Consider the following 55,827-nt stretch of genomic DNA (forward strand, 5'->3'; position numbering starts at 1 on the left):
AACTCTTTGCGTAAGCGTTTAAGTTCCGACTTTTCTTGCTCATCTACAGGCTTATCCGCGGGCTCTTTCGTCATGCTGATCCTTCTCGTAGGTTGGGCAACAAATCTACCCTCCCGGTACTCTTGCCGCCAACGATAAACCATTATTGGGTGTAACCCTAAAGCTTCAGCTATCTGAACCGAAGTAACACCGAGTTTCTCGGTCAAATCGATAACCTTTAACTTAAACTCAACGCTGTATTCAACTACCCGCTGGTCACAAAGTATTCTTGCCATATTTTGCCTACCTCATCGTAATGATAGGCGTCTACTTTATTGGGGGAGGTTTCGGGAGCAAACCACAGTGCTTGAAAAATGTCATGTTTACCAGAGGCAATCCACTGATGGCCAACTGGGTGCTGATGAAAACACCGGCTAAAGGCCGAAAACTCCTCAATCGATTCGGCCAGTCACGGCTTGATAAGCCCAGCAGGGATGCCGCTGCTGCCTCGCGGGAACCATGGTTGCTGGCAACTTCACTGCCCACAGATTCTGCTGCCCAAGCACAAGCGGTAGCGAACTGCTATGCATCCCGTATGCAGATTGAAGAAGGGTTCCGCGACCAAAAAAGCACCCGGTTTGGTTTAGGTATGTCGCTGCATGAATCGCGCTGCCATCAACGATTAGCGGTACTTGTTCTCATTGGCACATTAGCGCTGTTTGCCATGAGTTTTATTGGCGTAGCGGCGGAGCAAGCGGGTTTGACCAAACGCTTCCAGGCTAACACTATCAAGCACCGACGGGTACTCAGCTACTGTTACATCGCGGGAAGGTTAATTCATCAGAGCGAACTTCGGATAACCTTAAAACATTGGTTATCCGGCATTCTTTACTTCAGACAAAGAACGGCAGAGTATGGATTGTGTTGGAGCTGAATTCGTGGGGATCCCTCAGGGTCGGAGCTAATAATCGGCACGCCTCTGCAAGGTGCTGAACTACATAGGATTAACCTAACCCGTCTTTAATTGTCTCCGTCCGCTTTTTCCCTGGTGAGTTGACGGTACCTGAATGTTTTCGGGTACTCCAATCTTTAAAATAGAGTACAGGATCCCTTGAGGATGTACTTTATTAAGACTATATTTGGTACCAATTGGCTGCGGAGACGACTATGAAATACTCTAACCAGATAAAACCCATCAGCTACCTGAAAAGCCACACTGCAGAGTTAGTGAAGAATGTAAATGAGCAGAGAGAGCCTTACATTATCACCCAAAATGGTGAGGCTAAAGTGGTCATGCAGGATATTAAAAGTTACGAGCAAACTCAGGAAGTGTTGGCACTGTTAAAAATCCTGGCATTGGGTAATCAGCAAATAACCGAAGGGCAGGTGACTCTGGCTACCGATGCGTTTACCAGTATCAGAGCGTCCCGGAACAACTGAGCTGATGCATAAAGTTTATCTTACTAATGCGGCACAGCAGGATCTGTTAGATTTATACCAGTATGTTGAGCGGAACGATGTTCCCGGCAAAGCCGACTATGTGTTGGACCAGTTGCAGCAGCTCGTTGAAAGTTTAGCTGAACTGCCAACACGAGGTGCAGTGGTAAAAGAGTTGGCCCTGCTTGGTATTCATGAATATCGCGAACTGTACTTTAAACCCTACCGTGTCATTTACCGCCAGCTGCCATCTGGCGTGTATGTGTATCTTATTGCGGACGGCCGGCGAAATATGCAAAGCTTGCTGCAGCGCAGATTACTGGGCTGAAAAGCAGCTTACGCTAAAGGATTAGTGCTTTAGAAATTAACGTATAGCGCATACAGGCGGCAAATAGTTTTTCGGACAAAAAATTGGCCTGAATGCCGCTGGTTTGGTAACCCGGTGGCTGTGCTGGTATGCTTTATTTTGCTGTTGGGCGCCAACCGTGCCTGGCGAAATGAGCTGAAGGGGCGCTTATACCATGCTGCATCGCGTACATCGCTTAACCCGCAGACACTGCCTTAAATTACTTGCTGGCGCTGCAGCAGCCGGTTTATTACCGGCCTGGTCCGGTTTTGCCGCTGGCGGCGGGCCTTTGCAAAAAGCCATTCCCAATAGTAATAAAACCCTGCCGGTTATTGGTATGGGCACCTGGCGCACCTTTAATGTGGGTAATGACCCTAAGTTACTGGCGGCGCGTACTGAACTGGTAAAAACCTTTCTGCAGCTTGGTGGCGGCCTGATTGACTCATCGCCGATGTATGGCTCTGCACCGGATGTAATGGGGCATGCCTTATCGCAGCTTGTTAAAGCGCAGCCTGGTATTGCTGATAATTTATTTGCCGCCGAGAAAGTCTGGAGCCCGGCCGGTGGCTCTGCCCGCGAGCAGGTAGCCGCTTTGCAGCAGCGCTGGAATATGCCGCGATTTGATTTACTGCAAGTACATAACCTGAGCGACTGGCGCGAGCATTTGGCGGTACTGCGGGATATGAAAGCCGCCGGCAAAGTTGGCTATATCGGCGTTACAACCTCACATGGCCGTCGCCATCGGGAGGTTGAACAGATTATGAACTCAGAAGGCATCGACTTTGTGCAACTGACTTACAACATTGTTGAGCGCGAAGCGGAAAAGCGGCTGCTGCCATTAGCAGCAGAGCAGGGCATAGCGGTGATTGCCAACCGGCCTTACAACGGCGGTAGTTTAATTACCAACCTTAAGCGGCGTGGTGAGCGCCTGTCGGATTGGGCTGTTGACGAGTGCGGCTGCAGCAGCTGGGCAGAGTTTCTGCTGAAGTTTATTGTCAGCCACCCGGCGGTTAGCTGCGCCATTCCCGCCACGACCAAGCTTGCGCATTTGCAGGAAAATATGCGCGCCGGCCTTAGCCCGATGCCCTCTGCCAGGACGCGTATGCAGATGGCACGCTTTTTTGACGCACTATGAATAATACAGACAGGCTATGACCAGCTATCAGCTGCAGGATTTTATTCCCTTTAGCGCTGAAGTGTATTTTCGCCTGCTGGAGCGCATCAGTGAAAGCGGGTGGCCGCTGCATATACTCAGCCTGGCGCTGGGCGCCGCCGCGCTTGTACTGGCGTTTTTTGTCCGGAAATACGAGCAGCGGGGCCGGTTGGCGTTGTTGTTTATTGCGCCGCTGTGGGCTTGGGTAGCCGTAGTGTTTTTTATGCAGCACTATGCTCAGCTTAACTGGGCGGCTAACTATATTGCGTACGCTTTTTTGGCTCAGGCCATACTGCTGTTATGGTTGGCGTTAACCGGCGCTGGGTTTAACACGGCTGCAGCGGCTAAAACGCCTGCTGTTATTGGTCTCGCTATTGCTGTTACCGGCCTGGTTATTCAGCCGCTAATGACAGCGCTTGGCGGTGCCGGCTGGTGGCAGGCGCAGGTGTTTGGCATCCATGCCGATCCTACGGCGATTACCACCCTGGGCTTGACGCTGATGCTGCTGCGGGGCTGGCGTTTGTGGCTGGTCACTGTTATTCCCATGCTTTGGCTTACCCTCTCAAGCCTGACGTTATGGGTGTTAGAGGCAACAGAAGCCTGGCTGTTATTCGCCGTATTGGCAGCCGTGCTAATGAAGGCCTTACTTTTAAGCAGACTTTTATCCGTAATTATTAGGGGCAGAACAAAATTAAGCTGACCATCTGCTTTTCGCCTCATAACAGTCATTCGCAATAAATCAGCAGCAAAAAAGCTGTTGGGGCGTCTTAGCAATACTGCCCGGGAATGCGGCACTTATTGTTGTGCTACTGTTATTACAGCCAATATCTGTTAACCAGAACTGACTGGTGGACGAAAAAGTGCCGTTGTTGCAGAAAAAGAAAGTGAAGTAAAAGCCCGTTATCGCTACTCCAAATTTGCCTTTGTACTTAATCATCTTCTGTTATAGCTTAGCTTTTTTGCCTGCCCCCCATAGCCATTGGTTTAGCTGCAGTGTATGGCTATTACAGGTTCTACTTTATTTTTGATAAAAGGCTGGTGTTGATTACAAGGTTTCTCACGCCATGAGCATGATTTTCATTAAATACATTACTTTTGCACCACTCACCAACAGATTCGATGTGTACCTTAGCGACTTTAGGGCGAACACTCCAGCTAACCTGAAAAGGCGAACCGGTTTCATTGTAAGCTGGTCCTGTTGTTGAGCCTGCATACTGAATGGCCTTGCCAGTATTAGCGGGAATATTCAGCGCCTGATGAAAGCCATTCTTTACGCCAGGTTTGGTTAATTCAACAAAGTTCAGCGCCTTGTTGTCATTAACTAACACATACACCTGCGCTTCAACGCGCAATTGCGGATTGTTAATTGAGTCATTCAGGCAAGCGGCTAAAGTAGGACCCGGACCAACTTGGGCGGTGGAATGCACATAATGCAGCTCTATGGTGTCACCGGGCTGAAGATGACCGTGGTCGCTTGGGCATATTTCAGTGGGCACAGGTCTTAACTCTGCTTCGGTCAGTTGCCCGGAGTACATGTAGCCGCTTTGCCCTCCATGCCCGTCACCGTTGCCGGCGTATTTTGTAAACTCACCACCTTTATGTTCAGCATTTTTGTGGAAATGAATATTACATAAATTCATGTTCTCAAAAGCAGGGGCTGCGCTGAAATTGACAGGGTTTTCTCCGGCCTTTGATTCGATATCACGTGGTGACTGCGGCCCAAATCCTTTGCTCCGGGTGTTTTTTACAAGCATGTCATGTTGCTGCGTGAGCAATTGATCGGCAACCTGCGGTTGCTCGTTTAAGTTGTTATCTTTGGCGCCGGCATAAAAGGCCGACAGTGATATGCTGAAGAGTAAGATAAGTTGATTTATTTTCATTGTGTGCTCTGGGATGTTTGTTGTTGCCGGAGTGAACATACTAGGACATGTTTTTATATTGCGCGAACGCCAACCTCAGGCAACTGATGATGTTTGCGTGATAAGGCTGGTGTTATTTCAGTGTATAGACGCAGAAATGGCGAAAAAAATAGCCGAAATATGCTAATTTTGCTGCCTTAAATTACAGGTGGGCACTTAATGGCGAATTCTGCTGCAACAGGTATTTTTGATTCCGGCATCGGCGGGCTGTCTGTCGCCCGTGCAGTGCGTGAACTGCTACCCAATGAACCGCTGATTTATGTCGCTGACACCGGCCATGCGCCTTATGGCGAAAAAACCGATGACTATATTTATCAGCGGATGCAGCTGATAAGCCGGCACCTGATAAATCAGGGGGTTAAAGCCATAGTGGTGGCCTGTAATACCGCCACTACTGCCGCTATTGCCAGATTAAGAGCAGAGTGCCCGCTGCCGGTTATCGGCGTGGAGCCCGGGGTAAAACCAGCGGTGTTGGCCAGTAAAACCGGAGTAGTGGGTATTTTAGCCACGCCGCGCACCTTACAAACGCCGGCCTTTGCCAATTTGGCGCAGCGTTTTGCCGGCCAGGCCCGGATTGAATTACAACCCTGCCCGCAGTTAGTGCAGCTGATAGAAACATTAGATTTTAACGGCGCGCCGATGCAGGCATTGCTGAAAAGCTATATTTACCCCTTGCTGGACAAAGGTGCCGACACCCTGGTACTGGGTTGTACCCACTACAATTTTGTTGCCGATGCTATTGCCGCTATTGCCGGGCCTGCGGTAACTATTATCCGCACTGAGGCTGCGGTGGCGAAACAGCTACAGCAGCGCTTATTGCAGGCACAGTTGTTGGCAGATCCCGACAACAGCATCAGCGACATATTTTATAGCAGCGGCAGCCTTGAATTGTTTCGCCGGCAGTTGCAACAGCTGTGGCCGGGCGCAGAGAACCCGCTACCCTTGTAAAGCAACTGCAGGCAGCGCTGCATCTTGCTGTATTAACGCGTTTTTTTGCATTAAAGCGCTTTGTCAGTTGGCGGATAATAGGGTAACGTGGTGTTTTCTGTGCAACCGGCGGTGATATGTTTGCAACCCTGACCCAAATTGGTTTACCGCTGGCGCTGATCCTGATTATGACCGGCGTTGGCATGAGTTTGCGTGTGGCGGATTTTTCCCGCGTGTTTCTGGCACCGAAAGGTTTTTTACTCGGCGCCCTGGCGCAGCTGTTGTTGCTGCCGTTGGCGGCCATAGCGGTTATCGCTGTATTGGATTTACAGGCTGAGTTAGCAATAGGGCTGTTTATTTTAGCGCTGTGCCCGGGCGGTACTACGTCTAATTTGTACAGCTACCTGAGTAAAGCCGATGTTGGCTTGTCGGTGTCACTTACCGCCGTGGTGGGCTTTATTACGCCCTTTACCATACCGCTGCTGGCAGCCTGGGCCATCGGTTTTTATGCCGGCGCTGAAACAAATTTGCACTTGCCGGTGTTTCGTACCTGGCTGACATTAATGGTTGTTAGTGTCTTTCCGGTGTTAGTGGGTATGCTGCTACGGGCAAAATGGCCGGCATTTACTAAAATGACCGCACCTTATATCAGCACCTTTTCTATTCTGGTATTGCTGCTGTTAATTATCAGTATTGCAGTTGATTTAGGCGATGAGCTGTGGCGCTATATTGTCGCGGCCGGGCCGGCAGCGTTACTGCTTAACCTTGGCACTATGCTGCTGGGTTATGGCCTGGCCAAATGGCTGCTTAAGCACGAGAATCAGGCCCGTACTATTTGCCTGGAAGTAGGGCTGCAAAACGGTACCCTGGCGCTGCTTATTACCACCGGTATTTTACAAAGCTCTGCTATGTCGATAGCCCCCAGTGTGTACAGCCTGCTGATGTTTGGTAGTGCCTCGGTATTTGCGTTGTGGGCCAGACGCAATGCCGCTACATAAAGTGATACAAGATAAAAATACTTGATTTACATTCTGTCGGCAGAATAGACTCTTGCTCCCGCGTAAAAGGGTCAACAATATGCCGGTAGCGCAGTAAATTAAGGTAAAACATGAAAGCAATTGCAATTGTTAAATATTTATTCAGTTTGGTCGGCCTGGTTATGCTGGTCGGGGCATTTTATAGCTACAACAGCACGGCGGCATTTTTAAAAGAAGCCGCAACAGCAGAAGGTATTGTGGTTGAGCTTTTGCTGTCACGCTCGAGTGATTCAATTTCTTACCGGCCTTTAGTGCAGTTTACTGCCCAAAGTGGTCGGGTTGTTGAATTCGCCCCCTCTGCCGGCAGTAATCCTGCCCGCTATGCCGAAGGCGAACAGGTCGAAGTGCTGTATCAGACAGCGCAGCCCTCAGATGCCAAAATTAATGACTTCTTTTCCCTATGGGGCGTGGCGCTTATTTTGGCTGCTATGGGCGCCGTATTTTTTCTGATCGGTGCCGGTATTATCCAGGTTATTGCGTTAAAAGGCCGGCAGGATAAAATGTTGAAAACCAGCGGTATAGCAATAGAAACCCGCTACCAGAGCGTTGAGCAAAATACGACATTATCGGTTAACGGCAAACACCCGTTTCGGGTGCTGACGCAATGGCAAAACCCGGCTACCTCGGATATACACATCTTTAAAAGTAATAATCTGTGGTTTGACCCATCCGCTTATATCGACAGGGAAACGATCAAAGTATTTATCGCTCAGGGTAACCCGGCAAAATATTACGTCGATTTATCATTTTTGCCCAAACTGAAATAGCCAGCGATATGCTGCGGTTTAACATGCTTTATCTTACAGTTGTTAGTTGAGATGCCATTTACACAGCATGGATAAAACGCAGTACTAAGGGCTTATCTGGCGCAGCGTGCCACAAAGCAGCGAACTTTGGCGTTTGCTGCTTAGCTTTTAACAGAAAATCGCAGATAGTGGCGGTTATCTTCGTTGCTTCCATGTAGAATGCGCGTTTAAAAGCTGGCTCAGCTTTGGCACCTCTGTAGGAAATGTAATGAAAAAGACAATCGCATTAACGCACCCGAAGCTGACACCTGCCCGGTTGGTAGACGCTGTTAAGTATGATATTAAAAAATACTTAAACAGAGAGCGGCGTAAATCGCTGCCTGACGGCACCGATTACTGGACGTTTGATTGTCGCTTTGGGGCCACTGAAGAGGTTGCCGAAACCATTTTCACCTCTGAAATCAACAAGCATATTGACGCTGCCGTGGCGCAGGAACTGCCGGCGTTCTATATTGAAATTCTGGCCCGTGCCTGTAAGCATAAACCGCGCCCTGCGGCACCTGCCGCCGATAACGCTGAAGACGACGGCGAATAACCGCAGCTTACAATGCAACGGCAACAAAACCTTTATTTACTCATTTTTTACTGTAGCTAATCTACAGAGGAACTCTTATGCAATTTTCATCTTTAGATTTGGCACCAGACTTACAACGCGCGCTGGTTGCATGTGGCTACAGTGAAATGACCCCGGTACAGCAGCAGGCCATAGTGCCGGCGCGACGCGGCAAAGATTTACAGGTCACGGCGCAAACCGGTACCGGTAAAACCGCTGCTTTTGCCATTCCGCTGTTACAGCGCATGTTAGACAAGCCTAAAGCTACTGCCGAGCGTCGGCCACGGGCGTTGATCCTGACGCCAACCCGCGAACTGGCCGAGCAGTTAGCTGATGCGATAACGGCTTATGCACAGTTTTTACCCCTGAGCGTTACAGCGCTGTACGGTGGGGTAAAAATGGGCGGCCAGGCCAATAAACTGATTGCCGGCGTCGATATGGTTATCAGCACGCCCGGCCGCTTGCTGGAGCATATGGCACTGGGCAATGTGATATTAAGCGATGTGGAATTTGTGGTACTGGATGAAGCCGACCGTATGTTGGATATGGGCTTTATTACCGATGTGATGAAGTTACTGCAAATGACCGCGACCACACGGCAAACCCTGCTGTTTTCTGCCACAACCTCTCCTGCGGTTAATGAGTTATCGCATAAAATTCTGCGTAATCATCAGCAAGTGCGGGTAACCAGAGTAAACAGCACCGCTGATACGGTAAACCATGTGGTGTATGCGGTAGAAGAAAGCCGCAAAATTGATTTATTTGAACAACTGTTGGCCGAGCATAACTGGTTTCAGGTGCTGGTGTTTACCAGTACCAAAGAGCAGGCAGATCAACTGTTAGCCGGCTTACAAAAGCGCAAAATTGACGCGGCAGTATGCCATGCCGATAAAAGCCAGGGCGCACGCCGCCGTGCTATCGCTGAGTTTAAATCGGCAAAATTACAGGTACTTATTGCTACCGAAGTAGCCGCCCGTGGTTTGGATATTCAGGGGTTGGATTACGTGGTTAACTTTAATCTGCCGTATTTACCGGAAGATTACGTGCACCGTATCGGTCGTACCGGCCGCGCCGGCGCCAGCGGTAACGCTATTTCCTTTGTCAGCCGTGAAGATGAGCAAACCTTAGAGCGTATTCAAAAACTGATTGGCAGCGATATCAAACGCATTGTTAAGCCGGGCTTTGAAGTCAGTAATCGCGGTTCGCTGTTAAAGAGTATTTCGCGCAAAGTGTTGTCAGGTCGCTCTAACAAAGCCAGCGAAACCGTAATAGAGCTGCAGGGCAACGCCAGTGCCAAGCCAAAGGCTAAACCACGTCGCAAGGGCTGATAGATTGGGCCGGCACCACGCATAACATTAAGTGCCACCGGGCTGTGGCTGAAGGCAATGCCGCATCGGAAAAGGTGTTAAGCAAATGCGGCTTTGCTTTACAGCATATTGCCGCCAATGCGCATTGCATCAGCGGCAAGTACTTCGCGGACAGTATATATCTGCTTGACACATTCTAAAATGCAATTGCCTTATTAAATCTGATTTGACACTATGCGCTGTTTCACTAAGATGAAACTACATTCTTAAGGATACGCTAATGCCGGTGATAAGCAGGTTTTACGGGATTTTGATCGCCATGTATTTTAACGATCATAACCCACCGCATTTCCATGCTAAATACTCTGGTTATGAAGCACTGTTTTCATTTGATGGAACCATGCTGGAAGGCGAGTTACCCAAAAGAGCTGCTGCGTTTGTACAGGAATGGATTACATTGCATCAGGTTGAATTAGAACAAAACTGGCTCCGCGCCAGAGCTGGTGAACCGCTTAATTACATAGCACCATTGGAGTAATTTATGTTGCATATTAAAGCTGCGAAATACGTAACTGATTACATTATCTGGGTAGCGTTTGATGACGGGACTTCAGGCGAGGTGAATTTGGATGGCGTGTTAAGGGGACCGGTGTTTGAACCACTAAAAGACATCGCGATATTCCGAAAAATTGCTGTTGATCCTGAGTTGGAAACCGTTGTCTGGCCTAATGGCGCCGATTTAGCTCCTGAGTTTCTCAAACAATTACACCTGAAACAAATGCAGCCAGCGTAAAACGCTGGCTAACCTAACTGCAACTCTTCGACAGTCTTTCGTCGTTACCACGTCGCACTTAACTGCAAACCCACACCATTTAAACCTGCGGTTGGTGTAACCTGTACACCATAAAACGGCTCGGCAAAATAATAGCTGGCAGCGATGCCGATTAACGCGCCGGCCAGTACGTCGCGACTATCGTGATGATCATTGTTTACCCGGCTGTAACCGACATAGCTTGCCAGTGCATAGGCCGGTGCACCGTATTGCCAACCGTAACGGCGTTGTAAAAACGCCGCGCCCTGAAATGCCATGGAGGTATGGCCGGAGGGGAAGGCGTCGTTGTCTGAGCCATCAGGGCGGTTTTTGTGAATGGCGGTTTTCAGCGCCAGAGTTGTAGCTACAGTGGCGGCAAAGCTGTAGTAAAATTGCTTGCTGCCCTCAGTGTCGTCCAAATACTGTGTCATGCCCCAGGCTGCGGCTGGCAGGGCAACACGCAGCACGTCAGCTGCAGTGTCTTCTGTATTGGCGCAGGCCTGATGCAGCGGTAACAGCCATAGCAGTATAGCTGCGGCCAGAGGGTAAACAGGTTTAGTCATTAGATGTCCATTAATCGTTGTTACTTACTGTTCCGGCTTATAGTTCAAGATACTGCGGCCAGCCCAGCAGTGGGTTGGTTAAGCCTTGTTTACCTTCGAAGGCGTCGAGCTTTTCCGGTGAAGCATCTTGTGTTGCCAGTGCCTGGTAGTCTTTGGCAAACGCTAAGGTACGCGACAGCGCCGGAATAAAATGCTGGCCTAAATCGTTACGGATAGCATCGGCATTGGCCTCAGGCAATTCTGCCAGAGTGGCTTCGGTTTGCAGTTGGAAAAAGGTGTCGCTAAACCAGTGCGGTTGCAGAGCTATAGTACGGATGCGCTTTTTTAAATCCTGGCGTACTTTATCGCCGCCGGTAAGCGCGCGGTAAAACACTACTTCGGCTAACACTTCTTCCAGGCTGAAATGCTCAAACTCATCAAAGTGGCTGCGGGCGTAAAATTGCTGCTGCAGAAGCTGCATAGACTGGCTGCGGCGGTGCTCCCTCAGTGCTTGTTGGTACTGTGCCCAACCGTGCCATTCTTCGGCGTCGGGCGGGCTGGCAATACTTTGCAGCAGTTGCTCTTCGACATCGCCGTATAATGAATTTTTACCGGTTTTTTTGCTGACAGTGCTTAGCATATTCCAGCCTTTTTGGAACGGCTTTACCACGCCTTCCGGCGCCAGCAGCAGGGTTAACGCACGATCGGGGTCGTTGTCGCTAAGCTCGAGTAAACCTAAACTTACCACGCCGATAATGTCGTATGCCGCTTGCTCCAACAGGTGCATTTTGTACTTGTTGTAAAACTTGTCGGCAAATTTCAGGCTCATCAGCACGGCTTTGCTTTTAATCTGTTGCAGCTCTGCCTGGCTGAGTTTGTCGTCGGCTTGCGCCTTAGTCAGCACCTGAGTTAAAAACGGGCCAAAGCTGCCATCGCGTAGCATTAACTGCATGTGGTTGTTCCTTAGTCGAGAAAGCTGAACATATCGTCCACTTCGGCATATTCATCCGTGGCCTGGTTTTTCTCTTTGGCCTGCATCACCAGTTCGGTGGCAAATTTGCTTATTATGCCTTCCCAGCCGGAGTTTTCATTGCGAATAAGCGCTTTAATGGCTTGCTCTACTTGCGGCGTTAACTGGCGGATAAGTGCCAGCAGGCTGCGTGGGTCGTCAAAGCCCAGGCCATGAGCATCTTCAGTAAGCTGGCGCTCGGTATAGGCCAGCGCTTCTTCCAGGTCCTCTTCCTCTTCGTGCAGGGTGTCGGCGTAGAAGTCTTCATCGGCAAATTGTTCGCCGCGGTAAATTTCGATAAACGGAATAGACAAGTAAAACAGCCCGGCCGGGTCTTCTGCCACGCATTCTAAAATGGCGGCTTGTTTGTCTTCACTGTCCTGGGTACGGATTAAATAGGTTAAAAAGTCGAAGGTATGTTGCTTAAGTTCTTCGGCGTTATTCTTAATTTTTTCTTCCCAGTACAACGGCTGCTGGCAGACGATATCGCGAATACGCTCGGGGCTCATCAGCTCCGAGATAATCGACGGGAAGGAAATATCATGTTCGCTGTTAATCTGGGTTAGCGTAACAATATCTATTTGTTCAATCAATTCAACCAGTTGCTCATCACTCATGGTGTTGGCAATCAGCTCAAACTTTTTGCTGGCTTGCTTGGGTTCTACTACGGCCAGCTGTTTAATTTCGGCAACGGCTATCTCAATCAGATTAGTGCTCATTACGGTTTTTCTCCGTTAAAACGAATATCGTCGTACTGGTTGTCGTAACCTTCTTCATCGCTGTCATCATCGCTGTCGTAGTCGTCGCTGGCATAATGTCCGCGGTCGCTGTCTGCATCGTCGTAACCGGCATCGTCGTAGGACGGGTCTTCGTTGTAGGTTTCGCTGCCGTTGCGGCGTTTTGCCACCAGTTTATCGCCGGCTTCAAGCATAAACAGTACGGCACAGGCTTCGATAAGCTGTGCTTCATTGTGGGCGCGAATAGCTTTTACCAGTTCAACATCGGCGTTATTAAACGCCACTGAGGTTTTAAATTGATCCCACGTCGGGGCGGTGGCACTGTTTAGCCATTGCTGCCATTGCAATTTTGCTGCCGGGGTGAACTTTACCCGACCGTATAACGCCATTGGCAGGTATTCCGGTACGGAGTCGAGCATATCCGGACTGGCCAGTAAAATGGCTTTCATTTTAGCGGTAAATTGCTCCAGCGCTTTGGGGGTGTCGGGGTCCATATAGGACTCGATATTTTCCAGTGCGTCGGTTTGCAGGGCACGAATGCGTGCCATATTTAATTTGTTTGCCATAAGCTGTTGACGACCCTGATAGGTTTAAGAGTAGTACTGATCCCACAGTTCCTGCATAGCAGAAGCGGGGTCGGTAACAATGACATTGTTGAAATCTTTAATAAAAGCCGCTTTTTGTTTTGGATCGGACAACACCTCATAGGCCGCTTTTACCCGTTGCAACTGTACTGCAGCCTGGTCTTTTTCGTCGTCAGTCAGGCCGTGCAATTTGTCCGGATGATACTTATTGGCGAAGCGTTTATAGGCTTTTTTAATATCGTCATCGCTGGCATTGGTTTTTACGCCAAGTACGCGAAAGTGGTTAATCATAAGTCATCCCGTAAAAACAGTAATCCTGTGAAACAAAGCGGAATTGTGCCGGCCTGCTGCGCCGTTACGAGGGCGGCAAACAGCAGGCAATAATAGCAGATAGCGCACGGTACTTCACCAGGTAGTACACAGTACTTATCCGCTTGCTGAGTGATACTTATTTCAGACCCTGAATAAACCAGCGCGGGTCTACCGGCAGGATAAACAGTAGCGGCGCAAACTTAGTAAAATGCGCGGCATTAGCCGGGCATTGAATATTGTCGGAGTAACGTTTTTTCCAGGCATCGTTAACTAAATATACCGTGTCACCGTGCACTGCCACACCTTCAATGGCGGTTTGTACCATGTGCTCATAGGCCGGGCAGTTACTGTCGGCCGGTGTGGGAGCATAGTAAGCCATTTGCTGCACAAAGGGCGCTTGTTGTTGGCTTAAATCAATGATCCACAGCTGGTCGTCATTGCGCGCCGCAGCCACCAAATAACCGGGGTGGCCCAGTTTTTTTGCGGCTAAGTAGTCCAGGCCGTTAATCGGGTGATCTTTATTATCCGGCACCGGCAACATAAAGCCGCTGTCCTGTACCTTGACGTAGCCATCTTGCTGCCAAAACGTGTTGCTGTACGGCGTTTTAAAAATCATCGGCGCATTGGCGGCATTTTGCTCCAGCGCTAAATATAAGTTACCGGCATTATCAAAGGCTAAACCTTCAATGCCATCATTCGGTGCATTACCAACAGCGGCAGCTTTGGGGAACTGCACCGGCCGCACTGCGGTTATTTCAGCGCGGCTTAGCTTGCGGTCGGTTTCAATTTTAACCAGTAAGGTAGGAAAATCGGTAGAGTGGGTGGTGCCGTATTTTGCTTTGCAATCTGCAGTTAACTGCACAAAAGAGGAGTCTTCGGTAACGCTGATAAACACAGAATCGTCTGCTCTGTCCCATGCTAATGACTCAAAGTCAGGGTACTTGCTGAACAGTTCGCCAAAGCAGCCATTTAATACCTGTGCTGACACCGTAACATTAAGCGGCTCAGCGATAAGCTGAGCGGTGTTCGGGTTTATCCGCAGCAATTTGTTGCGCATAGGCTCTGCGGCACTGTTATCCCCCAGGTGAATAAGCTCACCATGGCGCCAGGTGAAACCGGAGCTTTGCGGATCGGTTAAGGTATGGCCTTGTCGATCGGTGATCCATTTTCCGGCAACCGGCTGGCTGGTGGCAAAAGTGCCGGTGGCGAACAATATACTGACTAAATACAGGCTGGCTTTCATAGATATGCTTCATCACTTGTAGTTAAGGCTATTTTGCCAGCCGCAGGTGACAAATTAAAGCCTGATCGGTTTTGCACCGGTTATGGCAGGTTTAATTGCCGTCCACCATCCAGGCCAATAACTTTGCCGGTTATATAGCGGCTGTTAAGCAGATACATTACCGTGCTGCTTAGCTCTGCGGCGCCGGGTTCAACCTGCAATAAAGACTTTTGTAAGGCTTTTGCACGGTAGCTGGCGTCATCGTGGTCATTAAACATCAGCAGCGCCGGGGCAATCGCATTTACCTTAACGTTGGGTGCCAGCGCGCGGGCAAAGCTGTAGGTTAAATTTTCCAGCGCGGCTTTAGAGGCGGCATACGCCATATGCTTGCTGCTGCCAACGCTAGCGACAAAATCGGTTAAATGAATAATGTCGGTTACGCCGTTATGCGCTTGCAATAAAGCTGTAAAGGCGCGGTTGAGCAAATAGGGTGCTCTGGCATGTACCGCTTGCATAGCATCGTACACCGCTGCATCTGCCGCAAGTGCATCTGTGCCGGCGTCGTTGAACGGTGCATCTTTTTTCCAGTCGGAGGCATTGTGGATCAATGCTCTTAAACTGCGGTGTTGTTGTTTGACCTGTGTAATAAAACCTGCCAATTGGGCCGGATCTGTTACATCCAACTGTATACAGTGCACACCGGCATCTCTGAGTTGTTGCAGGCCGGGCTTTTCACTACGGTAGGTGGCAATAACCTGAAACCCGGCATGTTGTAATGTCAGGGCGCAATGCAACCCCAGGCGCTGCGCTGCGCCGGTAATAATAATGTTGTTTTCCATCAAAGAAGTTCCTGATACGGGCTGCTAAGCTTACAGCTGTAACTGTTACGTGACATCAGTGCTTTGGTTTGGTTTTTTCTGTTGCAATATGAACTAAACCAGCAGGAACTGACAGCAGTAACACTACTGCAGGCAAATAAAAACAATATGCAATGCAACGATGTGTAACGACAAAACCGCAATATAAAACCAGAGGAAAAATTATGACAACCAGCAGAAGACGTTTTTTAAAACTATCGGCCGGTGGCGTAGTAGGGTTAAGCATGGGGGGGATCAGCTTAAAGGCCTTTGCTAACGAGCAACTGGACCCGGAAAACCCGCAAGCCAAGGCACTGCAATATGTGCATAAGTCGGCCAAAGAGGGCCAAATGTGTGGTAATTGCGCACTGATCCAGGGCGCTGATGGCGAAGCCTGGCGGCCATGCGGTATTTTCCCGGGTAAATTGGTGAACAGCGAAGGTTGGTGTGCAGCCTGGGCGAAAAAACCGGGCTAAGGCTGGCAACCAAGCGCTGTCTATAACAGCGCTTTGCCCTGTGGCGTTTTTAAGAACTTAAACCAAAAGCAGCCTTCGAAAAACACACCTGCTACTACCAGCACGCCCGAGCTAATGCTAAAGCCGAGAAAGTAACAAATTAATGCTGCAACTAACAGCAGACTTAAGGTGCCCCATCTGACAGTGTTACTCATGCCAATACTCCTTATCACAGATAGGCTTAGTCTGGTTGTCTCAGGTTATTATTTCAACCTTGTCGCCAACTTAAGTTGTAAGCAAGTTTAACCGCGCTTAGCACTCGATAATATTTACCGCCAAACCACCACGCGAGGTTTCTTTGTACTTGGTTTGCATATCTTTACCGGTATCCCACATGGTTTTAATGACTTTATCCAGTGACACCTTTTGATCGCCGCTTCCGCGCAGCGCCAGGCGTGATGCGTTAATAGCTTTAATCGAACCCATGGCGTTGCGCTCGATACAAGGCACTTGCACCAAACCACCTACCGGGTCGCAGGTTAACCCCAGGTTGTGCTCCATGCCAATTTCCGCGGCGTTTTCGACATGCAGCGGGGTACCACCCTGAATTTCGGTTAATGCCGCAGCCGCCATAGAACAAGCAACGCCGACTTCACCCTGACAGCCCACTTCAGCACCGGAGATAGAGGCGTTTTTCTTATATAAAATACCGATAGCCGCTGCGGTTAACAGATACTGCACGGCGATATCCGGGGTAACCGGCTGAATAAATTTATCGTAGTACATCAGTACTGCCGGAATAATACCGGCGGCGCCGTTAGTGGGGGCGGTAACCACGCGGCCACCGGCAGCATTTTCTTCATTTACCGCCAGCGCAAACAAGTTTACCCAGTCCATCACTTGTAAAGGATCACTGCTTTTTTCGGCCATCAGCTTTTTATACAGCGCCGGGGCGCGACGTTTTACTTTTAAACCGCCCGGCAGTATGCCTTCGGTTTTAATGCCGCGCTCAATACAGGCACGCATGGTAAGCCAGATATTATTCAGCTCGTCGGTAATTTGCGCCGGGCTACGTAATACTTTTTCGTTTTCCAGCATTAAACCGGCTATCGATAACCCATGCTCTTTGCACAGGGCTAACAGTTCGGCGCCAGACTCAAACGGAAACGGTGGCGGGTTATCCGCAGCAAATTGGCTGGCGGCTTCTTTTTCTTTGGCAAAATCTTCCGCTTTCACAATAAAACCGCCGCCGATAGAGAAGTACACATCGCTTAGTACAATGTTTTTGTCTTTATCGTAGGCAATCAGCTCCATGCCATTGGAGTGCTCTTTTAAGGTTTTACGCCGGTGAAATACAATAGCGCCTTCGCGCGGGAAGCTAACAGGCTTTACCTTGGCCAGACGAATTTGCTGCTCGTCATTCACTTGTTTGAGTAAACCCGGCACGGCGTCCGGGTCAACCGTTTCCGGCAGGTAGCCGGCCAGACCTAAAATAACCGCTTTGCCGGTACCGTGGCCAATGCCGGTTTGGCCCAGCGAGCCAAACAGTTCTACTTTTACGGCAGTAACGTTATCAAGTAGGTTTTTTTCGGTTAAATCGTCGGTAAACTTTTTCGCTGCCCGCATTGGGCCTACGGTATGTGAGCTGGACGGCCCTATGCCGATACTGAACATATCAAAAGCGCTGATAATCATAATAAATTCTGTTTGGTCGTTATCAAAGTTGCACCATTGTAGCCCAAGCAGCGCTGTTCTGTAAGTCGGTTGGTAACTGGTCGGCGCTTATTACAGATGAGAAAAACTAATGGGAGTTGCTTATGTGATTTGCAGATACAAACCAATACGTTGGTTGGCACGCACAGAAGTCTCTTGCTTTGCCTTTTTGTACAACTTGTATTCATTATTGTTATTTTTGAATATCTGAGGTGTGCTATGGCAACTACCAGCCTGAGCTTGGGTGAGCACTGGGAAGCGTTTATTAAGAATGAAGTCTCCAGCGGCCGATACGGCTCGGCCAGTGAAGTGGTGCGCGATGCACTTAGAGCTCTGGAAGAGCGCAAAAGTAAACTGGAAGCGTTGCGCTCGCATTTATCTGAAGGCGCCAAGCAAGCCGGTAATGGCGACTTTGTTGATAACTTCAGTATGGATTCGCTTATTCAACAACTGGATAGCGGCGCTTAATAGCTAAGCCAGCTGCAAACACAACCTATGCAAAATAGCAGCTGTTGCCCCCCAGATAAACTTATCCTGATACGGCATGGCATGCAGCTGCTGCACTTTGCCGCGCAGCCGTAAGCTGAACAGATGGCGGTTTTCCTGCTGCAGAAAATGTGTTAGCGGTACTTCAAAAATACCGGCCACTTCATCAGCCTGCAAAATCCAACTGCGCTGTGGTTTAAGCAGGCCAACCCAGGGCTCTATGGTAAAACCGGTACTGGTGCTTTGCAGTGGCAAGCGGCCAAGTAACTCTACTGCATCAGGGGCTAAACCTATTTCTTCGTGTGCTTCGCGCAGCGCAGCTGCACAGCTGCTTTCGCCGGACTCTATCCGACCACCAGGGAAACTGATTTGCCCGGGATGATGGCGTAAATGCAGTGCGCGCTGGGTAAACAACACCTGCAGCGTATCACCGTAATTAATTATCGGCACTAACACTGCAGCTTGATGCTTGTCTGTAGCGGCGATAGCGCCACCTGCGGCAGCGGTTTGCAGTGAAAATCGCTGACGAAACTCGCCGGCCAGCATCGCTATAACTCCTGCACTGCCAGCACCGGCAGAATTTTATTCACCTTATCTAAGGTTTCCTGGTATTCGCTGTCAGCGTCGGAGTCGGCTACGATGCCGCCGCCGGCCTGACAGTGAATTTTGCCTTCGCTGCAAATCAGCGTGCGAATAGCAATATTGGTATCCATATCGCCGTTGCTGTTAATGTAACCAATGGCGCCGCAATACACTGAACGGCGCTGTGGCTCTAATTGCTCAATGATCTGCATTGCCCGCACCTTGGGCGCGCCGGTAATAGAGCCGCCCGGGAAGGCGCCACGCAGTAAATCACAGGCGCTGTACTCTGGCGCTAAGGTACCGGTTACCGTGCTGACCAAATGGTGCACCGCCGGAAAACTTTCAATGGCAAACAGCTGCGGTACGGCGACTGAGCCCGGCAGACAAACTTTGCCTAAATCGTTGCGCAGTAAATCGACAATCATCACGTTTTCGGCGCGATCTTTGGGTGATAGCTTAAGATTTTCAGCTTCTACCGCATCGGTCATCGGGCATATACCGCGCGGCCGGGTGCCTTTAATCGGTTTGGTTTCAACCTTATTGCCGTGCAGTTGTAAAAAACGCTCTGGTGAGATACTCAGCACCGCACCTTGCGGCAGGCGGATAAAGGCAGAGAAGGGCGCGGCGTTTTTATCCCGCAGCTGCAAATAGGCCTGCCACTCATCGCCCTGATAGCCTGCGCTAAAGCGCTGAGTCAGGTTTATTTGGTAGCAGTCGCCGCTAAGCAAATACTCTTGTACCTGATTAAACCGTGCCACGTAACAGGCTTTATCCATATTGGCTTGCCAGTGACTGTTTAAACTAAAGGGCGCTGCCGCCGCTGAATTTTGTTGTAACCTGGCGTACAGTTTTTGCCAGCCGGCTTCGGCGTTGCCACGGTAATCGACATACCAAAGCTGGCGTTGTTGTTTATCTAATATCAGCGCTTGTTGATAAAACCCTACCGCCATATCCGGCAGGTTAATATCAGCCTCTGCCGTGGCCGCTAAGGTTTCGGTATAACGGCCTAAATCATAGCCAAAGTAGCCAAGGGCACCGCCGACAAAGGGCAGGCTGCTTTGGGCTGCTGTGGGGAAATAGCGCTTTAACGCACAATTAAGCACGGTAAAGGGGTCTTCCTGATAACTGTGCGCGCCGTGCTCGTCGGTTAATATGCTGATGCCGGCTTTGGCCTCTAAGGTGGCCAGTGGCCCGCTAACTAAAATGTCATAACGGCTGTTAACGTGCGCTGGCGCGGCCGAATCGAGCAACATGGCCCAGGGTTGCATGGCAACGTGGCTGAACAGGGCCAGTAAGTTATCCGGCGTGTCGCCATAAATTTCCGGTGGAATAAGGTACTGCTGCATGAATGGGGCTAGCCGCTGTTTCTGATGCGCGCTATCATACCAGCACCGACACTAATAGTTAAACATGGCGCTGCCAGAGGCGTCAGAGGACAGGTAAAACAACATGACGGTTATTCGCCAGCAAGACTTTATCGACAGCATTGAAGATGCACTGCAATACATCTCTTATTATCACCCGTTAGATTTTATCAAAGCGCTGGAAGTTGCTTACCACAAAGAGCAAAACCAGGCGGCGAAAGATGCCATCGCACAAATTTTAATTAACTCGCGCATGTCGGCTGAAGGCCACCGGCCCATTTGTCAGGACACAGGTATTGTGACCTGCTTTGTTAAAATTGGTATGGATGTCAAATGGGATAAAACCGATATGACAGTGCAGCAGATGGTGGATGAAGGTACCCGTCGTGCTTATTTAAACCCTGATAACCCGCTGCGCGCGTCTATCGTGGCAGACCCTGCCGGCGGCCGCAAAAACACCAAAGATAATACGCCTTCAGTAGTGCATATCGATTTAGTCGCCGGCCATCATGTTGAAGTGATGATTGCGGCCAAAGGTGGTGGTTCAGAAAATAAAACCAAGATGGCGATGCTTAACCCGTCTGACTCTATTGTGGACTGGGTACTGGAAACGCTGCCGAAAATGGGCGCCGGCTGGTGTCCGCCGGGTATGCTGGGTATAGGTATTGGCGGCACAGCAGAAAAAGCCGCTGTGTTGGCCAAAGAAGCGCTGATGGAGCCGGTTGATATTCAGGATTTAATTGCTAAAGGCGCAGAAACAGCTGATGAAAAGCTGCGCTTAGAGCTGTATGAAAAAGTGAATAAACTCGGTATTGGTGCCCAGGGCTTAGGCGGTTTAACCACCGTAGTGGATGTAAAAATTAACAGCGTACCCACTCATGCTGCCAGCTTGCCGGTAGTGATGATCCCAAATTGCGCTGCCACACGCCACGTGCATTTTCATTTAGATGGTAGCGGCCCGGCCGATATTCAGCCACCAAAACTGGAAGACTGGCCGCAGGTAACCTGGGAGCTGGGCGCTAATGTACGCCGGGTAAACCTGGATACGGTAACGCCAGAAGATGTATTAGAGTGGAAAGCCGGCGAAACCGTGCTGCTAAGCGGCAAAATGCTGACCGGCCGTGATGCGGCGCATAAACGCATTGCCGATATGCTTAGCAAAGGCGAGGCACTGCCGGATGGCGTAGACTTTAAAAACCGCTTTATCTATTACGTTGGCCCGGTAGATGCGGTGGGTGATGAAGTAGTAGGCCCGGCCGGCCCGACAACGGCCACACGGATGGATAAATTTACCGACATGATGCTGTCGCAAACCGGTCTGCTGGGTATGATTGGTAAATCAGAGCGCGGCGATAAAACCGTTGCCAGCATTAAACAGCACAAAGCGGTATATTTAATGGCGGTAGGCGGTGCGGCTTATCTGGTATCCAAAGCGATTAAAAAATCGCGCGTGGTGGCTTTTGCCGATTTAGGTATGGAGGCCATTTATGAGTTTGACGTACAGGATATGCCGGTAACGGTGGCGGTAGATTCCAACGGTAACAACGTGCACCAGCAAGGCCCGGCCATTTGGAAAGTGAATATTCAGCAAATGGATAAAGCTTAATCGCTTTACCATCAGGGCTGTAGCATTGCTGCAGCCTTAATTTTTCAGCCTATAACAATAAAATCCAGGGAATACGCATGAAAAAGACTTTAGTTACGCTGGCGCTGTTAGCGTCGGGTGCTGCCGTGGCGAAAGCGCCGCTGACGGTTGAGCATTTAAACCAGTTTAATAAGTTGCACGATGTGGTGCTGTCTGATGATGGCCGCTTTTTAGTTTACGGCCAAACCAACGCCGGTTTTAGCCCGGCAGATAACTCCAGCGATTTATATCTGATGGACTTATCTAACTTAAATAAAGTAACCCGTTTAACCCAAAGTGCCGGCCGTGAAAGCCAGCTGCAGTGGGCCAATGATGGCCAAAGTATTTATTTTGTAGCAAACCGTAGCGGTACTAACCAGGTATGGCAGTTACCGCTGTACGGCGGTGAAGCCTTGCAGCTTACCGATTTACCGCTGCCGGTAGATGGTTTTAAAGTGTCAAATGACGGCAAACAAATTGCGCTGGAGCTATCAGTAAAACCAGGCTGCCAGAACCTGCAATGTACACTGGATGCTAAAGCGGCTGATGCAGCGAAAAAAGATACGGCGATGGCCTATGATCAGCTGATGGTGCGCCACTGGGACCATTGGTTAACACCGTACCGCAGCCATTTGCATGTGGCTGCGCTGGGTAAAGGCGCGGTGAAAGATGCGACTAACCTGATGAGCGAATGGAATACCGATATTGCCGGTATCAAAGAAGTGGCGTTTACGCCGGATAATGCGCGGCTGGTATTCAGCGCAAAAATACCCAATGCCGATCAGGCCTGGCACACCAATTACGATATCTTTATGGTGCCGGTAAATGGCGGTGAAAAGCAAAATTTAACTGCATCAAACCCGGCATGGGATGCACAGCCGTCGTTCTCCAGTGATGGCCGTTTTATGGCCTATAAAGCCATGAGTAAGCCACAAGCCGAAGCCGATAAGTTCAGCCTGATGTTGCTGGATATGGTGACCGGGCAGCGTAAAGAGCTGGCGCCGGAATTTGACCGCTCAGTCAGCGATTATAAATTTGGCCCCGATAACCGCACTGTGTATGTCACTACGCAGGATGTTGGCCAGTACAGTATTTACGCCATTAACACAGGTTTTGGTGATGTACGTAAAGTCTATGGCGATGGCACGGCCGGCGCATTGAACGTGGCGGTGGATAAAATTGTGTTTACTAACCATAAACTGGATATGCCGCCTGAGGTGTTTCAACTCAGCTTGGACGGTAGCAGCTTAACGCAGTTGACAGACATTAATGCGGATTGGCGCCAGGCTGTGCAGTTTGGTGATTACGAGCAATTTAGCTTTAAAGGTGCCAACGACGATACGGTATATGGCTACCTGGTTAAGCCGTGGGATTTTGATGCAAAGAAAAAATACCCGATGGCATTTTTAGTGCACGGCGGTCCGCAGGGCAGTTTTGGTAATATGTTTAACGAGCGCTGGAATGCGCAAATGTATGCTGCTAAAGGCTACGCGGTGGTGATGGTCGATTTTCATGGTTCAACCGGTTATGGCCAGGCCTTTACTGATTCTATCAGCCGTGATTGGGGTGGTAAGCCGCTGGAAGATTTAAAGAAAGGCTTTGAGTATATCGTTAAAGCCCAACCCTGGATTGATGGCGACCGTGCTTGTGCACTGGGCGCATCGTACGGTGGTTATATGATGAACTGGATAGCCGGTAACTGGCCAACCGGTTTTAAATGTCTGGTAAACCATGCCGGCTTATACGATATGCCAAGCTTTTACGGCAGCACCGAAGAGCTGTGGTTTCCGGAGTTTGATTTAGGTGGCCAGGCCTGGAACCCGGAGTCTGATTACCAGAAATTTAACCCGGCGGCGCACGCCGATAAATGGCAAACGCCGATGTTGGTTATTCACGGCTTAAAAGACTACCGCGTGCCTTATGCCCAGGGTTTAGGTGCTTTTACTAACCTGCAACGCAAGGGTATCGATTCGCGCTTAGTGATTTTCCCTGATGAAAATCACTGGATCTTAAATAAAGATAACCGCGTGCGCTGGTACAACGAAGTATTTCAGTGGCTGGATAAATATACTAAACCTTAAATGAGTGACACAGAGCCCTGACTTATGCAGGGCTCTTTTTTTCGTGCAGGGGCAAATCGGGTTGTACACGCCGACTCGCCGTGAATACATCCCTGTAGGCTCCTCTCAGGCATCCATGCCTTCAAGGGTCGGCTTAGCACAACCCGATCCGCCCTGTCAGATAAAGGAGTGCATTCAATGTTCGACTTTCAACAATGCCGTGATCACTGCCTGATGCAACTGCAAAGCATGGAAGACTTCCCGTTTGGTCCGGATATCTACGTGTATAAAGTCGGCAAAATCTTCGCCATTTTAAGTGAAAAAGAGGGCGTAGCCCGGGTCAACCTGAAGTGCGACCCGGCTGAAGCTTTGATGCTGCGGGATATTTTTCCGGCCATTACCCCCGGTTACCATATGAATAAACAGCACTGGAACACCGTGCTGCTGGATGGCAGCGTACCGGATAACGAGATAAAACGGCAGATTGAAAATTCGTATCAGTTAATTGTTAAAAGCTTACCGAAAGCGAAAAGGCCGGTGCTAAACTCAAACTAAGTCACTTGTATAGTCGGTCTTGCTCTACCTTGACAAGATCGCATTGCACTACCAAAATACATACATAATTGTGTGTACAAAGAGGTGGCTATGTCTGCGGTAAGTCGTGTGTTTATGAATGGTAACAGTCAGGCTGTGCGGATCCCACAGGAATTTCGCCTCGATACTAACACCGTTGAGATAAGCCGTAATGAGCAGGGTGATTTAGTTATTCATCCTTTACCAGCAAAACGTGGTGAGGCTTTAATGGCCGCATTGGATGGATTCGATGCTGACTTTGTTGCAGAACTTGAAGCAGAATATCGTGCTCAGCCATTGATGCAAGACAGGGAGGAGTTGTGATCTATTTGCTGGATACAAATATTCTTATTTATCTGTTAAAAAATAATCCTCCTTCAGTTGCTGCACATATCGACACTTTGCCAGCCGATACACAATTACGAATGTCATTTTTTACCTATGCCGAGCTACTTAAGGGGGCACAGAACAGCAACAAAACTGCTGAAGTTATGCGAAAGCTGGCAATGTTGACCAGGCAAATTCCGGTTCTATATCAATCTTCTCCTTCACTTTGTCTTCATTACGCAGAGCAATTTAATCGCTTAAAATCAGCTGGCACACCTATAGGGGCAAATGATTTATGGATAGCCAGCCATGCACTGGCGGAAGACGCGATACTGGTGACCAACAATGCGCGGGAGTTTAATCGCGTGACGGGATTGAGGGTGGAAAATTGGGTATGACCGGAATGAACTTAACGGATATTGTAATTTTAGCCGGTGCCCGTACGGCCATTGGCAGCTTTGGCGGTAGTTTGGCAAACCTTAGCCCCGCGCAGCTGGGTTCAGCGGCCGCGACCGAGGCAATCAGCCGCGCCGGCGTGGCAGCAACTGATGTCGACCATGCGGTTTTTGGCCATATTATTACCACCGGCGCTGAAGATGCTTATTTGGCGCGGCATATTGCATTAAACGCCGGTATGGCCGCCGGTTCTGCTGCTTTTAACGTTAACCGCTTATGCGGCTCGGCGGTGCAGTCGGTGATATCGGCAGCGCAACTTATTCAGCTGGGGCAAAGCACTATTGCCCTGGCCGGTGGCGCCGAGAGTATGAGTAACGGCGCTTATTTATTGCCTAATGTGCGGCGCGGTTTAAAAATGGGCCACGCTGGCATCACGGATTTAACACTGGGCATTTTGACCGATCCGTTTGGCAGCGGCCATATGGGCATTACCGCGGAAACTATCGCCGGCCAATATGGCTTTAGCCGCGCTGATTTGGATGCCTTTGCGCTAATAAGCCAGCAGCGTGCTGCCAATGCGCAGCAGCGGGGCTGGTTCGACAGCCAGATAGTGCCGCTCACTGTAATACAGGGCCGCACAGAGCAGGTATTTAACCGCGATGAGCATATCCGCGCGGATACCACAGCAGAGAGTTTAGCTAAACTTAAACCCGCGTTTAAAGCCGATGGCATAGTCACTGCCGGTAATGCCTCGGGCTTAAACGATGGTGCTGCCGCCATGTTGTTAACCAACCGGTTTGAAGCTGAAAAACGTGGCCTTAGGCCACAGGCACGTATGCTCGGTTATGCTTTTGCCGGCGTGGAGCCGGGTGTGATGGGATTAGGGCCGATACCGGCAGTACAGCGGGTGCTGGCGCAAACCGGCTTAACTGTGGCCGATATAGATGTGATTGAGTCCAACGAAGCTTTTGCTGCCCAGGCACTGGCAGTAAGCCAGACGCTGGGCTTTGACAGCGCTAAAGTAAACCCCAACGGCGGCGCTATCGCACTGGGGCATCCGGTCGGAGCCACCGGCTCTATCTTGATCATTAAACTACTGGCAGAGCTTAAGCGTATTGGCGGCCGTTATGGCCTGGTAACCATGTGCATCGGCGGTGGTCAGGGTATAGCGCTGTTGCTGGAGTCTTTAGCATAAGCTGGGGAACTTTATCGCTGCAGGTGCGCCTTATGCCAGAGTTTAACGGCGTTGCAAGGAGCAATTTATGCCGGTTTTCCTGTTATCCCGAGTAGTAAAACCTACGTTGGTCATAGTGCTGTGGTTATTGTCCCTGCACAGTATGGCCGAAACATTCAGCGATAAATTGGTGGCTGCGGCGCTGGAGCGTACTGAGCACCAGGTGCGCTACGATGGCCGTTATTTGCGTATTGCTTATCCAAATGGCGATGTACCGGCGGATATCGGTGTCTGTACTGATGTGGTGATCCGCAGTTATCGTGCCTTGGGCATCGATTTACAACAGTTGGTGCATGAGGATATGCGTGCTGATTTTGATTTGTACCCGTCAAAACGGATTTGGGGTTTAACCAAGCCGGACAGCAATATCGATCATCGTCGCGTACCTAACCTGCAAACCTTTTTCAGCCGCTATGGTGAGCAGTTAGCGCTTAGCCGGCAGGGCATTGATTATCAGCCCGGCGATTTGGTTACCTGGCTGTTGCCGGGTAATTTGCCGCATATCGGTATAGTGACAGATAAACGCTCAACTGACGGCAAACGGCCGTTAATAGTACACAATATCGGCGCCGGGCCGGTACTGGCCGATATGTTATTTGCCTATAAAATTACCGGCCATTACCGTTTTCATCCCGCTTCTGACGCTCAGTAGCAGGTTAAGCCATTTCGTCGGCAATTTGCTGCAGGCTGGCAGCCAGTTGGGCGGGTTCCTGCGCGCCGGAGATCAGGTAGCGGTTATTAATAATAAAGGCCGGTACTGATGAAATACCGGCTTGCTGATATTTAGCGATATCTGCTCTGACGGTATCGCTGAAAGCATCACTGGCTAAAATACGCTGTGCGTCGGCTTTATCCAGCCCGGCCTGTTCGGCGCAGTTGGCTAACACTTTAGCATTGGACACATCTTTAGCCTCACCAAAATAGGCAGTAAATAACGCCAGTTTCATGGCGGTGCCTTTGTTTGCTGTGGCCTCAGCCCATTTCACCAGTCGATGTGCATCAAAGGTGTTACAGGTAAAACGCTGCTGCATGTTGTCGAAATTAAGCCCTAAACCGGCGGCTATTTGCATCATATTGGCCTGCGCGGCGCGCATTTCCTCCTCAGAACGACCATATTTTCGGCTTAGGGCCGGCAGTATAGGCTCTTGCGGCGCGTTTTTATCAGGGTTTAGCTCAAACGCATGCCATTCCAGTTCTGTTTTTAACTCAGGCAGGCTGCTAAGCGCTTGCTGTAATCTGGCATAACCAATAGCGCACCAGGGGCAGGCAATATCTGATACCAGGTCGATTTTTAGTGTGGTCATTCTGCGGCTCCGGGTTTTAAGCTCAACAGGTGGTTAATCAAAGCATTAAACTGCTGTTGCGATGACACGGCGCTGATGTTCACCAAATACTTGTCATTAACGATAAAGCCGGGTACCGAGCGGATATTGGCATCACGGATCGCCTGATCATATTCACTGATCAGCGTATTTACCGGCATGCTGTTAAAGTTGGCATCGAATTTTTCATTGTCCACACCAAGTTCTGCAAATAACTGCTTTAACGCATTACGGTTTTGCGGTGGTTTACGCTGCTGATGAATTTGGGCAAACAGCGCAGTAGAGAATGACTCTGCCACATTTAACGTTTCGGCCAGTGCATGAGCGCGTTGTACATCCGGCGCCATTGGGCCGCCGTGAAAAGCCACTGGTATCTTATAGAATTTTGCATCAGCGGGCAGCGCTGGCTTCAGCTGTGCCACTATCGGCTCAAAGTTATAGCAAAACGGGCAATAATAAGAGAAATATTCCACTACATTAGCGGTATCAGCCGCCGGTAACGGCAGTGTTTGGTAATGTTCACCGTCGTTAAAACTGTCGTTGGCGTAACTGACGCTGGCCAGCAGCAGGCTAAAAGCACAAAGCAGGTATTTCATAGTGTGTCCAAAGTTGTAGTTAATACTAAAACGCTATCACAGCACAGGCGCAGCACCAAGATAGTTTGCTGTGAAAACAAGATTAATTCAGCTTAGCGGCAAGGTAGTCTACCAGCACCCGCACCTTGGCCGATAAATGCCGGTTTTGCGGATAAAGCGCCCAAATGCCGTCGTCAGGCTGGCGTAGCCCGTTCAGTACGGCTACCAGCTCACCACGTTGTAGTTTGTCGCCGACGTAGTAATCCGGTAGCTGTACGAGGCCTAAACCTTTCAGAGCGGCATCCAGCAGGGCCACACCGCTGTTGCAGACAATACGGCCCTGCGGTTTAAATTGGACCACTTTGCCGTGCTGCATAAAACGCCACTGGGCTACGGTGCCGGTTAAGCATTGATGTTGGGCAAGCTCCGTCAGGTTTTGTGGTGTACCGTTTTGTGTCAGATAAGCCGGTGAAGCCACCACATACTGGGTTCTGCTTGCCAACTTGCGCGCAATAAGGCTGGAGCTTTCCAGTGTGCCCAGGCGGATAGCTAAATCGAAGCCGCCCTGGACTAAGTCCAGTTTGTTGTTGCTCAGCTGTAAATCCAGCTCGGTGTCGGGGTAGAGCCGCATAAAGTCATGCAGCAGTGGGGCGATGCGGGTTTCACCATAAAACACCGGCGCGGTAAGTTTGATTTGGCCGCGTGGGGTGGCTTTTAAGTTTGCCAGCGTGCGGTTGGCTTCTTCTAAACTGGCGACTAAATGCCGGCAATGCTGTAAATACAGCAGGCCTTCTTCGGTTAGGCTAACACTGCGCGTACTACGATACAGCAGTTTTATCGCCAAACTGGCTTCAAGTTCGGCAATATTGCGGCTTACTTGCGCCACCGAGATGTTTAATTGCTTTGCGGCTTTGGTAAAGCTTTGCAGCTCTGCCACGGCGACAAATTCACTGATGCCAATCCACTGTTTCACTAAGCCCCCTCTGCTCCGTCAACCGGCTGCTTGCGTTACAACACCCGCCCTGGCTCGCCACAGCAACTCGCCCTACTGCCTGCGGCAGGGCTCAGACACTCTGTGGCGACCAAAACGGGGTTCTAACCGCAGCCTATTGCTTGTTAAGTTTTGCATATATGAAAAACTGATTTGCATTTTAGTGGCATTCATACTGATATGGCAAAAATAAAAATCAGGTTACACTTGCTGGTAACAGATTTTTGCCCTGTGCAAACAACAAAAAGGACAACCTGATGCAAATGATCAAAACACGCGCCGCTGTGGCCTGGGGCCCCGGCCAGCCATTATCGATTGAAGAAGTAGATTTAATGCCACCGCAAAAAGGCGAAGTGCTGGTTAAAATTATTGCCACCGGCGTGTGCCACACCGATGCTTTTACGCTGTCGGGTGAAGATCCTGAAGGCATTTTCCCGGCCATTTTAGGCCATGAAGGTGGCGGTATTGTTGAAGCTGTAGGCGAGGGCGTAACCTCGGTTGCGGTGGGCGATCATGTTATTCCGTTGTACACCCCGGAATGCGGCAAATGTAAGTTTTGTTTATCCGGTAAAACTAACCTGTGTCAGGCCATTCGTGCTACCCAGGGTAAGGGTTTAATGCCTGATGGCACCACGCGCTTTTCGAAAGACGGCAAGCCGATTTATCACTACATGGGCACCTCGACATTTTCTGAGTACACGGTGCTGCCGGAAATTTCGCTGGCTAAAATTAATAAAGCCGCGCCGCTGGAAAAAGTGTGTTTGCTGGGCTGTGGTGTAACCACCGGTATGGGCGCGGTAATGAACACCGCTAAGGTGAAAGAGGGCGATACCGTAGCTGTTTTTGGCTTAGGCGGTATCGGTTTATCTGCCATTATCGGTGCTGTAATGGCCAAGGCCAGCCGTATTATTGCCATTGATATTAACGAAAGTAAGTTTGATATCGCCACCAAGCTTGGCGCTACTGACGTTATTAACCCGAAAAATTTCGATAAGCCAATTCAGGACGTTATCGTTGAAATGACCGATGGTGGCGTAGACTTCTCGTTTGAGTGTATCGGCAATGTTAACGTTATGCGCTCGGCGCTGGAGTGCTGTCATAAAGGCTGGGGCGAGTCGGTCATTATTGGTGTAGCCGGTGCCGGTCAGGAAATTTCGACCCGGCCATTTCAGCTGGTTACCGGCCGCGTTTGGCGCGGTACGGCCTTTGGTGGCGTAAAAGGCCGCACTGAGTTGCCGGATTATGTTGAGCGCTATCTAAACGGCGAGTTTGAGCTGGATACCTTTATTACCCATACCATGCCACTGGAGCAGATCAACGAAGCCTTTGATTTGATGCATGAGGGTAAGTCGATTCGTACGGTAATTCATTTTTGATAGTAAACGAATGTGATTGATGGGCGGATTAGAACCCCGTTTTGGTCGTCACAGAGTGTCTGAGCCCTGCCGAAGGCAGTAGGGCGAGTTGCTGTGGCGAGCCAAGGCGGGTGTTGTAATCGGCCCTTACTGAACACTATGGACAGACTATGACAATTTCAGCATTAACCAAAGTGAGTGAACAGCTTTGCTTTGGCGGCAAACAGATCCGCTTTACTCATACATCCACTGCGCTGAGCTGCGATATGCAGTTCTCGGTGTTTTTACCGCCGCAAGCAGAAAAGCAAGCCGTGCCGGCATTGTATTGGCTGTCGGGCTTAACCTGTACTGACGAAAACTTCTCCGCTAAAGCCGGAGCGCAGCGTATTGCCGCAGAGCTTGGTATAGCGCTTATTATGCCTGATACCAGCCCGCGCGGTGATGGTGTACCGGATGATGCAGACGGTGCTTATGACTTTGGCCTGGGCGCCGGCTTTTACGTTAATGCCACGCGTGAGCCGTTTGCTAAGCATTACCGCATGTACGACTACATTGTTAACGAGCTGCCGCAGTTGCTTGAAGCCGCACTGCCGCTGTCGGACAAACGCGCTATCAGCGGCCATTCTATGGGTGGGCATGGCGCTTTAGTTATTGGTTTGCGTAACCCGCAGCGTTATAGCAGCATTTCGGCGTTTTCACCGATTTGTAATCCGGTAAATTGCCCTTGGGGCATTAAAGCATTTAGCGGTTATTTAGGCGATGATAAAAGCCAATGGAAGCAATATGATGCATCTTTGCTGCTAAGTAGCGCCGAAAGCCCGCTACCGCTATTGGTTGACCAGGGCACTGCAGACAGCTTTTATCCTGAGCAATTGCGCACCGACAGCTTAATTACTGCAGCGAAGCAAAGCGCTGCGCCGGCTGAAATCCGCCTGCAGGCGGGTTATGATCACAGCTATTATTTTATCGCCAGTTTTATTGAGCAGCATCTGCGGTTTCATGCGAAGTACCTGATTGATAAAATCTGCCGCGATGCCTGATTTAGCCCGGCATAATACTTTTTAGCCGGAACCGTTGAGCGCCCGGACGGCGCGAATCGAGCCCCCAGGGATGGGTTTACGGCGCGTTCCGGTAAAAATGTATGGCGCCGGGTGATAAAGCCCGCGTTTGTGAGCTGCCAAGTATCGTCAAAAGCTGGTTTTATACCGTCAGATGCTGGCATACTTGGTTGCATAAGCCTGCCTAAAGGAGAGCTGCATGAGCTACGATAGCAACAATATTTTTGCCAAAATTCTGCGCGATGAAATCCCCAGTTTTAAAGTGTACGAAGACGACTACACGTTAGCCTTTATGGACATTATGCCGCAGGCCGACGGCCATACCCTGGTGATCCCGAAATTTCAGGCACAGACGCTGTTAGATATTCCGGCAGACGAACTTAGCCATACAATGACCACGGTGCAAAAAGTGATGTCGGCGCTTAAATCTACCCTTGGCGTTGAAGGCGTGGTGCTAATGCAGTTAAACGGCGCTGCCGCAGGTCAGACAGTACCGCATTTGCACTTTCACTTAATTCCGGAGCATTTATCTAAATTATCCGGCCATGGTGCTGCAATGGGCGATATGGAAAAAATAAAAGCGCTGGCAGAAAAAATCCGCACTGCACTTTAACCGGAGTTACACAGGTTTTATTTATGCGATTTAGCTCTTCATTGCTGTTTTCTGCGCCGCTTTTTTCTGCACTGTTGCTGATCGGCTGCAGTGCGCTGCCATCTTCATCACTATCACCAGAGCCGGGCTTAACGCTAAGCCTTATCCATATTAACGACACTCACTCGCAGTTTGATGCCAGCCCAGCCAGCGTAAAAGATGCCGCCGGCAAGCCCGTTTATACCTATATTGGCGGCCATCCGCGCTTGTTAACCCTGGCACAGCAGTTGCGGCAGCAGGCGGCGCAAGATGGCGTGCCGGCGCTGTTTTTACATGGCGGCGATGCATTTAAAGGCAGTGCCTATTTTGAGCTGTTTGAACAGCGCATTAATATCGATGTGCTAAACCGGATGAATATCGATGCCATGGCGCTGGGCAATCACGAGTTTGATATTGGCCTGACCAAACTGGCAGACTTTGTCGACAAGGTAAACTTTCCTGTGCTGGCCGCCAACGTTGATACCAGTGCTGAACCGTTGTTAGTCAATAGCCAAAACCTGAAGCCTTACAGCTTATTTGTACTGGATAACAACCAACTCAAGCCGCTAGCCGGTGTTGATGCCGCAGCAGGGCATGAGCTGGTGGCGGTGTTTGGCCTGGCGCTGGAAGATATGCGTGCCATAGCGCCCGATACCGGCGCGATAGTATTTAACAATGAAGTGCAAAGTGCACAGCAAACCGTAGATAGGTTAACTGCGCAGGGTGTTAAGCACATTATTGCGCTAACGCATTTGGGTAATCAGCGTGATTTGGCGCTGGCCGGCGCGGTAAATGGTATCGATGCCATTGTCGGCGGCCACTCGCACAGTCTGCTGGGTGATTTTCGCCATTGGTATCTGGGCAACCAACGACCTTATGCTGAGCTGGTTGCTAACCCTGATGGCAAAGGTAAAACCTGTGTGGTACAGGCAGGACAGTTTGCTCAGGCCGTGGGCCGGGCAACGCTTAAGTTTAACGCAGGCGGTGAGCTGTTAAGCTGTGCCGGACAAAATACCTTACTGGCAGGCACTGATTATTTCCGCTCGGCACTGCGCAATGAACCCAGCCGCATTGCCGCAGCTGAGCAAGCTGCGACAGAGCGTTATGTTGCCGGTCTGCCGCGCACAGCCATTGTGGCCGAAGATGCCGCGCTGCGCGCTGTGCTCGATAACACTTATTTGCCGGCGGTACAGCAAGCCTATGGTGCGGTGATCAGCAGCACCGAAACCGAAGTAACCCATGTACGCCTGCCCGGCAGCGGCGGCAGTGATAAGCATGGCTCGCCACTGGCAGGGCATATCGCCGATGCGATGCTTAACTATGTTAACCAAACTGCAGTGCAAAACCTGATGAAACGGCCGGTGCAGTTGGCGCTGATTGGCGCAGGTAATATCCGTGCGCCGTTGGCAGCAGGTGAAGTACGCGAAGGTAATATCCGCCTGGAAGTACTGCCGTTTGATACGCCGCTTAGTGTGCTGAGTATCAGCGGTGCCGAGCTGCGTGCGCTGTTAACCGATATTATCAGCCAGTCGGTGGTCGCCGGCGCCCATACCGGTAAGTTTCCTTATGTTGCCGGTATACGCTATGTGGCAAAACAAAGCGGCCCGGCTACCGCGGAGTTAACCACGCTGGATATCAAACAAGGCGGGAGCTGGCAAGCCGTTGAGGCGCAACAACGTTATAGCCTCGTCACCACCAGTTACCTGGCCGATGGCAATGACGGCTGGCAGTTATTACAGCAATTACAAGCAGAGCACAGTGACCGGCTGGATATTATCCTGCGCCGGCAGCAAGTGGCGTTATATCCGGTTAAGCGCGTTACCGCTATACAAGACAGCACAGGTCAGCAGTCTTTTAAGACGCAATATCATAATGTTGCCGCACTGCCATGCAAAACAGACGGTGTAGATTGCAAAGTAGCGGCTCAGGCGTTTATTGAGTATTTACGCACTAACCCGGCGCTGTGGCAACAACAGCGCGAGCCAACGGTAACGTTGTTAAGGTGACGAGAATGAGGGCAGAGTAGTCTGCCCTTTAAATTGCATGCTTTAGTTATAGTAGTTCTATATAAAGCACACTAAATACAATTAATGTCAGCCAAGATCCCATCATCCAGGCCGCTAATATCCGGTCACGTCTTGTCGAGAGCTGTTTTAACAAAAAGGGGTCAATAAACATAGCATGCTCGCCCCAACTCGAGGCCGGCAAAATAAGCTTTATCGCATAAGTGGCGACACGCCAGCCGGGGCCATCCCATTCACTGATCGTGTCTTTGTTTAGTGCTCTTAGCTTTTTTCCAGCGGGCGCATTCCAAGCAGTGCGAAGATCAGCCAGGATGCCGCAGCATTGAACATTAGAACAATGCCAAAAATAGTGACAAAATCTAAGGCATTATTTATTTCTGTATCTGGCATTAGCGCCGACCTCTTACATTTCTACCTGCACGGTAGTTATGAAAATGTCTCAACGTACCAAATGCATACAATAACGAACAAAAGACCTGACAACATTAACCAAAACGCAAGTGTCTTGTCTTTAGTCGTAGCTAATTCTTTAAGTAAGTGAGGATCAATCAGCATCGTATTTTTACCCCAGAATGATGCTGGCAACACCAGCTTCATTGCGTAGGTAACCACCCGCCAGCCCGGCCCGTCCCACTGACTGATCGAATCTTTATTCAGCGCTTTTAACTTCTTCTCTAATGGCCGCATACTCAGGTGCGCGAATATCAGCCAAGAGAGAAAAAAATTGATCATAAATGCAAACATTAAGATGGTTGCTAAGAACAAAATATCGTCAGAGGTGAACTCTGAAATCATCTTCTACCCCTGGTCGAGTAATTTGCACTTCGATCGTAAATGACACCAGCACCTGTTTTTGCTGCTGAATTAACGTATTTAGCTGAGTAGTAACCTGCTGCTAATGCAGTTAAGCCTGCTCCAGCTAAAATAACCCACCCAGCAGGCGTCCAGCCCAATGCAATACCTACTTTTGTCATTGCCGCAGCAGTAGATGCGAAAGCAATTTGTGCTGTATATGCACCTGCAGCAGTACTGGCACCGAAACCGGTAATTTCTTGTACTGCAACTCGATGATAATCTTGTCCTTGCTGTTTTGCATCTGCAACACTGTAAGCTCTGAGTCCTGCATCAATCAGGATTACACTGTTTCCAAGATAAGTTGCTCGCCTGGACATGTTGCGTAAAGTTTTAACATCAGTTGATTTTGTCACTTCAAGTTTGGCAACAGTAGATTGGTTTAACCTGCCAGACATAGCGATATTAGTGCCTCGGTTGGCACTAGCGATAGCGCTTCGGGCTCTGGGAGACTTGAAGTTAGCAAGGTGTCGTTTGAGTTGATATTCAAAGGTTGTCTGTAGTTTTCCATGATGAGTTTTAGCAATTTGTTCAAGGCGTCGTATTTCAACTTTGGTGGCGCCTTGCTTTCTGGCTTCGTATATCTGCAGTAATGCTTTTTCATACTTAGACATACTTTCCATCAAGCCGTTTCTGCTTGAGGAGAGTGTGCCTGCCAGCGCACCACTTAAAGTTGAACCATCGTCTTTCAAGTATGGATAAATATGCTCATCGTACATCGCAGCCAGTGCCAGCGTATTATCTGAACCAATGCTTTCTACGGTGTGGCCGATAACTTCACGCTGTTGCTGCGGAATAGTGCACATTTGGTTGTAAAAATCGTGGGTGTCTGCATTGCCGCCATTGAGCATATATGGCTGGTAGGGCTGTAGAATATCGGCAACTATGCTTCTGTTATTACGATAAAATTGCTGCTGCCAGTCTTTGTCGGCAAACGCTGAATTGGCAAATAAAGCGTTAGTGTGTTGTGGGCGGGTGTTTAACAGAATCTCAGCCATAACCATATCCTTATCGGTAAATTACACGAATTTTAAAACGTGGTTATGACTACAGCAAGTTTTATTTACAACTTGTTATCCATAAGTTTCTTTATTTATCACTTTAACGTTTAAACTTGGTTTCCAGAATGACCGAGGAGTTAGTGCGCTCTACGCCGTCTAAATTGCCTATATCATCAAGGATATGGCTGAGTTGCTCGGTGCTTTGCGCCTGCACTATGGCGATAAGATCGTACTCGCCGCTGATGGCGTACAGCGCCGAGACTTGAGCAATTTGCTTTAGCTCAACGTTGGTTTTGGCGGTGAGTTTCTGCCGCACTTTAATGCTGACATGGGCCGACACCAGTGAGGCCAGATAGTCTTCACCGTAATCGACCGAATAGCCTTTAATTACGCCGCTTTGCTCGAGTTTTGCGATGCGGGTTTGTACCGTCGAGCGGGATAAATCCAGCATCCGCGCTAAATCCGAAATACTGGCGCGGGCATGGTGTTTTAGTACCGCTAACAGCTTTTCATCTTCCTTGCTTATCATTTTGACAACCTCTTCCGTTAAATTGCAGCTTTGACTTTGTAAATTGATGATAATGATACTGCAATGTGGCGAGTGACAGCAATATAATAAGGTTAAATTTATCCGGACCCGCCACTACGTAAATTTATAAAGGCAGGCCACCCCTACAGCAACTGAGAGGTAGTTTATGCAGGTTTCAAGAAGCTTATTCGATGATGTGATGGTGCCAAACTATGCGCCGTCAAAGATTATTCCGGTAAAAGGCGAAGGCTCTCGTGTTTGGGATCAGAACGGTACAGAGTTTATCGATTTTGCCGGCGGTATTGCCGTAAATTGTTTAGGCCATTGTCATCCGGCGTTAGTCACAGCCTTAAAAGACCAGGCTGACAAGCTGTGGCATTTGTCCAACGTAATGACCAACGAGCCGGCCCTGCTGTTAGCCAAAGCGCTGGTCGATGCTACCTTTGCTGAAAAAGTCTATTTTGCTAACTCTGGTGCTGAAGCCAACGAAGCGGCATTAAAACTGGCACGCCGCTTTGCCAAAGATAAATACGGTGAGCAGAAAAACCAGATTATCGCCTTTAAACAAGGCTTCCATGGCCGTACTTTCTTTACCGTTACTGTTGGTGGCCAGCCGGCGTACTCAGATGGTTTCGGCCCTAAGCCGGAAGCCATAGTACATGGCGAATTTAACAACCTGGACAGCGTAAAAGCACTGATTAACGCAAACACTTGTGCGGTAATGGTTGAGCCGGTGCAGGGCGAGGGCGGTGTTATGCCGGCCACGGCAGACTTTATTAAGGGCGTACGTGAGCTGTGCGATGCGCACAATGCACTGCTGATTTTCGATGAAGTGCAAACCGGCGTTGGCCGTACCGGTGAGCTGTATGCCTATATGGGGTATGGCGTCACGCCGGATATTCTGACGACAGCCAAAGCGCTGGGCGGCGGTTTTCCGATTGGCGCTATGTTAACCACAACTGAGATTGCCAAACATCTGGTCGTGGGTACCCATGGTTCTACCTATGGCGGCAACCCGCTGGCCTGTGCGGTTGCTTTAGCGGCAGTTAACACCGTAAATACCCCGGCAGTGCTAAATGGCGTTAAAGCCAAAGCGCAGCTGTTTAAAGATGGCCTTAACGCCATTAACGAAAAATACCATGTATTTAGCGAAGTGCGCGGTGCCGGTTTATTAATTGGTGCGGTATTAAACAGCGATTACGCCGGTAAGGCGCGTGATGTTATGTTAGCGGCCGCAGATCAGGGCTTAATGGCACTGGTTGCCGGTACCAGCGTAGTGCGTTTTGCGCCGTCACTGGTTATCCCTGATGCCGATATTGTTGAAGGCTTGGCCCGCTTTGAGCGCGCTGTAGCTCAACTAGTGAAGGCATAAGCCATGTTAGTTATCCGGCCGATAACGGCAGCGGATTTTGCTGCACTAAAGCACATTGCTATTGAATCCGGTGCGGGTTTTACCTCGTTGCCGGTAAACGATGTGCGTTTAAAGCAAAAAATTGACCATGCCGAGCACAGCTTCGCTGCTAAGGTGGATGGCCCGGGCGATCAGGGTTACTTATTTGTGCTGGAAGATAGCCAAACCGGTGAAATTGTCGGTACTACCGGTATTGAGGCTGCGGTGGGTTTAAGCACGCCGCTGTATCACTTTCAGCAGAATACCGTTATTCACCACAGCGCTGAGTTAAACGTATTTAACCAGTTAAAAACCCTGACGCTGTGTAACGACTACACCGGCGCGTCAGAAATTTGTACGCTGTTTTTGCGTGAAAGCTACCGGCGTAATCACGCTGGCCGGTTTTTATCCAAGGTGCGGTTTTTGTTTATGGCCGAGCACCCGCAACGCTTTAGCGACCGGGTAATTGCCGAGATGCGCGGTGCGGCAGACAGTGATGGCCAGCCGCCGTTTTGGCACTGGCTGCAGCAGCTGTTTTTAACCATTGATTTCCCCACCGCCGATCACCTGATTGGTGTGGGTAAAAAAGCCTTTATTGCCGAGCTGATGCCGCGTCATCCGATTTACGTCGGTTTACTGCCACAGGCCGCTCAGGATGTCATTGGTCAGGTGCATCAAAACACCAGGCCGGCACTGAAGATGCTGGAAGGCGAAGGCTTTACCCATCGTGGTTATATCGACTTATTTGACGCCGGCCCTACGGTTGAGGCGCGCTTAAACCAGATTAAATCGGTGGCGGCCAGTCAGAAAGTCAAAGTTAAAATCGCCGATGTGCAAGGTGAGCAAACGCTGGCCGTGGCGAATACCCAACTGCAAGGCTTTCGCGCCAGCTTTGGTAAACAGGCAAAGTTTGATGCAGATCAGCAGCTGTTGCTGCTAAGTGCAGAATTTGCCGATACACTGCGCCTGCACGATGGCGATATGGCAAGATTTATAGTGTTAGATAAGGCCTGAGGGCCAAACAAGTATTAACCGGTAAATGTTAAGGCGGATTAAAAATGCATACTGATGTAAAAGTGTTGTTTGCCAACCTGTGGCAAGACTATGTAGCGGTGACTCCTTCTGCCAAACAAGTACACCAGTTACTCGGCAGCTCGCAGCAGGATGATGTGATAAACGATCATATCGCGCTGCGTACCTTTAACCTCGAAAAGGTTGGCCTGGAAAAATTGGCGGCGCATTTTAAAGCGCTGGGCTATGAAGAGTGCGGTGAATACCATTTTGAGGCAAAAAAGCTGTACGCCAAGCACTATGAACACCCGGATCGCAGCTTGCCCAAGGTATTTATCTCTGAACTGCTGTTAGATAAATGTTCGGCTTATTTGCGCGACACCATTACCGCGCTGGTTGAGCAAATTCCGGCTGAAGCTGTTACGGCAGATAACTTCCTGTATAGCGGTACACACTGGCAGGTAAGCCAGGCAACCTACGAGAAACTGTTAGCAGAAAGCGAATATGCTGCCTGGGTATCAGCCTGGGGCTATCGCGCTAACCACTTCACAGTAAGTGTGAATGATTTACAAAGCTTCGCCAGCTTAGAGCAGGTAAACAATACACTGAAAGACGCCGGCTTTCTGTTAAATACCTCAGGCGGCGAAATTAAAGGCACGCCAGAGGTGTATTTAGAGCAGTCATCGACATTGGCCGATTTGCATCCGGTACAGTTTAGCGATGTTGTCGCAACCATTCCAAGCTGCTTCTATGAGTTTGCCCGTCGTTACCCGATGACCAACGGCATGCTGTATACCGGCTTTGTTGCCGCATCTGCGGATAAAATTTTTGAAAGTACTAACGCCCGTTAATACTGTCAGCTAAAGCTTCGCTCCTACGAAAAGCCGGCAAATTGCCGGCTTTTTGCTTTATTGATGTTGCTGAACCGGCGGGGGCAAAACAATCCTTACGGCGGCAGCAGACACCGTCACCAGCCGGCTGGACAAGATTTGCTAAAGGTTTTACCCTGCAGTGCAGTGAACCAAAAGTGTTGATTGTACGTTAATTTTGCTCAATGAATTATCAGGGATGCCATTGACCGTGAAGTATTTTAGGTGTTGTGTATTGTTATTGCTGCTAAGCGTGACCGGCAAAGCATTTGCTACGGGCAGTGAGCTGAAAACAATTAACCTGCCACATCCGCCCAACGGCGATATGCTGCAGTTGGCAGGTCGTAATCAGCTATTGGCGTCCGGTTATAGCCAGTTTGCCCGTTGGCTGAGTTTGGTAGATTTAACGGATTACAGTAGCCGGATGTTGCCGGTACCGGACGATGCACAGTTTTTCAGTGCTGCCGTATTGGCGGGTGAACCCGGTGAGCAACTGGTGTTTTTAGGCTTGGGCGGCGTTAGCCGCTTAAGTAAAGATGCCAGCTATGCGCAGCGTATTGTCGCCTCAGATTCGTTATACCGCGTACTGGACCAAAACCGTTTGCGCAGTGCAAATTTTGTTGTTGAACTGGGTTCTGGTTTAAGTGACTTTTTAATTGCTGATTTTCAACACACGCACCTTTATCGCCAGCAAGCTGATGGCAGTTTTACGCATTATGCGCTGCAAATTCCGGCATTGGTGCAAAGCTGGCGCAGCAGCCCCGATTATACGCCGCGTAAGCACTACATTGTTGATGTAAATCTGGATAAAAAGCCGGATTTGCTGTTTGTATGGCAAGGCAAGTTTCAGGCTTTTTTGCAACAGGCAGATGGCAGCTTCAGTACTGAACCCCGGGTAATGGACTGGCCGCAGCTGTTATCTACTGAACAGGAAGCTGATCAGCGTAACGATGCCGGGCGCAGTTACAGCGGGCAGAATATTGATACCTTGCGCGAACTTACGGATCTTGATGGCGATGGTGTGCCGGACCTGGTTATTAATCGCGAGCAACTGGCCGATGCATTGGAGCGTAATAACAGTTTTCGCATCCATTTTGGCCGCCGCAGCGAACAGGGCCTGAGTTTTAATGCTGAGCCGGATACCTTAATTACCACTGATACTTCGCCGATAGATGTAGTAATAGACGATTTTAACAATGATGGTCGCAAAGACTTTTATATCCCCAGTACGCATTTTGGTGTAGGCACTATTATCCGGGTGTTGCTGCGTGGCAGCGCTAACTTAGATATCGATTTTTACTTACTCAATGCACAGCGACAGTATTCGCAAAAAGCCGATTTTCGCCAACAAGCGACCATCGACGTAAGCATAGGCAACCTGCGCTACGATATGCCGCTGTTTCAACTTGCTGATATTAACGGCGATGGTTTTAAGGCGTTACTAATTGGCGAAGGGCTAAGCCAGCTGAAGGTTTATCAGCATGATGACAAACGTTTATTCAGCCGGCGCAGTGAAAGACTGAAACTGGATTTACCGCGTGATGCGCGCAAGGTGAGGGTAATGGATTTAACCGGCAATGGTAAACAGGACCTGATACTGCCGTTTGATAGCCAGGAAGCTGAAAATTTGCGCAACCAGCTGCATATATTACTCAGCTATTAGTGTCTTTATTTTGTACCAGTCGTTGTTCAAATTGCTCCAACTGGCTTAAATCTATACCTGTCAGATGTTCTATCGGCAGGCTAAATGCCAGGCCACGTGAGTCACCATCAGTTACTAGCAGGTTATGCATGGCGTTAAGAACAGGCTCTGCAAGGCTTTTGGCGACCACCATTAGCAACACCGACTGACTGCCTTCAAATGTCATACCAAAAAAGGTTTTCTTAGTTTTTGCGCCGATACCGCGACCATTTAGCAGGGTAATGCCAGCGGCTCCTGCTTGATGCGCCGCTTCTATGGCGTGTTGTTCAAGTTCTTCCGGTGTAATAGCTACTACGATAGAAAATTTCATGGAATTGCACTCCTGCGGGGATTTAAGTACTCCACTACGATGGCATACAGCATCACAGTGATAATAGGGAATATAGACGCAAAGGCAATCAGACCAAAGCCATCAATCAGTACGTTACGACCTTCAATAGAGCTGGCAAGGCCTATACCCAGAGCGGTAACCAATGGTACGGTAACTTCTGAGGTGGTCACGCCACCCAGGTCAAACGCCAGCGCGATAATATAGCGTGGTGCAAGTGCTGTCAGCAGCACAACGATGACGTAACCGGCCATAATGTAATAATGAATTGAATCACCGCTGATAATACGGTAAACGCCAACGGTAATACCCACGGCAACCCCAAGCGCTACAATAAGGCGGATCACTGAGCCTTTTAGTTTACCAGGGGAGGCCTGTTCGGCCTGTTCGCCGATGGCTATCAGTGCCGGTTCTGCCATAGTAGTGGCAAAACCAATTAAAAACGCAAACAATAAAATCAGACTATTGTAGTTTTTGGCAATCAGTTGCTCTGCCATCAGGCTGCCAACCGGAAATAAGCCCAGTTTTAATCCCAGTACAAATGCATATAAACCCAGCAGCACCATGCTAAAACCTACTACTACTTTAACAGGGTTGGCCAGCGGCCGGCGCAAAATCAAATATTGGAATATCAGCACCACCAGTATCATCGGTAAAATGTCTTTTACCATGGTAGCCAAATCAATAATGGCTTTGAGTAGCCAGAATACCGGCTGGTTATTTGCGGCTACCGCGGTTATCGCTACGGCATTGCTAAAGTTGTAAACCCAAATACCATATAACTGCACGCTGATCATCGGCACCATAACCGCTAATGCTACTAAGCCAAAGCCGTCCATCAGCGGGTTGCGGCCTTTAATTGAACTGGCAAGTCCCAGCCCCAATGCTGCAATCAGCGGCACAGTAACAATGTTGGTAGTAACGCCGCCGGAGTCATATGCAAGGCCAACAATCTCGGCCGGGGCAAAAAAGGTTACCGTCAGCACTATGATATAGCCGCCAATCATCAGCCAATGGATAGGCCAGCCAAGAATAATGCGCAGTACGCCCAGCGCCATCACAGCGCCAACTGAGCAGGCCACAACTAAGCGTAATGTTAAACCATCGACGCGGCCTTCACTGATAAGTTGTGCTTGTTGTGCCACAGCAATTAATGCCGGCTCGGCAATGACGGCGGCAAAGCCAATGGCAAAGCCAAATAGCAGTAATAAGGGCAGGGAGCCTTTACGGGCAAACTGATTGGCCAGGTTTTTACCCACCGGGAAGATGCTCAGCTCAAGTCCGAGCAAAAACAGTGCTATACCAATAGCAACAATCAGCAGGCCAATAATAATACTAAGCGGCTCAGGTGGCAGGGTTTGAAAAATTGCCAGTTGAAAAAACAGCACTACAACCACTATCGGCAGCAGGTTTTTCAGAGCATGGATAAACTGATGCAGAAACTGCTGCAATAACGGCACCAAGGATCCTTAATGAACTAAATTACAAATATTGTCAGTATAGGTAACTCACCGTTGTTATAAATTGATACAGCACATAAAAAAGCTCGTCGACTGACAAGCTTTTTCGCACTATGTCCACTTTTTTAAATTTTATTAAGTGCCGGACACTTTACGACAGGTGCGTACTTTTTTGTTAGAGCCAATTGTTTTTTCATACCGACATACCAATTTTTCGTCTGATGTCTCTGTTTGCTGAACCGATTGCTCAGCTGTTTGTGTTGTCGAAATTCTGTCAGCTGATGCGGGCGCAGGATCCGTTGAGCTCACTTCTGTTGATGCACAGCCTGTCAATATTAACAATGTAAAAGCAACACCTAAATAACGCACGTTAACTCCTAGTTTTTTATTTGATAAAAATTTAAGATAAAGCAAAGTGCATATTGTTTCAATAGAAGAAACGTGAATATTTACTAATCCAAACAACAGTATAAGCCTGTCAATACAACAGGCTTTTTACTCTGCAAGAGCTTATTGGGGTTCAAACTCAAACGGTGCGCGTTTACGTTCACGCAGGCCAATTTCATTTAAGCTGTTGGCATCAAACAAGCGACCGTTCACCATAGTGTGTGTTACGCGGTCGCTAACGCGGATATCCTCTAACGGATTGCCGTCGATAACGATTAAATCAGCCAGTTTGCCGGCTTCAAGTGAGCCCAACTGATGGTCCATGCCGAAGGTTTTCGCTGGGTTAATGGTGGCAGTTTTTAACGCTTCCAGCGCACTCATGCCGCCTTGGGCAAACATCCACATTTCCCAGTGTGCACCTAAGCCCTCACGTTGGCCATGGGCGCCGATATTCGCCACAACACCAAGATCGCTCAGTTCTTTGGCGGTTTTTACCACATTAAAATGGTTGTAATGGTGCTCTGGTGCGGTAGGGCGGCGCATGCTGCGTGGTGCCAGCTCATCCATCGGCACATAGGTGCGCATTTTCGGGTGTTTCCACACTTCCGTTTTATCGTACCAGTAGTTTTCGCCCCAAATACCGCCGTAGGCTACCACCAGTGTCGGTGTGTAAGCTGTTTTACTGGCTTGCCAAAGCTGCTTGATATCGTCATACACTTTGGCGGCCGGCAGCGCATGCTCGATGGTGGTGTGGCCATCAACAATCATCGTCAGGTTATGTTGCATTAATGAACCACCTTCCGGTACCACCAGCATATTCAATTCCCGCGCTGCTTGTATTACCTGTTGGCGTTGGTTGCGCCTTGGCTGGTTATAGCTTTTGACGCTAAAGGCGCCGGCTTTTTGTAAGCGTTCCAGGTGAAATTTGGCATCATCCAGGCTATCGATATGCGAGGTATAACCGGCGCCCTCGGCACCATACAAAATAGTACCGGTAGAGAAAATACGTGGTCCGGCAATACGGCCGGCTTGCTGCATTTCGCTGGCGGCGAAGACTTCGCGGGTGTCGTTCGACGGGTCATGAATGGCTGTAACGCCAAACGCCAGTGAGGCATAGTTTTGCCAGTTTTGCTGTGGGATCAACTGATTGCTGCCCTGACTGCTATGGGCATGGGCATCAAATAAACCCGGCATAATAGTTTTACCACTGATATCAAACACTTCAGCGTTGCGGGGGACGGCCACTTCGCCGCGTTTACCTACGGCTTTAATTTTATTGTTTTCAACCAGCACTACGCCGTCCTGAATCACTTCGTCGCCGTTCATGGTTATTATCTGGCCGCCAATAAAAGCCACAGTGCCCCGAGGGATGTCAGCTGGTGCGCTAAAGCCCAGATTTACGCCGTTTTTGGCAGCGAAATCAGTTTTTTCACTAAAATCGAATAAGCCGTCGATACCGGCATGATACAATTCAGGACCCAAACTCCAGTAAAGGTGGCGGCTGTCGCCACTCCAACTGATATATTCACCGGCGCGCACCGACAGCTGCTTTACCGGAAATTGTTTATCTGAGCCACTGATATCAATAGCGCTGCCACGCTCGGTAAAGGGCGTAACAAAGATTTTAAAACGATCGGCAAAGGCCAGATATTTACCGTCCGGCGACAGTTTAAATTCAGTGCCGAATTTAGCGGTATACAGTGTTTGTTGAGTATGTTTGGTTAAGTCAATACGAATAAGCGCGGGTGCTTTGCCATAGTCCATCGCGTATACGGCATCGTTACCGGCACCAAACATGGGCGTGTTGCCGTTGCGGCTGATAAGCTCAGGCGTGCCGCCTTTGCTGCTGATTTTGTACAAACCGGTGTTAAGCGACCATTGCCGCGGCAGCAGGCTGTCGCCACCAGTCTTACGATACACCACAGTTTTGCCATCCGGGCTGAACGCCGGTTCAACATATTTACCAGGCTCAGTGGTCAGTTTGTTGATGCGGCCGTTGCGCAAGTTAAGAATATTCACGGCACCCTGAGTATTGTCATTCCAGCTGACATACACCAGCTCTTTACCGTCACGGGAGAACTGAGGGTAATATTCAAAGTCGGTGCTTTGTTTGGTTAAGCGCTTTGGTTTCGGGTTAGTCACATCGGTGATATACAAATGACCCAGGGCGCTGAATACTGCTTGTTTGCCATCAGGTGATACCTGGACAAAGCGCAGCATTTTGGTATCGAACTGCTCTTTGTCGATATCTTGTTTTACCCGCACCGCTGTTTGAATTTGCTTGTCAGTGCTGACACTAAACGGCACCGTGGCGACTTTTTTATCGGCAAGGGTTAAGCGTTTAATTTCGCCACCGGCCCAAAACAACAGGCTTTTGTTATCCGGTGTCCAGGCCAGTGTTGGGTAAACACCATGAATGGCCCAGGTTTCCTGCATATCACGGTCTAAGCCATCATACAGTTTGATATGTTCGCCGCTGTGTAAGTCGTACAAAAACAGTGTGCTTTGAAAATCGACCCGGCGAATATAGGCCAGATATTTACCATCCGGTGATGGTGTAGGGCGAATAGCGCCGCCGGCGCCATCCAGTACCACGTCCCATTTGCCTGTTTCGCGCTCAAAACGTTTAATCTTATAAATGCCGCTTTCTGAGTCTTTGCTGTAGTGAAAGGTTTTGCCAGGCGTATCGTCCTGCGAAAAGTAAATGTATTTACCGTCGGGTGAAAACGCCGGTTCGCCCAAATCTTTTTGATCATTCGGCCGTTCGGTTAGCATAATGCCGTTGCCACCGGTTTTATGATATTGCCAAATTTCACCGGCGCCTAATGAGCGGCCGGCAGTGAAATGTTTACGTGCGACAATAAATTCGCCATCCGGGCTCCACGCAGGGCTGTTTAACAGCCGAAAGGTTTCATTAGTGACTGCTCGTGGTTCGCTGCCGTCGGCATTCATCAGCCAAATATTGTCACCGCCGCCTTCATCGCTGGTATAAGCAATATATTTACCATCCGGGCTGAAGGTTGGCTGCATTTGCCAGCCAATGTCGCCGCTGAGCAAGGTGGCTTTACCACCGCTTACCGGCATCGTATAAATATCGCCCAACAGGTCGAATACGATGGCTTTACCATCCGGGCTGATATCAACGTTCATCCAGCTGCCTTGCGTAACGTTAATATTGACCGTCTCAAACAGACCTTTTGGTGCAGTGACATCCCATGCTGTTTCTTTATTCTCTGCTGTGGTGTCGGCTTGCAGAGCAAAACTGCCAATGGCTAGCGCAATAAGGCTTGGTTTTAGTAGGTTCATCCGCGGGTTCCTGTATTTTCTTATGATAGTTGTTATTAGACGGCTCCAGATTGGCATAAACTGACGGCTTAGTTAAGCTATTCACTGCAGGATTGCGGTAAAATTGCGGCTTAAACCGATAAAATCAGGAGTTAAAGGTGGTGGAATCGCCCTGTGTGGCAGCGTGTCGTTTGAATGTTGATAAGGTTTGTGTGGGTTGCTACCGTCATATAACTGAAATAGTTGACTGGAACCTGCGCAACGACGCTGAAAATGCCGCTATATTGCAAAAGGTTGCGCTGAGAAAACAATATGCTACAACTGAACAGGAAGGCCCGACCAGTCCGATCACGCAAGCGGAATGGCAAGCGGCCAAAGTAGCAGCACGTTTACGTTAAAGGACGGTATATGTTGGACTGGCAGTTACTACTGAATATCGCCCCTTTTGCCTGGGCAGAGCTTGGCACTGCGGTGCTGTGTGGTTTTATTATCGGCCTGGAGCGGCAACTGCGTGGCAAGCCGGCCGGCATCCGCACCTCTATTTTAATTGTGTTGGGTACCTATGTGTTTATCGCCGCCTCTATGTCGGTAAACAGCAGCATGACCGATCCATCGCGTATTATTGGTCAGGTAATAACCGGTGTCGGTTTTCTGGGGGCCGGTGTGATGCTGGCGCGCGATGGTATGGTGTTAGGGGTAACATCTGCTGCCACCATATGGGTGTTAGCTGCGGTGGGTGTATGTATTGGTATCGGTGAAGATTTAGTGGCAATAAAATTGTCGTTATTGGTTGTCGCTGTGCTGGTGGGCATAGATATGCTGGAGAATTCGTCATCGGCTATGCGCCGTGGTGTGCACCGTACATACAAAGAGTGGTTGAATCGCAGTAACGGTAATTTGTTTAACCGACGCAAAGACGACAATAAAGCCCCAACCGTGGCGGACATTGATGATCCACATTAATGCAGCTACAACAAAAGTGCGTTAGTATGTTGAATAACATTATAAAAATGGATCCGTCATATGCTTGAAGCTGTATGGATTGGCTTTGCGTTTTCTTTAGGTTTGTTGGTTCGCGCTATCGGCTTACCGCCGTTGATTGGCTATTTGCTGGCTGGTTTTGTTATTTCGGCTACGGCATCAGATCTGAGCTTGCCGCAAGAGGGTAATCAGATTATTCATCATGTGGCGCATTTGGGTGTGTTATTACTGTTGTTTACTGTTGGTTTAAAGCTGAATGTACGCAGCTTAGGTAAACCGGAAGTGCTCGGCGGTAGTATGCTGCATTTTGCGCTGTCGATTATTTTAACGCTGCCGGCCGTATTATTTATTTTCGATGTCAGTTGGTATCAGGCGTTGATGCTGGCAGTCGCATTGGCGTTTTCCAGCACAGTGCTGGCGGCCAAAGTATTGGAAGGCAAGCGTGAAATTCGTGCTTTTCATGGTCGGGTAGCTATTGGTATTCTCATTATGCAGGACTTATTGGCATTGCTGGTAATGAGCCTGGCCAACGGTACGACACCATCGCCCTGGGCGCTGCTGGTGTTTGGCTTACCGCTACTGCGGCCGTTGCTTTACAAATTACTTGATGCCAGTGGTCATGAAGACTTATTGATCCTGTTTGGTTTACTGCTGGCACTGGTAATTGGTGGCCAGGGCTTTGAACTGGTAGGTTTAAGCTCCGAGTTAGGTGCGCTGGTGTTTGGTGCTATGTTGGCCAGGCATGCCCGTGCCGGCGAGTTGTCTAAGTCGCTTTGGAGCATTAAAGAGTTTTTTCTGGTGGGCTTCTTTTTGCAAATTGGTATTGATGGTTTGCCGGATGCTAATGCATGGCTATTTGCCGGTGTTATGTCGCTGTTGCTACCGGTTAAAGCGCTGCTGTTTTTCTTGTTGCTTATTATGTTTAAGCTGCGGGCACGCAGTGCTTTCCTGGCCAGTTTAAGCCTGACTAATTACAGCGAGTTTGGTTTGATCGTCGCCAGCGTGGTTCTACCCGAATGGTTGATCCCACTGGCGTTAACGGTAGCTATTTCTTTTGTTATTTCAGCGCCGCTAAATCGTATGGCACACCCGTTATACGAAAAGCTTTGCAACCGTTTGCTGAAGTTTGAACGCAATATCCATCACCCGGATGAACAACCGGTATCACTTGGGGATGCTGATGTGTTGATTATGGGCATGGGGCGAACCGGAACTGCGGCCTATAATTATTTATCAAGCAGTCGTAAAATTATTGCGATGGATTCGGACCCGGCCAAAGTCGCCGAACATCAGCAAAAAGGTATTAATATTTTCTATGCCGACGCTGAAGATCAGGTGTTTTGGCAAGGGCTGGATTTTGGCAATGTTGAAGCGGTGATTTTAAGCATGAACGATGTAGAAGCTAAAATGATCGCCGCAAAAAAACTGCGCAATGCCGGTTTTGGCGGCTTTATCGTGTCGCACAGTATGCATGATGATGAAGCGCGCGATATTATTGCTGCCGGTGCCGACCAAACCTATTTAACCATGGCTGAAGCCGGTGTTGGTATAGCAGAGCATGTTAAACAGCATTGTTTTGTGTTAAAGGCGTAACTTTTTCACGTCATATAAGTAGTCGTATAAAAACAAATAAGGCGCCACACGGGCGCCTTATTTCAGAATCAGGATATTAGCTTGCGCTACGTTCTTTAATTGCAGCGATAATTGGTGACGTGCCGAAACCGTTGCTGGTAGCCCACTCTATGTCACCTGAAGCGGCAACCTGGCTGCCAGGTAGCTGGCTGATGATAAAGCCGGCAGCGTCTGCAGCATTGTGTTTAATTGCATGGCGAACCAGTGGTAAACCGTCACATACAATACCGTCATATACGTTACGCAGGCGTAAGCGGTTATCAGACAGAGTTTTACGCAGGTTGTTTTTGCTATCCGCTGCAACATAAGAGCAGATAGATTGAGCTAATTGATCGTTGGCAGCAGCAGGAGCGCTGATAAATGAAGTGGCGGCAATAACAGTAGCTAAAGTGATAAATTTTGCTTTCATATTCGAGCTCCAAAATGTGAGTTAATTAACAATCATTAATGCAACCGTGGTTGCAGAACACGAAAGGACATAAGGCATGTCGTTTAACTCTGACAGAGCAGAATAAACATCGCACTTAGCGACGGCAGCCCAGCTATCGTAGATGCCTTTACGGCAACCCTTAGACCTGAAGCTTTGCGTGTACACCCTTTCGGGAGACTTGCCTTTCGAGCGTGCGCATTCTAATTAACGCTGGTTTTTTATGCAAGCTTAATTTTCGCTGAATTGAAACTTTTTCTAAATCTGATGGTTAGAGCTGTGTTGGTTATTACGCTATCGCCATATTCAATGCCACCAGTGCTGCGTTAACACGTTGCCAACGCTGATACAACGCGTCGGCCAATGTCGGTGACAACTCAGGTTGTAACTGCCAATCACTGTGCCAAATCGTGTTGATATCTGCCAGCTTATCGACATATCCCAGCTGCAGCGCTACCAAAAATGCTGCGCCCAGTGCAGTGGCATCGGTGGTATGGCAGCGCGTTATTGCTGTTTGGCTTAAATCTGCCAGTGCTTGTAAAAACCAGCGGTTGGCCGTCATACCGCCATCAACACGCAAGCTGCTGACATTGATGCCATCTTGTTGCATAGCGATAAGTAAATCACGGCTTTGATAGGCTACGCTGCGAAGTGCCGCCGCCGCTATTTGCGTGCGGCCACTGTCGCGGGTTAAGCCAAATAATGCTGCCCTTACCTGCGGTTGCCAATGTGGTGTGCCAAGACCGGTAAAGGCGGGCACAAGCAGCTCGGTTTGTTGATAATCAATCCCGGTTGCCAGCACCTCACTGTCACTGGCCTGATGAATAATGCCCAGTTGGTCGCGTAGCCACTGTATGGTTGCGCCAGCCATAAAAATACTGCCCTCCAGCGCATAGGTGGTATTGCCGTTTAAGCGCCAGGCTATGGTGCTCAGCAGCTTATGCTCGCTGTGCAGTACTTTGTCGCCGGTATTTACCACGGCAAAGCAGCCGGTACCGTAGGTACACTTTACCATGCCGGCGTTGATACAGGCCTGGCCTAATAAAGCTGCCTGCTGGTCGCCAATCATGCCAAGCAGCGGCACGGCGGCGCCAAACATTCTGTTATCAGTCAGGCCGAATTCTGCTGCGTTGTCGCGTACCTGCGGCAACATAACCGCAGGAACATTAAACAGCTGCAGCAGTTCATTGTCCCATTGCTGGCTGTGAATATTAAACAGTAAAGTACGGCTGGCATTACTGGCATCAGTGGCATGCACTTTACCGCCACTTAGTTGCCACAGCAGGTAGCTGTCGATGGTGCCGAAACATAACTCGCCGGCTTCAGCCAGAGCACGCGCTGTTGGCAGGTTATCTAATAGCCAGCTGAGTTTGCCGGCAGAAAAGTACGGGTCGGCTAATAAACCGGTTTTTTGTTGCAGCATGCTGTTGTGACCGGCATCTTTCAGCTGCTGGCAGAGCTTTGCCGCACGTCTGTCTTGCCAGACAATAGCGTTGTATAACGGCTTACCGCTGCTGCGGTGCCACAATACAGTGGTTTCACGTTGATTAGTGATACCAATACCGGCGATATCAGCCGGTGTCAGGTTTGCTTGCTGTAATGCAAGGCTGATACTTGTGCTGACACTTTGCCAAATTTGTGCCGGGTCTTGCTCAACCCAGCCGGACTGCGGATAGCTCAGTGGCAGTTCTTGTTGCGCAGAGGCAATAGCTTGCAGTGCCGGATTGTAGATTATGGCGCGGCTTGACGTGGTACCCTGATCAATAGCGAGTATATATTTTGACATGGCGTAAGCTTTTGACGTTATGCTTAAGTTATTGTTTAGCTTGGCAGCAAATGTTTGCCGAGTCTACGCCTGAGGACGGAGTTTGTATGATAGTTACCTTTAAAACCAAAGCCAGCGGCGATTTAATTTACTTTAAAGAGGCTGCTGTACAATTACTGCAGCTGATGGGCCGTGACGATAAAATTCCGTCCGCACTTTATGCAGAGGACGTATCGGCAGCACTGGCAAAACTGCAGCAGGGTTTGGCGGCCATTGCCGATAAAGATCGGGCTAAAGCCGAACAAGCCGGCAATGAACGGGCTGATAGTGAGCAAGACAGCAAAGCGCAGATCAGCTTAAATACCCGTGCGCTGCCGCTGCTGGAAATGCTGCAAAAAGCACAGAAAAAGCAGTGTCCGGTGTCTTGGGAATAGCAGGGGGTTAAGCTGTCGTGTGTGGTTGATGCCGTGGCAGAGTCAGCGTAACCTCAAGGCCGGGTGGCTTGTTACGCAAACCGATATGGCCGCCGTGGGCTTCAATAATATCGCGGCACAACGTCAGCCCTATGCCGGAGCCACCGCTTTTATTGGTATAAAACGGCACCAGAGCGTGTTGCAATATCTCATCGCTCATACCGCCTCCGGCGTCCTGTATGATCAATAACAACTTGTCAGGGTGTTCAACCGGTTTTAAAGTGATTTGCTCCGGCGTTGAGCCTGATTCATGGGCATTTTTCAGCAGGTTTAACAGCAACTGCATGAGTTGCTGTGCATCCGCCTGCCAGTCTGCTGCAGGTAAACAACCCAATAACTCAAACTCGTACTGATCCTGCAGCTGATTAATCAAACGTGGCCAATTAATGTTTGCCAATTGCGGCGGTGGTAATTTAGCAAACTCAATATATGCCTGAACAAACTGATTCAGCTGCAAACAGCGCTCGCTGATAGTGTCAAACAGCTGGCCCAGTTGGTTATGCTGTTGCTGCTGCGCCAGCTGCCCACCGGAAAAGGCCAGTGATGAAAGCGGTGCCAGGGTATTGTTTAGTTCATGGCCGATGACCCGCAGCAGTTTTTTCCAGGCGTTCAGCTCTTCGCGCTGAATCTCGCGTGTTAACGGTTTGAGCAGGTATAACCAGTGCAGCTTCTGGTTCAGTTGAAATTGGCTGACCGATAAATGCCAGACGCTTTGCTCAGCGGTATCCAACCGGATCAACCCCTGTTGCTGCCGCATTAGTGCCTGATGCAGTTCAGGCTTATCAGTCGCAATAGTGTGAAGCTTACTGCCATCAAACGCTTTGCTGGCGTGTAGCAGTTGCCTTGCTGCAGCGTTGCTCATTAGCACCGTATCAGCTGCGTCAGTCAGCAGCAGCGCAGTGGGGCTGCTCTGCAGCACAGTATCAAGCAACAGCTCACGTTGGTATAAGGTTGCTCGCTCAGCCCTCAGTTGTGCTGACATCCGCTGCAGACTGTCTGCCAGTGGCCGCAGTTCGTGCACAGTCAGTTGATTGGCACTGGTGTTAAAACTGCCATCCTGCAGGTTTTGCGCATGCAGGTTAATTGCTTGTATTTCCAGTCTCAGTGGTGTTATTGCCCAGTGCAACAGCAGGGCCAGGCCAATAGCTGCGCTGCAAATTGCGGCAGTGATGCCCGGGCTGTTGCCGAAAAAGCTATGCTGCAGAGCAAGGGCCAGCACTGTCAGTACCAGACACAACAGGTTCAGCCGACTGTGGCTGCTAAAGCGTAAGTCAGGGCGCATCAATACCGTAATGCTCCATGCGTCGGTATAATGCCTGGCGGCTGATACCAAGCTGCCTGGCGGCACGGGACACCACGCCTCCGGCTTGCAGCAGTGCCTGTTCTAACTGAACACGGTCGATATCATCCAGCGATCTTTTGTTTATGCTGACCGTGTCCGCTAAACCCAGATCGGCGCTTTGTATTTCATCACTGCTACTTAGCAGCAGCGCTCGCTGACAGACATTTTGCAGCTCGCGCACATTGCCGGGCCAGCGGTAGTTTAACAGTATATGCTCAGCAGCATGGCTTAACGTTTTTTTACCGGCGAGAAAATAGCGTGCCAGCGGTAATATATCGTCCGGACGCTCGTTGAGCGCCGGCAGAGCCAATTGCACTACATTAACGCGGTAGTACAAATCCTGGCGGAACTGGCCCTGCACAATAGCAGTGTCTAAATCGCTGTTGGTGGCGCTGATCAGTCTTACATCCACCTTACGTGTGTGGCTTGAACCTAAGCGTTCAAATTCGCCGGTTTGCAGCACGCGCAATAACTTAGCTTGACCAGCCAAGGATAAGTTACCAATTTCATCTAAAAACAAGCTGCCGCCATCTGCTGCTTCAAAACGACCAATGCGGGTTTTGTTAGCACCACTGTAGGCACCGGCCTCAGCGCCAAACAGCTCCGCTTCCAGTAAATCTGCCGGTAGGGCGCCCATATTTACTTTAATAAACGGCTTATTTTTGCGTGGTGAGTTGGCATGCAACACATTGGCAATACCTTCTTTGCCTGCGCCATTGGGGCCGGTGATCAGCACGGCTGCCTGCGATGGCGCCAATTGCAGAGTCATCTGCAGCAATTGCTGCATTTGGCTGCTGGCAAATACCAAACCGCATAAGTCTTTACCGGCAAAGGCGGCACTGCGCGCTTGCTCAATGCGTTGCTGCTGTTCGGTTAGCTGTTTAAGTTTTAGGGCATTGGCGACAGTAAGCAGCAAGCGTTGGTCGTCCCACGGTTTGGCGATATAGTCGGTCGCACCGGCTTTTACCAGTTCGACTACCATCTCCAATTGCGTCCAGGCTGTCATTAATACGATAGGAATATCCGGGCGCCGTTCCCGTAGCTGGTAAAATAAAGTTTTGCCCTGGACGCCTTGCATCTGGCCGGTGCTAAAGTTCATATCTTGCAGAATAAGGTCGATGTTGTGTTCGTTTAACAGTTGCCAGGCCAGTTCGGGAGAACCGGCACACAGTACCTGATAACCCTGCAAGGCAAACAGCGTTTGCAGGGCCTGACAGATTGGCTGATTGTCATCAATAACCAATAATTTCAACATAGTTTATAAGGCTTTAGTGGCAGTCGCCGGTGATACCCGGGTAGCAGTAGCCGCAGGATACCATGTTGCGACAGTGACACAAAGTAGCAGTACCGCTATCGTTATCACCGGGAGATACCAATTCAATGCCGGTATAGAAATAACTTGTGCCAAGGCCTGATTTAACCACAGCGCTAATGCCACACCCAGCATGGAGCCTAAGGCTGTACACAGCCAGTTTTCACTGAGTAACTCCAATAAAATTAAGCTTTTGCTGGCACCCAGTGCGCGTTTAATACCAATTTCCTGCTGGCGTTTCAGCGCATGAAAATGAGTGCTGCTGTAGCTGGATACCATAGTGACCAGCAGCATCAGCGCACTTAAGACCCCTAACAACATGGCGAGGCCATACTCGTTTCGATACAAGTGCTGATGTTGTTCTGCCAGAGAGCGGATATGATAGATTTCGATGTTAGATTCAACATTACGCAACACTGAGGCGAGTTGCCGCCTTACGGATTCGGTCTGCGCCGGATCAGTGCGCAACAAAATGCTGTAGCCCCAATCAACACCATAAGGTGGGGCGACCTGTACACTGTTATACATAATATGGTCACCACTGCGCTGGCCGTAAAAGTCATTGATAACCGCTGCCACCCGGCCGCGATTAATTTGTTGGCCCACAGCTGGCGTACCGGCAAACAGTTTGTCTGCCAGACTGCTGGTTAATACCACATCCGGGCTGCCCGGAGCGTCCAGTGACACGGAGTGCTGTGGCAGTTCACCCTGAATTACCTTGCTGTCCAGGACGTTGAAAAAACCCTTTGATACAAAGTACATTGGCACAGTAG

62 protein-coding genes and 1 riboswitch (1 of these 63 only partly in view) are annotated in these 55,827 nt (G+C 49.6%); of the genes, 33 read left to right on the top strand and 29 right to left on the bottom strand.

The genetic code is table 11. From position 1 onward, the window contains the following. A partial coding sequence (locus tag HRH59_RS07325) for a transposase (protein ID WP_173500631.1) occupies positions 1–275 on the bottom strand: 275 nt, incomplete at its 3' end. Positions 276–382: 107 nt separating this feature from the next. Here HRH59_RS07325 and HRH59_RS07330 point away from each other — a divergent pair. From HRH59_RS07330 to HRH59_RS07350, 5 genes are all read left to right on the top strand, one after another. Beyond that, the gene (locus HRH59_RS07330) at positions 383–913 is read left to right on the top strand and encodes a transposase (protein ID WP_173500632.1); all 531 of its coding nucleotides are present in this window, start codon (positions 383–385) and stop codon (positions 911–913) included. 233 nt (positions 914–1,146) lie between these two features. Beyond that, a complete protein-coding gene (locus tag HRH59_RS07335) occupies positions 1,147–1,419 on the top strand; it encodes a type II toxin-antitoxin system Phd/YefM family antitoxin (protein ID WP_173500633.1) in 273 nt (90 codons plus the stop codon). Positions 1,420–1,423: 4 nt separating this feature from the next. Beyond that, a complete protein-coding gene (locus HRH59_RS07340) occupies positions 1,424–1,744 on the top strand; it encodes a type II toxin-antitoxin system RelE/ParE family toxin (RefSeq protein WP_231702431.1) in 321 nt (106 codons plus the stop codon). Positions 1,745–1,937: 193 nt separating this feature from the next. Continuing rightward, positions 1,938–2,897 (top strand): aldo/keto reductase, encoded by a 960-nt coding sequence (locus HRH59_RS07345; RefSeq protein ID WP_173500634.1) that lies wholly within the window; start codon positions 1,938–1,940, stop codon positions 2,895–2,897. A gap of 16 nt (positions 2,898–2,913) precedes the next feature. After that, positions 2,914–3,615 (top strand): DUF6064 family protein, encoded by a 702-nt coding sequence (locus tag HRH59_RS07350; protein ID WP_173500635.1) that lies wholly within the window; start codon positions 2,914–2,916, stop codon positions 3,613–3,615. Positions 3,616–3,928: 313 nt separating this feature from the next. On the opposite strand, the gene HRH59_RS07355 is transcribed toward HRH59_RS07350, so the two are convergent. Beyond that, complete coding sequence (locus tag HRH59_RS07355; protein ID WP_173500636.1) at positions 3,929–4,795, bottom strand: delta-class carbonic anhydrase; 867 nt, start codon at positions 4,793–4,795, stop codon at positions 3,929–3,931. A gap of 198 nt (positions 4,796–4,993) precedes the next feature. On the opposite strand from HRH59_RS07355, the gene murI reads away from it, so the two are divergent. The 7 genes from murI to HRH59_RS07390 all read left to right on the top strand — a co-directional run bounded on the left by murI (position 4,994) and on the right by HRH59_RS07390 (position 10,257). Then, entirely contained in the window at positions 4,994–5,782 is a 789-nt protein-coding gene (gene murI, locus HRH59_RS07360) for a glutamate racemase (protein ID WP_173500637.1), read from the top strand. Between the two features lie 116 nt (positions 5,783–5,898). Further along, entirely contained in the window at positions 5,899–6,759 is an 861-nt protein-coding gene (locus HRH59_RS07365) for a bile acid:sodium symporter family protein (protein WP_173500638.1), read from the top strand. Positions 6,760–6,869: 110 nt separating this feature from the next. Then, the gene (locus HRH59_RS07370; RefSeq protein ID WP_173500639.1) at positions 6,870–7,565 is read left to right on the top strand and encodes a DUF3592 domain-containing protein; all 696 of its coding nucleotides are present in this window, start codon (positions 6,870–6,872) and stop codon (positions 7,563–7,565) included. A 247-nt stretch (positions 7,566–7,812) separates the two neighbouring features. Further along, complete coding sequence (locus HRH59_RS07375) at positions 7,813–8,139, top strand: DUF6172 family protein (protein ID WP_173500640.1); 327 nt, start codon at positions 7,813–7,815, stop codon at positions 8,137–8,139. A gap of 77 nt (positions 8,140–8,216) precedes the next feature. Next, positions 8,217–9,485: a DEAD/DEAH box helicase gene (locus HRH59_RS07380; protein ID WP_173500641.1), complete on the top strand. Its 1,269-nt coding sequence runs from the start codon at positions 8,217–8,219 to the stop codon at positions 9,483–9,485. A 259-nt stretch (positions 9,486–9,744) separates the two neighbouring features. After that, complete coding sequence (locus tag HRH59_RS07385; RefSeq protein ID WP_173500642.1) at positions 9,745–10,002, top strand: DUF4160 domain-containing protein; 258 nt, start codon at positions 9,745–9,747, stop codon at positions 10,000–10,002. A gap of 3 nt (positions 10,003–10,005) precedes the next feature. Further along, positions 10,006–10,257, top strand: a complete 252-nt coding sequence (locus HRH59_RS07390) for a DUF2442 domain-containing protein (RefSeq protein WP_173500643.1) — start codon at positions 10,006–10,008, stop codon at positions 10,255–10,257. Positions 10,258–10,301: 44 nt separating this feature from the next. On the opposite strand, the gene HRH59_RS07395 is transcribed toward HRH59_RS07390, so the two are convergent. The 7 genes from HRH59_RS07395 to folM form a co-directional block, all read right to left on the bottom strand. Continuing rightward, complete coding sequence (locus HRH59_RS07395) at positions 10,302–10,838, bottom strand: phosphatase PAP2 family protein (RefSeq protein ID WP_173500644.1); 537 nt, start codon at positions 10,836–10,838, stop codon at positions 10,302–10,304. Between the two features lie 37 nt (positions 10,839–10,875). After that, positions 10,876–11,769 (bottom strand): cold adaptation protein AtcC, encoded by an 894-nt coding sequence (atcC, locus tag HRH59_RS07400; protein ID WP_173500645.1) that lies wholly within the window; start codon positions 11,767–11,769, stop codon positions 10,876–10,878. An 11-nt stretch (positions 11,770–11,780) separates the two neighbouring features. Next, complete coding sequence (gene atcB / locus HRH59_RS07405; RefSeq protein WP_173500646.1) at positions 11,781–12,545, bottom strand: cold adaptation protein AtcB; 765 nt, start codon at positions 12,543–12,545, stop codon at positions 11,781–11,783. Next, entirely contained in the window at positions 12,545–13,129 is a 585-nt protein-coding gene (gene atcA, locus HRH59_RS07410; protein ID WP_173500647.1) for a cold adaptation protein AtcA, read from the bottom strand. The genes atcB and atcA overlap by 1 nt, the downstream gene beginning before the upstream one ends. 24 nt (positions 13,130–13,153) lie before the next feature. After that, the gene (gene atcJ, locus HRH59_RS07415) at positions 13,154–13,438 is read right to left on the bottom strand and encodes a cold adaptation protein ActJcold adaptation protein ActJ (protein ID WP_173500648.1); all 285 of its coding nucleotides are present in this window, start codon (positions 13,436–13,438) and stop codon (positions 13,154–13,156) included. A gap of 157 nt (positions 13,439–13,595) precedes the next feature. Then, entirely contained in the window at positions 13,596–14,702 is a 1,107-nt protein-coding gene (locus HRH59_RS07420; RefSeq protein WP_173500649.1) for a hypothetical protein, read from the bottom strand. Between the two features lie 80 nt (positions 14,703–14,782). Next, positions 14,783–15,520: a dihydromonapterin reductase gene (gene folM / locus HRH59_RS07425; protein ID WP_173500650.1), complete on the bottom strand. Its 738-nt coding sequence runs from the start codon at positions 15,518–15,520 to the stop codon at positions 14,783–14,785. Positions 15,521–15,723: 203 nt separating this feature from the next. Here folM and HRH59_RS07430 point away from each other — a divergent pair, with 203 nt between their 5' ends. Then, positions 15,724–16,014, top strand: coding sequence for a high-potential iron-sulfur protein (locus HRH59_RS07430; protein ID WP_218573480.1), 291 nt, complete (start codon positions 15,724–15,726; stop codon positions 16,012–16,014). 20 nt (positions 16,015–16,034) lie between these two features. Here HRH59_RS07430 and HRH59_RS07435 read toward each other — a convergent pair whose 3' ends face one another. Together HRH59_RS07435 and HRH59_RS07440 are read right to left on the bottom strand one after the other, a co-directional pair. Beyond that, on the bottom strand, positions 16,035–16,208 hold the full coding sequence (locus HRH59_RS07435; RefSeq protein ID WP_173500651.1) for a hypothetical protein: 174 nt from the start codon (positions 16,206–16,208) through the stop codon (positions 16,035–16,037). Between the two features lie 97 nt (positions 16,209–16,305). Continuing rightward, positions 16,306–17,688: an L-serine ammonia-lyase gene (locus tag HRH59_RS07440; protein ID WP_178089505.1), complete on the bottom strand. Its 1,383-nt coding sequence runs from the start codon at positions 17,686–17,688 to the stop codon at positions 16,306–16,308. Between the two features lie 237 nt (positions 17,689–17,925). Here HRH59_RS07440 and HRH59_RS07445 point away from each other — a divergent pair, with 237 nt between their 5' ends. After that, complete coding sequence (locus HRH59_RS07445; RefSeq protein WP_173500652.1) at positions 17,926–18,174, top strand: type II toxin-antitoxin system ParD family antitoxin; 249 nt, start codon at positions 17,926–17,928, stop codon at positions 18,172–18,174. 3 nt (positions 18,175–18,177) lie between these two features. Here the strand turns inward: HRH59_RS07445 and HRH59_RS07450 are convergent, their stop codons facing one another. Both HRH59_RS07450 and pabB read right to left on the bottom strand, forming a co-directional pair. Next, positions 18,178–18,738 carry a CoA pyrophosphatase gene (locus HRH59_RS07450; protein ID WP_173500653.1) on the bottom strand — a complete coding sequence of 187 codons (561 nt, stop codon included), beginning with the start codon at positions 18,736–18,738 and terminating at the stop codon, positions 18,178–18,180. Between the two features lie 2 nt (positions 18,739–18,740). Then, the gene (gene pabB / locus HRH59_RS07455; protein ID WP_173500654.1) at positions 18,741–20,120 is read right to left on the bottom strand and encodes an aminodeoxychorismate synthase component I; all 1,380 of its coding nucleotides are present in this window, start codon (positions 20,118–20,120) and stop codon (positions 18,741–18,743) included. A gap of 103 nt (positions 20,121–20,223) precedes the next feature. On the opposite strand from pabB, the gene HRH59_RS07460 reads away from it, so the two are divergent. The 7 genes from HRH59_RS07460 (at position 20,224) to HRH59_RS07490 (ending at position 27,004) form a co-directional block, all read left to right on the top strand. Beyond that, positions 20,224–21,744 (top strand): fumarate hydratase, encoded by a 1,521-nt coding sequence (locus HRH59_RS07460; RefSeq protein ID WP_173500655.1) that lies wholly within the window; start codon positions 20,224–20,226, stop codon positions 21,742–21,744. Positions 21,745–21,821: 77 nt separating this feature from the next. Continuing rightward, positions 21,822–23,843, top strand: coding sequence for a S9 family peptidase (locus HRH59_RS07465; RefSeq protein WP_173500656.1), 2,022 nt, complete (start codon positions 21,822–21,824; stop codon positions 23,841–23,843). A 177-nt stretch (positions 23,844–24,020) separates the two neighbouring features. Then, on the top strand, positions 24,021–24,377 hold the full coding sequence (locus HRH59_RS07470; RefSeq protein ID WP_173500657.1) for an MmcQ/YjbR family DNA-binding protein: 357 nt from the start codon (positions 24,021–24,023) through the stop codon (positions 24,375–24,377). A 90-nt stretch (positions 24,378–24,467) separates the two neighbouring features. Then, on the top strand, positions 24,468–24,719 hold the full coding sequence (locus HRH59_RS07475) for an antitoxin (protein WP_173500658.1): 252 nt from the start codon (positions 24,468–24,470) through the stop codon (positions 24,717–24,719). Then, entirely contained in the window at positions 24,716–25,120 is a 405-nt protein-coding gene (locus tag HRH59_RS07480; RefSeq protein ID WP_173500659.1) for a type II toxin-antitoxin system VapC family toxin, read from the top strand. The genes HRH59_RS07475 and HRH59_RS07480 overlap by 4 nt, the downstream gene beginning before the upstream one ends. Next, positions 25,117–26,313, top strand: a complete 1,197-nt coding sequence (gene bktB / locus HRH59_RS07485; RefSeq protein ID WP_331460157.1) for a beta-ketothiolase BktB — start codon at positions 25,117–25,119, stop codon at positions 26,311–26,313. Before HRH59_RS07480 ends, bktB begins: the two co-directional genes overlap by 4 nt. 67 nt (positions 26,314–26,380) lie before the next feature. Then, entirely contained in the window at positions 26,381–27,004 is a 624-nt protein-coding gene (locus HRH59_RS07490; RefSeq protein ID WP_173500660.1) for a DUF1287 domain-containing protein, read from the top strand. Positions 27,005–27,008: 4 nt separating this feature from the next. On the opposite strand, the gene HRH59_RS07495 is transcribed toward HRH59_RS07490, so the two are convergent. From HRH59_RS07495 to HRH59_RS07505, 3 genes are all read right to left on the bottom strand, one after another. Beyond that, positions 27,009–27,656 carry a DsbA family oxidoreductase gene (locus HRH59_RS07495; protein WP_173500661.1) on the bottom strand — a complete coding sequence of 216 codons (648 nt, stop codon included), beginning with the start codon at positions 27,654–27,656 and terminating at the stop codon, positions 27,009–27,011. Next, positions 27,653–28,270 carry a thiol:disulfide interchange protein DsbA/DsbL gene (locus HRH59_RS07500; protein WP_173500662.1) on the bottom strand — a complete coding sequence of 206 codons (618 nt, stop codon included), beginning with the start codon at positions 28,268–28,270 and terminating at the stop codon, positions 27,653–27,655. The genes HRH59_RS07495 and HRH59_RS07500 overlap by 4 nt, the downstream gene beginning before the upstream one ends. An 82-nt stretch (positions 28,271–28,352) precedes the next feature. Next, complete coding sequence (locus HRH59_RS07505) at positions 28,353–29,222, bottom strand: LysR family transcriptional regulator (protein WP_173500663.1); 870 nt, start codon at positions 29,220–29,222, stop codon at positions 28,353–28,355. A 284-nt stretch (positions 29,223–29,506) separates the two neighbouring features. On the opposite strand from HRH59_RS07505, the gene HRH59_RS07510 reads away from it, so the two are divergent. The 4 genes from HRH59_RS07510 (at position 29,507) to HRH59_RS07525 (ending at position 34,290) form a co-directional block, all read left to right on the top strand. Then, positions 29,507–30,616 carry an S-(hydroxymethyl)glutathione dehydrogenase/class III alcohol dehydrogenase gene (locus tag HRH59_RS07510; protein WP_173500854.1) on the top strand — a complete coding sequence of 370 codons (1,110 nt, stop codon included), beginning with the start codon at positions 29,507–29,509 and terminating at the stop codon, positions 30,614–30,616. A gap of 149 nt (positions 30,617–30,765) precedes the next feature. Further along, positions 30,766–31,635, top strand: coding sequence for an S-formylglutathione hydrolase (gene fghA / locus HRH59_RS07515; protein ID WP_173500664.1), 870 nt, complete (start codon positions 30,766–30,768; stop codon positions 31,633–31,635). 217 nt (positions 31,636–31,852) lie between these two features. Further along, a complete protein-coding gene (locus tag HRH59_RS07520) occupies positions 31,853–32,266 on the top strand; it encodes an HIT family protein (RefSeq protein WP_173500665.1) in 414 nt (137 codons plus the stop codon). Between the two features lie 23 nt (positions 32,267–32,289). Next, complete coding sequence (locus HRH59_RS07525) at positions 32,290–34,290, top strand: bifunctional metallophosphatase/5'-nucleotidase (protein ID WP_173500666.1); 2,001 nt, start codon at positions 32,290–32,292, stop codon at positions 34,288–34,290. A gap of 279 nt (positions 34,291–34,569) precedes the next feature. Here the strand turns inward: HRH59_RS07525 and HRH59_RS19435 are convergent, their stop codons facing one another. The 4 genes from HRH59_RS19435 to HRH59_RS07545 form a co-directional block, all read right to left on the bottom strand. Next, on the bottom strand, positions 34,570–34,698 hold the full coding sequence (locus HRH59_RS19435; protein WP_269435441.1) for a hypothetical protein: 129 nt from the start codon (positions 34,696–34,698) through the stop codon (positions 34,570–34,572). 36 nt (positions 34,699–34,734) lie between these two features. Continuing rightward, positions 34,735–35,103 (bottom strand): hypothetical protein, encoded by a 369-nt coding sequence (locus HRH59_RS07535; protein WP_173500667.1) that lies wholly within the window; start codon positions 35,101–35,103, stop codon positions 34,735–34,737. Beyond that, complete coding sequence (locus tag HRH59_RS07540) at positions 35,100–36,158, bottom strand: hypothetical protein (protein WP_173500668.1); 1,059 nt, start codon at positions 36,156–36,158, stop codon at positions 35,100–35,102. The genes HRH59_RS07535 and HRH59_RS07540 overlap by 4 nt, the downstream gene beginning before the upstream one ends. Before the next feature lie 103 nt (positions 36,159–36,261). Then, entirely contained in the window at positions 36,262–36,792 is a 531-nt protein-coding gene (locus HRH59_RS07545) for an Lrp/AsnC family transcriptional regulator (RefSeq protein ID WP_456239047.1), read from the bottom strand. Between the two features lie 64 nt (positions 36,793–36,856). On the opposite strand from HRH59_RS07545, the gene HRH59_RS07550 reads away from it, so the two are divergent. The 4 genes from HRH59_RS07550 to HRH59_RS07565 all read left to right on the top strand — a co-directional run bounded on the left by HRH59_RS07550 (position 36,857) and on the right by HRH59_RS07565 (position 41,623). After that, on the top strand, positions 36,857–38,062 hold the full coding sequence (locus tag HRH59_RS07550) for an aspartate aminotransferase family protein (protein WP_173500670.1): 1,206 nt from the start codon (positions 36,857–36,859) through the stop codon (positions 38,060–38,062). A 3-nt stretch (positions 38,063–38,065) separates the two neighbouring features. Then, a complete protein-coding gene (gene astA / locus HRH59_RS07555) occupies positions 38,066–39,094 on the top strand; it encodes an arginine N-succinyltransferase (RefSeq protein WP_173500671.1) in 1,029 nt (342 codons plus the stop codon). 44 nt (positions 39,095–39,138) lie between these two features. After that, entirely contained in the window at positions 39,139–39,942 is an 804-nt protein-coding gene (locus tag HRH59_RS07560) for a DUF1338 domain-containing protein (protein ID WP_173500672.1), read from the top strand. A gap of 229 nt (positions 39,943–40,171) precedes the next feature. Further along, positions 40,172–41,623 (top strand): FG-GAP repeat domain-containing protein, encoded by a 1,452-nt coding sequence (locus HRH59_RS07565; protein WP_331460158.1) that lies wholly within the window; start codon positions 40,172–40,174, stop codon positions 41,621–41,623. Here HRH59_RS07565 and HRH59_RS07570 read toward each other — a convergent pair. The 4 genes from HRH59_RS07570 to HRH59_RS07585 form a co-directional block, all read right to left on the bottom strand. Continuing rightward, the gene (locus tag HRH59_RS07570; RefSeq protein WP_173500674.1) at positions 41,613–41,972 is read right to left on the bottom strand and encodes a P-II family nitrogen regulator; all 360 of its coding nucleotides are present in this window, start codon (positions 41,970–41,972) and stop codon (positions 41,613–41,615) included. The two genes, HRH59_RS07565 and HRH59_RS07570, sit on opposite strands and share 11 nt — an antisense overlap. Then, complete coding sequence (locus HRH59_RS07575; protein ID WP_173500675.1) at positions 41,969–43,450, bottom strand: DUF1538 domain-containing protein; 1,482 nt, start codon at positions 43,448–43,450, stop codon at positions 41,969–41,971. Before HRH59_RS07575 ends, HRH59_RS07570 begins: the two co-directional genes overlap by 4 nt. A gap of 135 nt (positions 43,451–43,585) precedes the next feature. Next, positions 43,586–43,915, bottom strand: a complete 330-nt coding sequence (locus tag HRH59_RS07580; RefSeq protein WP_173500676.1) for a hypothetical protein — start codon at positions 43,913–43,915, stop codon at positions 43,586–43,588. Positions 43,916–43,960: 45 nt separating this feature from the next. Continuing rightward, positions 43,961–47,143, bottom strand: a complete 3,183-nt coding sequence (locus HRH59_RS07585; RefSeq protein WP_173500677.1) for an amidohydrolase family protein — start codon at positions 47,141–47,143, stop codon at positions 43,961–43,963. A 137-nt stretch (positions 47,144–47,280) separates the two neighbouring features. Here HRH59_RS07585 and HRH59_RS07590 point away from each other — a divergent pair, with 137 nt between their 5' ends. The 3 genes from HRH59_RS07590 to HRH59_RS07600 are packed head-to-tail and all read left to right on the top strand — an operon-like array spanning position 47,281 to position 49,696. Next, positions 47,281–47,520, top strand: a complete 240-nt coding sequence (locus HRH59_RS07590) for a DUF1289 domain-containing protein (protein ID WP_173500678.1) — start codon at positions 47,281–47,283, stop codon at positions 47,518–47,520. Between the two features lie 10 nt (positions 47,521–47,530). Further along, positions 47,531–48,085, top strand: coding sequence for an MgtC/SapB family protein (locus HRH59_RS07595; RefSeq protein ID WP_173500679.1), 555 nt, complete (start codon positions 47,531–47,533; stop codon positions 48,083–48,085). 60 nt (positions 48,086–48,145) lie between these two features. Further along, positions 48,146–49,696 (top strand): cation:proton antiporter family protein, encoded by a 1,551-nt coding sequence (locus tag HRH59_RS07600; RefSeq protein WP_173500680.1) that lies wholly within the window; start codon positions 48,146–48,148, stop codon positions 49,694–49,696. Between the two features lie 76 nt (positions 49,697–49,772). On the opposite strand, the gene HRH59_RS07605 is transcribed toward HRH59_RS07600, so the two are convergent. Together HRH59_RS07605 and glpK are read right to left on the bottom strand one after the other, a co-directional pair. Then, complete coding sequence (locus tag HRH59_RS07605) at positions 49,773–50,144, bottom strand: DUF3718 domain-containing protein (protein WP_173500681.1); 372 nt, start codon at positions 50,142–50,144, stop codon at positions 49,773–49,775. Positions 50,145–50,264: 120 nt separating this feature from the next. Further along, positions 50,265–50,358: riboswitch (cyclic di-GMP riboswitch) on the bottom strand. Positions 50,359–50,451: 93 nt separating this feature from the next. Then, positions 50,452–51,948, bottom strand: a complete 1,497-nt coding sequence (gene glpK / locus HRH59_RS07610) for a glycerol kinase GlpK (RefSeq protein ID WP_173500682.1) — start codon at positions 51,946–51,948, stop codon at positions 50,452–50,454. Between the two features lie 86 nt (positions 51,949–52,034). Here glpK and HRH59_RS07615 point away from each other — a divergent pair, with 86 nt between their 5' ends. Further along, positions 52,035–52,361 (top strand): DUF1840 domain-containing protein, encoded by a 327-nt coding sequence (locus HRH59_RS07615; RefSeq protein WP_173500683.1) that lies wholly within the window; start codon positions 52,035–52,037, stop codon positions 52,359–52,361. 7 nt (positions 52,362–52,368) lie between these two features. Here HRH59_RS07615 and HRH59_RS07620 read toward each other — a convergent pair whose 3' ends face one another. The 3 genes in view from HRH59_RS07620 to HRH59_RS07630 are tightly spaced (at most 3 nt apart) and all read right to left on the bottom strand, a layout consistent with a single transcriptional unit that may run on beyond the window. Further along, complete coding sequence (locus HRH59_RS07620) at positions 52,369–53,748, bottom strand: sensor histidine kinase (RefSeq protein ID WP_331460159.1); 1,380 nt, start codon at positions 53,746–53,748, stop codon at positions 52,369–52,371. Then, entirely contained in the window at positions 53,672–54,997 is a 1,326-nt protein-coding gene (locus HRH59_RS07625; RefSeq protein WP_173500684.1) for a sigma-54-dependent transcriptional regulator, read from the bottom strand. Before HRH59_RS07625 ends, HRH59_RS07620 begins: the two co-directional genes overlap by 77 nt. 3 nt (positions 54,998–55,000) lie before the next feature. Further along, on the bottom strand, positions 55,001–55,827 hold the 3' portion of the coding sequence (locus HRH59_RS07630) for an FtsX-like permease family protein (protein ID WP_173500685.1). The gene runs 367 nt beyond the window's last position; 827 of the gene's 1,194 nt are visible here — the last part of the coding sequence; its start codon lies beyond the right edge, outside the window — the gene reads right to left on this strand; the stop codon is at positions 55,001–55,003.

It is taken from the genome of Rheinheimera lutimaris (assembly GCF_013283795.1).
Taxonomy (GTDB): Bacteria; Pseudomonadota; Gammaproteobacteria; order Enterobacterales; family Alteromonadaceae; genus Alishewanella; species Alishewanella lutimaris.

Coding starts and splice junctions, on each gene's coding strand:
- HRH59_RS07330 (WP_173500632.1), top strand. CDS start 383: ATGGCCAACTGGGTGCTGATGAAAACACCGGCTAAAGGCCGAAAACTC.
- HRH59_RS07335 (WP_173500633.1), top strand. CDS start 1,147: ATGAAATACTCTAACCAGATAAAACCCATCAGCTACCTGAAAAGCCAC.
- HRH59_RS07340 (WP_231702431.1), top strand. CDS start 1,424: ATGCATAAAGTTTATCTTACTAATGCGGCACAGCAGGATCTGTTAGAT.
- HRH59_RS07345 (WP_173500634.1), top strand. CDS start 1,938: ATGCTGCATCGCGTACATCGCTTAACCCGCAGACACTGCCTTAAATTA.
- HRH59_RS07350 (WP_173500635.1), top strand. CDS start 2,914: ATGACCAGCTATCAGCTGCAGGATTTTATTCCCTTTAGCGCTGAAGTG.
- HRH59_RS07355 (WP_173500636.1), bottom strand. CDS start 4,795: ATGAAAATAAATCAACTTATCTTACTCTTCAGCATATCACTGTCGGCC.
- murI (WP_173500637.1), top strand. CDS start 4,994: ATGGCGAATTCTGCTGCAACAGGTATTTTTGATTCCGGCATCGGCGGG.
- HRH59_RS07365 (WP_173500638.1), top strand. CDS start 5,899: ATGTTTGCAACCCTGACCCAAATTGGTTTACCGCTGGCGCTGATCCTG.
- HRH59_RS07370 (WP_173500639.1), top strand. CDS start 6,870: ATGAAAGCAATTGCAATTGTTAAATATTTATTCAGTTTGGTCGGCCTG.
- HRH59_RS07375 (WP_173500640.1), top strand. CDS start 7,813: ATGAAAAAGACAATCGCATTAACGCACCCGAAGCTGACACCTGCCCGG.
- HRH59_RS07380 (WP_173500641.1), top strand. CDS start 8,217: ATGCAATTTTCATCTTTAGATTTGGCACCAGACTTACAACGCGCGCTG.
- HRH59_RS07385 (WP_173500642.1), top strand. CDS start 9,745: ATGCCGGTGATAAGCAGGTTTTACGGGATTTTGATCGCCATGTATTTT.
- HRH59_RS07390 (WP_173500643.1), top strand. CDS start 10,006: ATGTTGCATATTAAAGCTGCGAAATACGTAACTGATTACATTATCTGG.
- HRH59_RS07395 (WP_173500644.1), bottom strand. CDS start 10,838: ATGACTAAACCTGTTTACCCTCTGGCCGCAGCTATACTGCTATGGCTG.
- atcC (WP_173500645.1), bottom strand. CDS start 11,769: ATGCAGTTAATGCTACGCGATGGCAGCTTTGGCCCGTTTTTAACTCAG.
- atcB (WP_173500646.1), bottom strand. CDS start 12,545: ATGAGCACTAATCTGATTGAGATAGCCGTTGCCGAAATTAAACAGCTG.
- atcA (WP_173500647.1), bottom strand. CDS start 13,129: ATGGCAAACAAATTAAATATGGCACGCATTCGTGCCCTGCAAACCGAC.
- atcJ (WP_173500648.1), bottom strand. CDS start 13,438: ATGATTAACCACTTTCGCGTACTTGGCGTAAAAACCAATGCCAGCGAT.
- HRH59_RS07420 (WP_173500649.1), bottom strand. CDS start 14,702: ATGAAAGCCAGCCTGTATTTAGTCAGTATATTGTTCGCCACCGGCACT.
- folM (WP_173500650.1), bottom strand. CDS start 15,520: ATGGAAAACAACATTATTATTACCGGCGCAGCGCAGCGCCTGGGGTTG.
- HRH59_RS07430 (WP_218573480.1), top strand. CDS start 15,724: ATGACAACCAGCAGAAGACGTTTTTTAAAACTATCGGCCGGTGGCGTA.
- HRH59_RS07435 (WP_173500651.1), bottom strand. CDS start 16,208: ATGAGTAACACTGTCAGATGGGGCACCTTAAGTCTGCTGTTAGTTGCA.
- HRH59_RS07440 (WP_178089505.1), bottom strand. CDS start 17,688: ATGATTATCAGCGCTTTTGATATGTTCAGTATCGGCATAGGGCCGTCC.
- HRH59_RS07445 (WP_173500652.1), top strand. CDS start 17,926: ATGGCAACTACCAGCCTGAGCTTGGGTGAGCACTGGGAAGCGTTTATT.
- HRH59_RS07450 (WP_173500653.1), bottom strand. CDS start 18,738: ATGCTGGCCGGCGAGTTTCGTCAGCGATTTTCACTGCAAACCGCTGCC.
- pabB (WP_173500654.1), bottom strand. CDS start 20,120: ATGCAGCAGTACCTTATTCCACCGGAAATTTATGGCGACACGCCGGAT.
- HRH59_RS07460 (WP_173500655.1), top strand. CDS start 20,224: ATGACGGTTATTCGCCAGCAAGACTTTATCGACAGCATTGAAGATGCA.
- HRH59_RS07465 (WP_173500656.1), top strand. CDS start 21,822: ATGAAAAAGACTTTAGTTACGCTGGCGCTGTTAGCGTCGGGTGCTGCC.
- HRH59_RS07470 (WP_173500657.1), top strand. CDS start 24,021: ATGTTCGACTTTCAACAATGCCGTGATCACTGCCTGATGCAACTGCAA.
- HRH59_RS07475 (WP_173500658.1), top strand. CDS start 24,468: ATGTCTGCGGTAAGTCGTGTGTTTATGAATGGTAACAGTCAGGCTGTG.
- bktB (WP_331460157.1), top strand. CDS start 25,117: ATGACCGGAATGAACTTAACGGATATTGTAATTTTAGCCGGTGCCCGT.
- HRH59_RS07490 (WP_173500660.1), top strand. CDS start 26,381: ATGCCGGTTTTCCTGTTATCCCGAGTAGTAAAACCTACGTTGGTCATA.
- HRH59_RS07495 (WP_173500661.1), bottom strand. CDS start 27,656: ATGACCACACTAAAAATCGACCTGGTATCAGATATTGCCTGCCCCTGG.
- HRH59_RS07500 (WP_173500662.1), bottom strand. CDS start 28,270: ATGAAATACCTGCTTTGTGCTTTTAGCCTGCTGCTGGCCAGCGTCAGT.
- fghA (WP_173500664.1), top strand. CDS start 30,766: ATGACAATTTCAGCATTAACCAAAGTGAGTGAACAGCTTTGCTTTGGC.
- HRH59_RS07520 (WP_173500665.1), top strand. CDS start 31,853: ATGAGCTACGATAGCAACAATATTTTTGCCAAAATTCTGCGCGATGAA.
- HRH59_RS07525 (WP_173500666.1), top strand. CDS start 32,290: ATGCGATTTAGCTCTTCATTGCTGTTTTCTGCGCCGCTTTTTTCTGCA.
- HRH59_RS19435 (WP_269435441.1), bottom strand. CDS start 34,698: ATGCCAGATACAGAAATAAATAATGCCTTAGATTTTGTCACTATTTTT.
- HRH59_RS07535 (WP_173500667.1), bottom strand. CDS start 35,103: ATGATTTCAGAGTTCACCTCTGACGATATTTTGTTCTTAGCAACCATC.
- HRH59_RS07540 (WP_173500668.1), bottom strand. CDS start 36,158: ATGGCTGAGATTCTGTTAAACACCCGCCCACAACACACTAACGCTTTA.
- HRH59_RS07550 (WP_173500670.1), top strand. CDS start 36,857: ATGCAGGTTTCAAGAAGCTTATTCGATGATGTGATGGTGCCAAACTAT.
- astA (WP_173500671.1), top strand. CDS start 38,066: ATGTTAGTTATCCGGCCGATAACGGCAGCGGATTTTGCTGCACTAAAG.
- HRH59_RS07560 (WP_173500672.1), top strand. CDS start 39,139: ATGCATACTGATGTAAAAGTGTTGTTTGCCAACCTGTGGCAAGACTAT.
- HRH59_RS07570 (WP_173500674.1), bottom strand. CDS start 41,972: ATGAAATTTTCTATCGTAGTAGCTATTACACCGGAAGAACTTGAACAA.
- HRH59_RS07585 (WP_173500677.1), bottom strand. CDS start 47,143: ATGAACCTACTAAAACCAAGCCTTATTGCGCTAGCCATTGGCAGTTTT.
- HRH59_RS07595 (WP_173500679.1), top strand. CDS start 47,531: ATGTTGGACTGGCAGTTACTACTGAATATCGCCCCTTTTGCCTGGGCA.
- HRH59_RS07600 (WP_173500680.1), top strand. CDS start 48,146: ATGCTTGAAGCTGTATGGATTGGCTTTGCGTTTTCTTTAGGTTTGTTG.
- HRH59_RS07605 (WP_173500681.1), bottom strand. CDS start 50,144: ATGAAAGCAAAATTTATCACTTTAGCTACTGTTATTGCCGCCACTTCA.
- glpK (WP_173500682.1), bottom strand. CDS start 51,948: ATGTCAAAATATATACTCGCTATTGATCAGGGTACCACGTCAAGCCGC.
- HRH59_RS07615 (WP_173500683.1), top strand. CDS start 52,035: ATGATAGTTACCTTTAAAACCAAAGCCAGCGGCGATTTAATTTACTTT.
- HRH59_RS07625 (WP_173500684.1), bottom strand. CDS start 54,997: ATGTTGAAATTATTGGTTATTGATGACAATCAGCCAATCTGTCAGGCC.